The 56865-nt window shown below is 72.6% G+C and carries 52 protein-coding genes (2 of these 52 running past the window's edge); 24 read left to right on the top strand and 28 right to left on the bottom strand.

Translation table 11 applies throughout. The annotated features are described in order from the left end of the window. The 3 genes from AB0I89_RS01585 to AB0I89_RS01595 all read right to left on the bottom strand — a co-directional run. On the bottom strand, window positions 1-160 hold the start of the coding sequence (locus AB0I89_RS01585; protein ID WP_357118392.1) for a hemerythrin domain-containing protein. The gene continues 533 nt to the left of window position 1, outside the view; the window shows 160 of its 693 coding nt (coding positions 1-160); it begins with the start codon at window positions 158-160; its stop codon lies beyond the left edge, outside the window. 80 nt (window positions 161-240) lie between these two features. Continuing rightward, window positions 241-3510, bottom strand: a complete 3270-nt coding sequence (locus tag AB0I89_RS01590; RefSeq protein ID WP_357118395.1) for a BTAD domain-containing putative transcriptional regulator — start codon at window positions 3508-3510, stop codon at window positions 241-243. An 81-nt stretch (window positions 3511-3591) separates the two neighbouring features. Further along, complete coding sequence (locus tag AB0I89_RS01595; protein ID WP_357118398.1) at window positions 3592-5649, bottom strand: adenylate/guanylate cyclase domain-containing protein; 2058 nt, start codon at window positions 5647-5649, stop codon at window positions 3592-3594. A 193-nt stretch (window positions 5650-5842) separates the two neighbouring features. Here AB0I89_RS01595 and AB0I89_RS01600 point away from each other — a divergent pair, with 193 nt between their 5' ends. The 5 genes from AB0I89_RS01600 to AB0I89_RS01620 all read left to right on the top strand — a co-directional run bounded on the left by AB0I89_RS01600 (window position 5843) and on the right by AB0I89_RS01620 (window position 14286). Further along, complete coding sequence (locus AB0I89_RS01600; protein ID WP_357118401.1) at window positions 5843-8734, top strand: AAA family ATPase; 2892 nt, start codon at window positions 5843-5845, stop codon at window positions 8732-8734. Window positions 8735-8870: 136 nt separating this feature from the next. Next, on the top strand, window positions 8871-9641 hold the full coding sequence (locus AB0I89_RS01605; protein ID WP_355051163.1) for a DUF5995 family protein: 771 nt from the start codon (window positions 8871-8873) through the stop codon (window positions 9639-9641). Between the two features lie 374 nt (window positions 9642-10015). Next, entirely contained in the window at window positions 10016-10417 is a 402-nt protein-coding gene (locus AB0I89_RS01610) for a hypothetical protein (RefSeq protein WP_357118405.1), read from the top strand. Between the two features lie 87 nt (window positions 10418-10504). Further along, on the top strand, window positions 10505-12601 hold the full coding sequence (locus tag AB0I89_RS01615; protein WP_357118408.1) for an amino acid transporter: 2097 nt from the start codon (window positions 10505-10507) through the stop codon (window positions 12599-12601). A 170-nt stretch (window positions 12602-12771) separates the two neighbouring features. After that, window positions 12772-14286: a hypothetical protein gene (locus AB0I89_RS01620; protein WP_357118411.1), complete on the top strand. Its 1515-nt coding sequence runs from the start codon at window positions 12772-12774 to the stop codon at window positions 14284-14286. Window positions 14287-14369: 83 nt separating this feature from the next. On the opposite strand, the gene AB0I89_RS01625 is transcribed toward AB0I89_RS01620, so the two are convergent. After that, the gene (locus tag AB0I89_RS01625) at window positions 14370-15329 is read right to left on the bottom strand and encodes a TIGR03557 family F420-dependent LLM class oxidoreductase (protein ID WP_357118414.1); all 960 of its coding nucleotides are present in this window, start codon (window positions 15327-15329) and stop codon (window positions 14370-14372) included. 541 nt (window positions 15330-15870) lie between these two features. Here AB0I89_RS01625 and AB0I89_RS01630 point away from each other — a divergent pair. Continuing rightward, window positions 15871-16236 (top strand): hypothetical protein, encoded by a 366-nt coding sequence (locus AB0I89_RS01630; protein ID WP_357118417.1) that lies wholly within the window; start codon window positions 15871-15873, stop codon window positions 16234-16236. Window positions 16237-16364: 128 nt separating this feature from the next. Here AB0I89_RS01630 and AB0I89_RS01635 read toward each other — a convergent pair whose 3' ends face one another. The 13 genes from AB0I89_RS01635 to AB0I89_RS01695 all read right to left on the bottom strand — a co-directional run bounded on the left by AB0I89_RS01635 (window position 16365) and on the right by AB0I89_RS01695 (window position 31541). After that, window positions 16365-17183, bottom strand: coding sequence for a methyltransferase domain-containing protein (locus AB0I89_RS01635; RefSeq protein WP_357118420.1), 819 nt, complete (start codon window positions 17181-17183; stop codon window positions 16365-16367). Between the two features lie 64 nt (window positions 17184-17247). Next, complete coding sequence (locus tag AB0I89_RS01640; protein ID WP_357118423.1) at window positions 17248-18018, bottom strand: ABC transporter ATP-binding protein; 771 nt, start codon at window positions 18016-18018, stop codon at window positions 17248-17250. Continuing rightward, a complete protein-coding gene (locus AB0I89_RS01645; protein ID WP_357118426.1) occupies window positions 18018-18761 on the bottom strand; it encodes an ATP-binding cassette domain-containing protein in 744 nt (247 codons plus the stop codon). Before AB0I89_RS01645 ends, AB0I89_RS01640 begins: the two co-directional genes overlap by 1 nt. Beyond that, window positions 18758-19768: a branched-chain amino acid ABC transporter permease gene (locus AB0I89_RS01650; protein WP_357118429.1), complete on the bottom strand. Its 1011-nt coding sequence runs from the start codon at window positions 19766-19768 to the stop codon at window positions 18758-18760. The genes AB0I89_RS01645 and AB0I89_RS01650 overlap by 4 nt, the downstream gene beginning before the upstream one ends. Next, window positions 19765-20661, bottom strand: coding sequence for a branched-chain amino acid ABC transporter permease (locus AB0I89_RS01655; protein ID WP_357118432.1), 897 nt, complete (start codon window positions 20659-20661; stop codon window positions 19765-19767). Before AB0I89_RS01655 ends, AB0I89_RS01650 begins: the two co-directional genes overlap by 4 nt. Continuing rightward, window positions 20658-21851: an ABC transporter substrate-binding protein gene (locus AB0I89_RS01660; protein WP_357118435.1), complete on the bottom strand. Its 1194-nt coding sequence runs from the start codon at window positions 21849-21851 to the stop codon at window positions 20658-20660. The genes AB0I89_RS01655 and AB0I89_RS01660 overlap by 4 nt, the downstream gene beginning before the upstream one ends. Window positions 21852-21890: 39 nt before the next feature. Continuing rightward, window positions 21891-22295 carry a roadblock/LC7 domain-containing protein gene (locus AB0I89_RS01665; RefSeq protein WP_355051152.1) on the bottom strand — a complete coding sequence of 135 codons (405 nt, stop codon included), beginning with the start codon at window positions 22293-22295 and terminating at the stop codon, window positions 21891-21893. Between the two features lie 16 nt (window positions 22296-22311). Then, complete coding sequence (locus tag AB0I89_RS01670; RefSeq protein WP_357118440.1) at window positions 22312-24768, bottom strand: nitrate- and nitrite sensing domain-containing protein; 2457 nt, start codon at window positions 24766-24768, stop codon at window positions 22312-22314. A 179-nt stretch (window positions 24769-24947) separates the two neighbouring features. Continuing rightward, the gene (locus tag AB0I89_RS01675) at window positions 24948-25427 is read right to left on the bottom strand and encodes a helix-turn-helix transcriptional regulator (protein ID WP_357118443.1); all 480 of its coding nucleotides are present in this window, start codon (window positions 25425-25427) and stop codon (window positions 24948-24950) included. A 240-nt stretch (window positions 25428-25667) separates the two neighbouring features. Continuing rightward, window positions 25668-26960 (bottom strand): cytochrome P450, encoded by a 1293-nt coding sequence (locus AB0I89_RS01680; RefSeq protein ID WP_357118447.1) that lies wholly within the window; start codon window positions 26958-26960, stop codon window positions 25668-25670. Between the two features lie 338 nt (window positions 26961-27298). Further along, window positions 27299-30211: a glycosyl hydrolase gene (locus tag AB0I89_RS01685; RefSeq protein WP_357118450.1), complete on the bottom strand. Its 2913-nt coding sequence runs from the start codon at window positions 30209-30211 to the stop codon at window positions 27299-27301. A 172-nt stretch (window positions 30212-30383) separates the two neighbouring features. After that, window positions 30384-30758 carry a hypothetical protein gene (locus AB0I89_RS01690; protein WP_357118454.1) on the bottom strand — a complete coding sequence of 125 codons (375 nt, stop codon included), beginning with the start codon at window positions 30756-30758 and terminating at the stop codon, window positions 30384-30386. 63 nt (window positions 30759-30821) lie between these two features. Then, window positions 30822-31541, bottom strand: coding sequence for a DUF1223 domain-containing protein (locus AB0I89_RS01695; RefSeq protein WP_357118457.1), 720 nt, complete (start codon window positions 31539-31541; stop codon window positions 30822-30824). Window positions 31542-31777: 236 nt separating this feature from the next. On the opposite strand from AB0I89_RS01695, the gene AB0I89_RS01700 reads away from it, so the two are divergent. The 3 genes from AB0I89_RS01700 (at window position 31778) to AB0I89_RS01710 (ending at window position 33786) form a co-directional block, all read left to right on the top strand. Then, window positions 31778-32950: a beta-propeller fold lactonase family protein gene (locus tag AB0I89_RS01700; RefSeq protein WP_357118460.1), complete on the top strand. Its 1173-nt coding sequence runs from the start codon at window positions 31778-31780 to the stop codon at window positions 32948-32950. Window positions 32951-33130: 180 nt separating this feature from the next. Then, entirely contained in the window at window positions 33131-33400 is a 270-nt protein-coding gene (locus AB0I89_RS01705) for a GlsB/YeaQ/YmgE family stress response membrane protein (RefSeq protein ID WP_357118463.1), read from the top strand. Between the two features lie 95 nt (window positions 33401-33495). Further along, window positions 33496-33786 (top strand): GNAT family N-acetyltransferase, encoded by a 291-nt coding sequence (locus tag AB0I89_RS01710; protein ID WP_357118466.1) that lies wholly within the window; start codon window positions 33496-33498, stop codon window positions 33784-33786. Between the two features lie 8 nt (window positions 33787-33794). On the opposite strand, the gene AB0I89_RS01715 is transcribed toward AB0I89_RS01710, so the two are convergent. The 3 genes from AB0I89_RS01715 to AB0I89_RS01725 are packed head-to-tail and all read right to left on the bottom strand — an operon-like array spanning window position 33795 to window position 35045. Further along, a complete protein-coding gene (locus AB0I89_RS01715) occupies window positions 33795-34238 on the bottom strand; it encodes an SRPBCC domain-containing protein (protein WP_357118469.1) in 444 nt (147 codons plus the stop codon). 1 nt (window position 34239) lies between these two features. Then, the gene (locus AB0I89_RS01720; RefSeq protein WP_357118472.1) at window positions 34240-34590 is read right to left on the bottom strand and encodes a metalloregulator ArsR/SmtB family transcription factor; all 351 of its coding nucleotides are present in this window, start codon (window positions 34588-34590) and stop codon (window positions 34240-34242) included. After that, window positions 34587-35045: an SRPBCC domain-containing protein gene (locus AB0I89_RS01725; RefSeq protein WP_357118475.1), complete on the bottom strand. Its 459-nt coding sequence runs from the start codon at window positions 35043-35045 to the stop codon at window positions 34587-34589. Before AB0I89_RS01725 ends, AB0I89_RS01720 begins: the two co-directional genes overlap by 4 nt. Window positions 35046-35236: 191 nt before the next feature. Here AB0I89_RS01725 and AB0I89_RS01730 point away from each other — a divergent pair, with 191 nt between their 5' ends. Then, a complete protein-coding gene (locus AB0I89_RS01730; RefSeq protein ID WP_357118478.1) occupies window positions 35237-35953 on the top strand; it encodes an isocitrate lyase/phosphoenolpyruvate mutase family protein in 717 nt (238 codons plus the stop codon). A 118-nt stretch (window positions 35954-36071) separates the two neighbouring features. On the opposite strand, the gene AB0I89_RS01735 is transcribed toward AB0I89_RS01730, so the two are convergent. The 4 genes from AB0I89_RS01735 to AB0I89_RS01750 form a co-directional block, all read right to left on the bottom strand. Then, the gene (locus AB0I89_RS01735) at window positions 36072-36932 is read right to left on the bottom strand and encodes a class I SAM-dependent methyltransferase (RefSeq protein ID WP_357118481.1); all 861 of its coding nucleotides are present in this window, start codon (window positions 36930-36932) and stop codon (window positions 36072-36074) included. Between the two features lie 119 nt (window positions 36933-37051). Further along, window positions 37052-37786, bottom strand: coding sequence for a DUF1963 domain-containing protein (locus tag AB0I89_RS01740; protein ID WP_357118484.1), 735 nt, complete (start codon window positions 37784-37786; stop codon window positions 37052-37054). A gap of 84 nt (window positions 37787-37870) precedes the next feature. After that, complete coding sequence (locus AB0I89_RS01745) at window positions 37871-38800, bottom strand: 5'-3' exonuclease (RefSeq protein ID WP_357118488.1); 930 nt, start codon at window positions 38798-38800, stop codon at window positions 37871-37873. Window positions 38801-38859: 59 nt separating this feature from the next. Beyond that, window positions 38860-39075 carry a hypothetical protein gene (locus AB0I89_RS01750; protein ID WP_357118491.1) on the bottom strand — a complete coding sequence of 72 codons (216 nt, stop codon included), beginning with the start codon at window positions 39073-39075 and terminating at the stop codon, window positions 38860-38862. 121 nt (window positions 39076-39196) lie between these two features. On the opposite strand from AB0I89_RS01750, the gene AB0I89_RS01755 reads away from it, so the two are divergent. Beyond that, the gene (locus AB0I89_RS01755) at window positions 39197-40291 is read left to right on the top strand and encodes a DUF4037 domain-containing protein (RefSeq protein WP_357118494.1); all 1095 of its coding nucleotides are present in this window, start codon (window positions 39197-39199) and stop codon (window positions 40289-40291) included. Here AB0I89_RS01755 and AB0I89_RS01760 read toward each other — a convergent pair. Next, complete coding sequence (locus AB0I89_RS01760) at window positions 40275-41537, bottom strand: MFS transporter (protein WP_357119426.1); 1263 nt, start codon at window positions 41535-41537, stop codon at window positions 40275-40277. The two genes, AB0I89_RS01755 and AB0I89_RS01760, sit on opposite strands and share 17 nt — an antisense overlap. Before the next feature lie 98 nt (window positions 41538-41635). On the opposite strand from AB0I89_RS01760, the gene AB0I89_RS01765 reads away from it, so the two are divergent. Beyond that, window positions 41636-42523 carry a winged helix-turn-helix transcriptional regulator gene (locus tag AB0I89_RS01765; protein WP_357118497.1) on the top strand — a complete coding sequence of 296 codons (888 nt, stop codon included), beginning with the start codon at window positions 41636-41638 and terminating at the stop codon, window positions 42521-42523. Between the two features lie 39 nt (window positions 42524-42562). Here AB0I89_RS01765 and AB0I89_RS01770 read toward each other — a convergent pair whose 3' ends face one another. Continuing rightward, on the bottom strand, window positions 42563-43933 hold the full coding sequence (locus tag AB0I89_RS01770) for a glycosyl hydrolase family 18 protein (RefSeq protein WP_357118500.1): 1371 nt from the start codon (window positions 43931-43933) through the stop codon (window positions 42563-42565). Between the two features lie 203 nt (window positions 43934-44136). Here AB0I89_RS01770 and AB0I89_RS01775 point away from each other — a divergent pair, with 203 nt between their 5' ends. From AB0I89_RS01775 to AB0I89_RS01785, 3 genes are all read left to right on the top strand, one after another. Continuing rightward, window positions 44137-45246 carry a Xaa-Pro peptidase family protein gene (locus AB0I89_RS01775; protein WP_357118504.1) on the top strand — a complete coding sequence of 370 codons (1110 nt, stop codon included), beginning with the start codon at window positions 44137-44139 and terminating at the stop codon, window positions 45244-45246. Further along, a complete protein-coding gene (locus AB0I89_RS01780) occupies window positions 45243-46385 on the top strand; it encodes an acyl-CoA dehydrogenase family protein (RefSeq protein ID WP_357118507.1) in 1143 nt (380 codons plus the stop codon). The genes AB0I89_RS01775 and AB0I89_RS01780 overlap by 4 nt, the downstream gene beginning before the upstream one ends. Window positions 46386-46453: 68 nt before the next feature. Next, window positions 46454-46960: an Lrp/AsnC family transcriptional regulator gene (locus AB0I89_RS01785; RefSeq protein WP_355051132.1), complete on the top strand. Its 507-nt coding sequence runs from the start codon at window positions 46454-46456 to the stop codon at window positions 46958-46960. On the opposite strand, the gene AB0I89_RS01790 is transcribed toward AB0I89_RS01785, so the two are convergent. Then, the gene (locus AB0I89_RS01790) at window positions 46890-47501 is read right to left on the bottom strand and encodes a histidine phosphatase family protein (RefSeq protein WP_357118510.1); all 612 of its coding nucleotides are present in this window, start codon (window positions 47499-47501) and stop codon (window positions 46890-46892) included. The two genes, AB0I89_RS01785 and AB0I89_RS01790, sit on opposite strands and share 71 nt — an antisense overlap. A 156-nt stretch (window positions 47502-47657) precedes the next feature. Between AB0I89_RS01790 and AB0I89_RS01795 the strand changes: the two genes are divergently transcribed. The 3 genes from AB0I89_RS01795 to AB0I89_RS01805 all read left to right on the top strand — a co-directional run bounded on the left by AB0I89_RS01795 (window position 47658) and on the right by AB0I89_RS01805 (window position 49436). Then, the gene (locus tag AB0I89_RS01795) at window positions 47658-47852 is read left to right on the top strand and encodes a CsbD family protein (RefSeq protein ID WP_357118513.1); all 195 of its coding nucleotides are present in this window, start codon (window positions 47658-47660) and stop codon (window positions 47850-47852) included. Window positions 47853-47926: 74 nt separating this feature from the next. Continuing rightward, window positions 47927-48268 carry a YnfA family protein gene (locus AB0I89_RS01800; RefSeq protein ID WP_357118516.1) on the top strand — a complete coding sequence of 114 codons (342 nt, stop codon included), beginning with the start codon at window positions 47927-47929 and terminating at the stop codon, window positions 48266-48268. Between the two features lie 487 nt (window positions 48269-48755). Further along, entirely contained in the window at window positions 48756-49436 is a 681-nt protein-coding gene (locus tag AB0I89_RS01805; protein WP_357118519.1) for a polysaccharide deacetylase family protein, read from the top strand. A gap of 25 nt (window positions 49437-49461) precedes the next feature. On the opposite strand, the gene AB0I89_RS01810 is transcribed toward AB0I89_RS01805, so the two are convergent. After that, a complete protein-coding gene (locus AB0I89_RS01810) occupies window positions 49462-50853 on the bottom strand; it encodes a lysine 2,3-aminomutase (RefSeq protein WP_357118522.1) in 1392 nt (463 codons plus the stop codon). Window positions 50854-51006: 153 nt separating this feature from the next. Here AB0I89_RS01810 and AB0I89_RS01815 point away from each other — a divergent pair, with 153 nt between their 5' ends. The 6 genes in view from AB0I89_RS01815 to AB0I89_RS01840 are tightly spaced (at most 22 nt apart) and all read left to right on the top strand, a layout consistent with a single transcriptional unit that may run on beyond the window. Next, window positions 51007-52056 (top strand): zinc-binding alcohol dehydrogenase, encoded by a 1050-nt coding sequence (locus AB0I89_RS01815; protein WP_357119429.1) that lies wholly within the window; start codon window positions 51007-51009, stop codon window positions 52054-52056. 4 nt (window positions 52057-52060) lie between these two features. Next, entirely contained in the window at window positions 52061-53626 is a 1566-nt protein-coding gene (locus tag AB0I89_RS01820) for an amidohydrolase (RefSeq protein ID WP_357118525.1), read from the top strand. Window positions 53627-53648: 22 nt separating this feature from the next. After that, a complete protein-coding gene (locus tag AB0I89_RS01825; protein WP_357118528.1) occupies window positions 53649-55211 on the top strand; it encodes a lysine 5,6-aminomutase subunit alpha in 1563 nt (520 codons plus the stop codon). Beyond that, window positions 55204-55953, top strand: coding sequence for an OAM dimerization domain-containing protein (locus tag AB0I89_RS01830; protein WP_357118532.1), 750 nt, complete (start codon window positions 55204-55206; stop codon window positions 55951-55953). Before AB0I89_RS01825 ends, AB0I89_RS01830 begins: the two co-directional genes overlap by 8 nt. Next, on the top strand, window positions 55950-56345 hold the full coding sequence (locus tag AB0I89_RS01835; protein ID WP_357118535.1) for a hotdog domain-containing protein: 396 nt from the start codon (window positions 55950-55952) through the stop codon (window positions 56343-56345). The genes AB0I89_RS01830 and AB0I89_RS01835 overlap by 4 nt, the downstream gene beginning before the upstream one ends. Further along, window positions 56342-56865: the 5' end (the start) of a glutamate mutase L gene (locus AB0I89_RS01840; RefSeq protein ID WP_357118538.1), read on the top strand. It continues 808 nt past the right edge of the window; 524 of the gene's 1332 nt are visible here — the first part of the coding sequence; it begins with the start codon at window positions 56342-56344; its stop codon lies beyond the right edge, outside the window. Before AB0I89_RS01835 ends, AB0I89_RS01840 begins: the two co-directional genes overlap by 4 nt.

Below are 56865 nucleotides of genomic sequence, written 5' to 3' on the forward strand. Positions count from 1 at the left end.
GGAGCGCGGCGTGGGCGCCGACGACGTCCGCGCGCTTCGCGTCGCCGGGCCGTACGCCGCGGACGAGTTGTGGGAGCAGGCCGAGCTCGCGACGGAACATGATGTGCACCATGTACATGTCGCGGACGTCGGCCATCGCTTCCTGGTGGGTCTGGTTCACGGTTCCCTTTCCACGGACTCGGTGGGTCGAACACGACGATCATTCGCGCCGCCACTTGGAACCCACTTGGAAGGAGGGAGTCAGTCGGCCAGCGCCGCCGTCGCCTGGGCCAGCCAGTGCGGCGACTCCCACCGGCGCGCCAGCGCCGCCGCCAGCCGGAAGTGTTCCGCGGCCTCCTCGGTACGACCTGTCAGGCGGAACAGCTCCCCGAGCGTCAGCGCGACCGGTCGTACCACGGCCGCCGTGGTGGAGAGCCCGGCCAGTTGATCACGGAACGGGAGCAGCGCGTCGATCACCGGCTGCGCCAGGTCCCGCCGACCCAGGGCCACGATGACCATCGCCCGTACGCTCAGCAGGGACGACTGGAAGTAGTCGGGGCGGTAGGTGTGCCGGCCGATCGGCATGGCCCGTGCCTCGTCCACCCGGCCGCTCTCGATCAGCGCCAACGCCAGCAGGTCGTCCACGATCGGCCCCAACGACGGCCGCATCCTGCGGGTCGCCTCCACGTGCTCGCCGAAACGGCCCTGGCTCATCAGCAGGGTCGCCACGGCAAGGTAGTGGAAGGCCTCCGCGTGCAGCGATCCCTGCCGCCGCATCTGCTCGGCGACCTCGTCGTAGTGCTTCCGCGCGGTCACGAAGTCACCGGCGACGTGTGCGAGCACGGCCAGGGAACACAGGTGGAGAACCTGCGCCTCCTTGAGCTGGTACGTCTCGGCCAGCTGCCCCTGCCGCGTGACGCTGGCCCGGAGCTGCTCCGGGTCGTTGAGCGCGGCGGCGCAGTGACCGACCACCTGCTCGGCGACCCAGCGCCAGGTCACCAGGCCGTGCTCGTCGGCGAGGTCCCGCAGCTCCCGGGCCAGCTCCAGGCGCTGCGGGGCCTCCAACTCGTAGTTCAGGGTGCGGGCGCGGGCGGCCAGCGCGAGGGCGCGCAGCTCGGGGTCATCCAGCCGCCGGGAGACCGCCACGGCCTCCCTCCCGGCCGCCACGCCGCGTGGGTCCGCTTCCCCGTCCAGCTCGGTGGCGAGCGCGTCGAGCAGCCGGCACCGGGTGACCGGGTCCAAGTGGTCGGCGCGCAACAGCCGCGTGAGCAGCTCGACAGCGGTGGGGTCCACGGCGCCGTACTCGTGGCGCAGCCAGGGGCTCGGCACGGTCCACGCGGTGAAGGCCGCGATGAGCAGCTCGTCGCGGCCGGCCGCGATGGCGATGTCGACGGCCCGCGTCCGCGTCCGCTGGGCGGCGGCCACCGCGCCGGCCCGGGCCTGGGCGCGCAGCAGCCGGCCCAGCAGGTCGACCCGGAGCGCGTCCCGGTCCCCGGGCACCGACGCGGCCGCGTCGACGGCGTTTGCGAGCAGTTCGATGGCGGCGTCGTACGCGTACCGACGCTCGGCCAGCTCGGCGGCGCGGACGGCGTACTCGACGGCGAGGGGCGCGGTGTCGGTCGACGCGGCGCGCGAGTAGTGGTACGCCAGGGCCGGATAGTCGTCCGGGTCGAGTCGGCGGGTGACGGCGGCGATCCGGGCGTGCAGGCGGGTACGGCGTAGCTGCGGCAGGTCGCGGTAGATGGTGTCGCAGACCAGACCGTGGACGAAGCGGACCCGTCCCGGCGCCGGCTCGGTGAGCAGACCGGCGCTCAGTCCGGCTTCCAGCCCGCCCAGGACGGTGCCCTCGTCGGCGCCGGAGGCGTCGACGAGGGTCCGCACGTCCGCCTCCCGGCCCACGGTCGCGGTGAGGCGCAGCACCGACACCGCCGCCGACGGCAGGTGGGCGAGTCGTCGACGCAGCACGTCGCGGACGCCCTCGGGCACGTCGGAGGTGGCGACGAGGGTGCCCTCGGCGGCGAGCAACCGGGCCGACTCGCGGACGTAGAAGGGGTTGCCGCCGGTGCGTTCGGCCAGCGCGGCGACGGTGTCCGGATCGACGCTGGTCCGGGCCAGCGCGCCGAGCAGCCGTTCGACCTCGGGCGTCGTCAGACCGCCCAACGCGATCCGCTGCGGCGACCGGCGGGCCAGGACGGCCATGGTGTCGGCGAGCCGTTCGGCGTTGTCGGCGGGCCGTAACGCCGCGACGAACAGCACCGCGCCCGCCGTCGTCTCGGCCACGCTGGTCAACAACAGCAGCGTCTCGGCGTCCGCGGCGTGCAGGTCGTCGAGTACGACGGCGACCGGTCGGCCGGCGGCCGCGGCGTCCAACCAGGCGGCCACGGCGCGATGCAGCCGGAACCGGCCGGCGGTGACGTCCCCACCGACCTCCCCGTCGCCCTCGTCGAGCAGCGGTGCGAGCGCCGGGGCGAGAGCACCGGGCGGCGCCTGGAGCGCGAGGCGCCGTAGCGCCTCGACCCACGCCCAGGCCGGCGGGGCGCCCTCGGCCTCGGGGCAGCGACCGAGGGCGACCAGCCAGCCGGTGGCGTTCAGGTCCTCGACGAACCGGCTGAGCAGACGCGTCTTGCCGGCGCCCGCCTCCCCGCTGACCAGCGCGACACGCGGGCCACCTACCCGCGCCTCGGCGGCTGCCTGTCCGAGGGCCGCCAACTCGGCCTCCCGGCCGACGAACGTCTCCTCCGGCCGCTCGGCCCCGGCGGCCGTCGTCGCGGCGGCCGGCGGGAGCAGGTCCAGACGTTGGCCCAGGATCGCGGCCTCGACCTCGACCAGCGCCGGGCCGGGGTCCAGGCCGAGCTGGTCCACCAGGGTCGCCCTGGCCCGCCGCAGCGCGGCGAGCGCGTCGCCCTGCCGGCCGGTACGCCACAACGCCAGGGCCAGCAGCCGCCACGCCTCCTCCCGCAGTGGCGCCTGGCGGGTCAGCAGCTCCGCCTCCGGCACCGCCTCGGCGGGGTCGCCGCCGCGCATGGTCACGTCGACCAGCAGCTCCCGGGCGACCAGTCGCAGCTCCTCCAGGCGCAGCACCTCCGGCTGCGCCCACGGCTCACCGACGAATTCGGCGTACGCCGGGCCGCGCCACAGGTCGAGTCCGGCGCGGAGCAGCTGACGGGCCCGCTCCGGGTCGGTCGAGCTGACCGCGCGAGCCTCGGCCAGCAGCGACTCGAATCGGCTGGCGTCGACGGCGTCGGCCGGCACCCGCAGGGCGTACCCGGGTGGCACGGTGACCAGGACCCGCGCCGGCGCCCGGCGCTCGCGGGTCGGCTCGACCACGCGGCGCAGGTGCGAGACGTACGCCTGCAGCGAGACGATCGCCCGTGGTGGGGCGTCCCCCCGCCACAGCAACTCGATCATCCGGCCGACGGAGACGACCTCGCCGCGGGCCGCCAGCAGCAGCGCGAGCACGGCGCGTTGACGGGGGCCGCCGAGGTCGGTCGGTCCGCCGGTGTCGACCTCGACCTCGAGCGGTCCGAGCACCCGTAGCAGCATGACTGGGCCAATCCTAGTCAACGGCGTCGGGCGATCCGCCCGTGCACGGTCACGCCCGGGTCGCCGCGGTCAGGCCGCGGCGGCCAGGTCGCCCGGCGCAGGCGTCACCGGTAATCGGAATCCGGTCCGGGCGCGGCCGGGGCGAAGCGCCGTCCGGGCGCGGCCGAGCGTCGGGGCGCTCGTTCCCACCGGCGCAACGTCGTCCCCGGTGACCGCGCGTAGTCGGCGGCGGACCGGCGCACGGTCGTCCGGCCGCGTCGGCGCGGCGGGCGTGGGGGCCTCCGGGGCGGTGGGAAGCGGTCGGAGAATCGGCGCGCGGTCGGGCGTCGGTCCCGCCGCGTTGGCTGCGCGCCGCTGCTGACCGGTGGGCGGCAGCGCCGCGAGGCCGCCGACGGTGTCGGATGCCGGATTCTCGGCGGCCCGCCGGGTGAGCACGGCGCGCAGGGCGTGGGGAAGACGCTCGGCGGCGACCTGACGCAACGCCGGCGCGACGAACGCGTACCCGCGGACGCGGTCGTCGCGCAGCAGTCCGGCGGAGACGAGGGCGCGCAGCAGGGGAGCGGACCTCCCCGGCCGCCACCCCAGCGCCTGGTCGACGGCCGGGCCGGAGAGCAGGCCCGTGAGGGTGCCGGCGGCCATCAGCACCGCCCGGCCCTCACCGCCGAGCCGGTCCAGCTCGGCGCCGGTGCTGCGACGTACCGGTTCGGGCAGCGTCGTCGGGTCCGCTCCCGCCGCGATCGAGGTGACGTATGCGACGGCGTGCCCGGGCCGGCCGCCGACCAGCGGCAGCAGCCGGTCGGCCAGGGCCACCGGCTGCCCGGCGCGGGTCAGCAGGTGCCGCAGGAGGCGGCCGGACTGGACGGCGGCCAACGGTCGGATCGGCACCCGCCGGGCGGGACCCGGCCGGGTGTCGGCCCACTGCGGCTGGTGCACGGTGAGCACGGCCAGCGGAACGCCCCGCACCGTGGCCGCGGTGAACAGGTCGTGCAGGAAGCGACTCACGGCCGGCGCGGCGCGGTCCACATCGTCCACGGCCACGACCAGCGGCCGATGGGCGGCCAGCCGCAGGAGGGCGTCGCGGCAGATCGCCGCGGCGGCGAGCGCCTCGACCGAGGCGTCCGGGGTGGTCAGCAGCCGGTGCAGCGCCGGCACCGCCGCCGCGACGCGGTCGGGCGGGTACAGCGGCGTCAGGGCGTCGGTCAGGCGTTCGCGGACCGCCGCCGGGCCGTCGCCGGGGCGGGTGCCGGCCAGGACGCGGACCAGCTCGGCGACCGGCGCGAGCACCTGATCGGGGTACGGCGGGCAGCCCACCACGCACCAGCGCACCGGCAGCCCGTCCACCGTGTGCAGCGTCCGGCTCAGCTCGTGCAGCAACCGGCTACGGCCGCTGCCGCTCGGGCCGACGAGGGAGATCCAGCGCGGTTCGCGTGTCCGCAGGGCCTCGCTCACCTGCTCGCCGATGCCGGCCAGTTCGCGGCGACGCCCGATGAGCGGGCCGTCGTGCCGGTCGGCGCCGGGACGGGCGGGACCGCTGGCGTGCCACACGGGCATCGGCGCCAACCGGCCGGCCACCGGCATCGGCGCGAGTTGACGCTGGGCGATGAGGCCGGCGGTGGCCCGCGCGGTGACCGCGCACAACGCGACACCGCCGGGTGCCGCGTACCCCTGTAGGCGGGCCGCGGTGGTGATCACCGCGCCGCTGGCCACGCCGTGACCACCGCTGACCGCGTCGCCCAGGTCGACCACCACCTCGCCGGTGGCGATCCCGACGCGCACCCGCAGGGTGATCTCGCCGAGGATGGGACGGCGGTCCAGCGCGGCCTGGATCTCCAGCCCGGCCCGCACCGCCCGGTACGCGTCGAAGCCGTCGGAGTGCCGTGCCCCGAACAGCGCCATCACCGCGTCGCCGACGTACTTCTCCACCACGCCCTGCCAGCGGCGCAGCACCCCGGCGACCCGTTCGAAGTAGGCCCGTTGCAGGGCGCGGACGTCCTCGGGGTCGAGCTGGTCGACGAGCGCGGTGGAGCCGACGATGTCGACGAAGAGGACGCTGACCGTCCGGCGTTCCTCGGGCACCGGCCAGTGTGGGCGGTCGGTCCGCTGTGTGTCGGCGACGATGGTGATCATGGGTGGCGCACCCGACCTTCCCGGGTGATGGGCTGACGACCCTCGGAGATTGGCATCCCTGGGCCGACAGGGGATCGGCAGAACGACGTATGTCGGCCGCCCGCAACCTTTAGTCGCAATGTCGACGCGAGGAGTACCACAAGCGGCAGATGGCCGTAGAACGGTCGGGGGGCCTGTGATTAGGCTGCGTGCCATGGCCAGCGATGTGGACACCGCACCGCTCGTGGGCCGGGCCGAGCTGGTACAGACGGTTCGGTCGGCGCTTCTCGGTGACGTGGCACAGGGACAGACGGCCGCCGTCTTCCTTACCGGCGAGAGCGGTGTGGGCAAGACCCGGATCCTCGGCGAGGTCGGCGTCCGACTGCGTGCGGCGGGCGCGTTGGTGTTGACCGGCAGTTGCCTGGACATCGGCGACGCCTCCCCACTGCACCCGTTGCTCCAGGCGCTGCGGCGTTTCGACGCCGACCTGACCGCCGCGCAGGCGCGCACCTCCTCGGCCGTACGTGGGCTGTTGCAGGTGTTCGCCGACGAGACCGGCGGCCCGGACGGCGCGGGCACCCTGTTGGAACGCGTCTCCCGGGGTCTGCACCTGATCGCCGAGGGACGACCGCTGGTGCTGATCCTCGACGACCTGCAGTGGGTCGACCGCAGCACCCGGCAGCTCCTGCTGTACCTGTTGGCGGGTCTGGGCGACCTGCAACTCTCGGTGCTGGCGGCGGTACGCGCCGAATCGTTGCAGGGCGCGCATCCGCTGCGCCGCGTGCTGACCGAGCTGCGCCGGCTACGGACGGTACGGGTGCTCGACCTGTCTCCGCTGGACCGCGCCGACACCGAACAGCTCGCCGCCGCGGTGGTGGGCCGGCCGCTTGCCGTCGAGGCGGCCGAGCAGGTCTGGCAGCGCAGCGGCGGCAACCCGTTCGTCATCGAGGAGCTGGCCCGCGACCTGCGGGACGGGCGGGACGGGCTGTCCGAGACGCTGCGCGAGATCTTCCTCGACCGGGTCGACGCGTTGCCGCAGCACGCGCACGCCGTGGTGCATGCCGTGGCGGCCGGCGTCGAGCCCGTGCAGCACTGGTTGTTGGCCGAGGTGCTGCACCTGCCCGACGGCGAGTTGATCGAGGCCGCGCGGGCCGCGGTCGCGCACCGGTTGCTGGTCAGCGCCGACGACGGCTACCGGCTGCGGCACCGACTCGTCGCCGAGGTGCTGGCGCACGAGCTGCTGCCCGCCGAACGCTCCGGGCTGCACCGCCGCTACGCCGAGGCGCTCACCGCGGCTCCGGGCGAGCTGCGGCAGGCCCGGTTGGCGCATCACTGGCGGCTGGCCGGCGAGCCGGCCCGGGCGTTGCCGGCCGCGGTGGGCGCCGCGCAGGAGGCCGAGCGGCTGCACGGTTACGCCGAGGCGCACCGCCACTGGACGGTCGCGTTGCAGTTGGCCGGCGACTCCGGCTCGCCAGAGGTGGACCGGGTCGAGCTGCTCGGTAACGCGGCCGAGGCGGCCCACCACTGCGGTGAGCACGCCCGCGCCTTGGCGTTGCTGGAGGAGCTGGTCGCGGTACGGGGTGGCGCGCCGAGCTGCGCGCTGCACATCCGCCGGGCGCGATACCTCGCCGCCGCGGGCCGCTCCGCCCTCGCCGAGAAGGAGTACGAGCGGGCCCTCGACGCGTCGGACTGCTCGCCACGGGAACGGGCGACCGCCGCCGCGCGGCTCGCCGAACTGCTGCTGCACCTGGGCCGGTACGCCGACGCGGGCCGGCGCGCGCGGGAGGCGCTGGCGTTGGCCGCCGAGGTGGAGGGGTCCACCACCGAGGTGGTGCTCGCCAGCTCGGCGCTCGGCTTCAGCGACGCGTACCTGGAGGACCCGGAGGCCGGGCTGGCCGTCGTGCGTCAGGCCCTGGAGACCGCCGAGCGCTCCGGCCAGCCGGAGGACGTGGCCTGCGCGTACCTGCACCTGGCGGAGCTGTTGACCGGGCCGCTGAACATCCTCGAAGAGGGTGTCGTGGTGGCCCGCCGGGGCGCCGAGCGGGTGGCCGAGCTGGGCCTCGGGCGTACCTATGAGACCCGCCTGTTGGCCATCGCCACCAACGGGCTGTTCCGGGTGGGGCAGTGGGCCGAGGCGGAGAAGGTGGTGGCCGCCGCGCTGCGGCACCGACCGTCCGGGGCGGACGCCGTCGAGCTGCTGCTGGCCCGGTGCCGGCTGTCGGTGGGCTACGGCGACATCGCGGCCGCCGACCGGGACCTCGACGCGGTGGCGACGGTGCTGGCCGGGGGCGGCGCCCGACACGTCATCCCGCTGCTCACGCTGCGCGCCGGGCTGTCGATGTGGGAGGGCCGGCACGATGTGGCTCGCCAGGCGGTGCAGCGCGGCCTCACCGAGAGTCGCTCGGACGACGTGACGATCCTGTCCGCGCTGGTCTGGCACGGGTTGCGCGCCGAGGCGGAGGCGCACGCCAGCCGTACCGTCGACGTGGACCCGACGGCGGTACGCCGGCTGCGGGACGTGGCCGAGCGGGTGGCGCGCAAGAGCGCCGCCGCGGCCCGACCGGTGCGGTCGGTGGTGGACGGCTTCCTGGCGCTGTGCGCCGCCGAGGTGAGCCGCCTCGACGGCAGCGACCCGGAGCTGTGGGCCACCTCGGTCGCCGAGTGGGACCGGCGTAACCACCCCTACCCGGCGGCGTACTCGCGGCTGCGCCAGGCTGAGGCCCTGTTGGCCCGACGGAGCCGCGTGGCCACCGCGGGCAAGTTGCTCCGGGAGGCGTACGGGGTGGCCCAGGCGTTGGGCGCCGTGCCACTGACCTCGGAGATCCGGGAGCTGGCCGGGCGGGCCCGGGTGTCCCTTCAGGAGCGGGACAGCGCCGACGGCGCCGGCTCGGTCGAGCCGGCCGACGACGAGTTGGCGACTCTCACCGCGCGGGAGCGGGAGGTTCTCGCGCTCGTCGCCGAGGGGTTGACCAACCGGGAGATCGGGCAGCGGCTGTTCATCAGCGAGCGGACCATCGGCGTGCACGTGTCGCATATCTTCGACAAACTGCAGGTCCGCACCCGCGTGCAGGCCAGCGCGATCCACCTGCGTAGCGCGCGCGGTTGACCAACCCACTACGTATCCCCGGCGCGCGTGTGCGCCGGGGATACGTCGTTCTACTGATCCCGGCGGCGGTTGCCGGCTGAGAGGCTGTGCCCCGTCGACGGCGTCGCGTAGGCGCAACGACCATCATGGAGGAGAGATGACCGAACCGGTCTGGGGGCCCGTGCACCGGGACATCGTCGACCTGCTCGCCGATCACCCGGCGGACGTGCCGGCGGTGGTCGACCATCTCACGAAGCTCCAGGACCTGCTGGTGCGGTTGCCTCCGTTGGAGGCGAGCTGCCCGCTCGCCGACTTCAACAGGTTGTACCTGACGATCACCAGCAGTGTGCTGGACGGCCTGTACGACGACCGTTTCGTCGACCCGGTCTTCCTCTCCCGCCTGGACGTCGAGTTCGCGGCCCGCTACTTCGACGCTCTGCGGCTCTGGACCGACTCCAGCCCGGGCACGCCGAAGGCGTGGTCGTGTCTGTTCTCGCGGATGCGGGGGCCTGACGCCCGCCCGTTGCCGTCGGCGGCGGCCGGTGTGAACGCGCACATCAACTTCGACCTGCCGTTCGCGTTGGTGACGACGTTCGACCACCTCGAGTCGGAGCCGGTCGACGGCACCGACCAGCACCACGACTACCTCGAGATCAACAACATCTTCGCCGACAAGATCCCCGGTCTGCGCCGGGGCTACCTGGAGCGGTGGCAGCTGCTCATTGACATGCTCAACGGCGACATCGACGACTGGTACCAGGGGGAACTGGTCGAGTACACCCGCGATGTCGCGTGGCGCAACGCGCAGAAGATCTGGCGGTGCCGGCACGATCCGGACGCCCGAGAGTGCGAGCGTCTGCGGCTGGACGACAACGCCGCTGCGCTTGGACGGTTGCTGCTCTCGCCCCTCGGGGCGTTCCTGCAGTAGCCGGGACGGGGGGTCCCCGCGCTCCGCCCGTGGGGGCGGCGGAGCGCGGGGGCGCAACCACCCGCCCGCTCCACCTACCCGCGCGGTCCGCCGGCACCCGTCGGCGGCGACCGGGTAGTCGGCCGGTCGGCCCGGGGGGTGTCGACCGTCTGCCGTCGTCGGCCGGCCCGGGGGGTGCCGGCCGGCGACGGGGGAGCGGCGGGTGCGGGGCGGGTGCGGCGAATCCGGGGGTGTCGACCGATGAGTTCCGGGTACGCCCGCGCCATGACCGTCCTGGACCGGCGTCGTCCCGCTGCCCGACCTCGTCCCGCGCGGCCCGGTCCGCTGCGTCCGGGCGGCCCGGTCTCGCGGCCGGCTGCCCGGCCGGGTGCCCGATGACCGACGTGCCGACCCGGCTTCCGTTCCGCTTCGACGCGGCGTTCCGTCCGGCACTGGCGCTGGTGGGGGTCCGCCCGGCGACGGCCTGGGTCGCCGTCGACGACCGGGACCTGGAGATCCGGTACGGGCCGTGGCGGCTGCGGACCGGCCGGGACAACGTGCTCGGCGCCGAGGTCGGCGGGCCGTACCGGTGGTGGCGGGTGATCGGCCCGCGCCTGTCGCTGGCCGACGGCGGCGTGAGTTTCGGCAGCAGCGCGCGGGCAGGGGTCTGCGTGCGCTTCGGCGTACCGGTGCCGGCCCTGTCGCCCGCGGGCTGGCCCCGGCACCCGGCGGCCACGGTCACCGTCGCCGACCCGGCTGCCCTGGCTCGGCTGCTCGGCGGACCGGACCTGCCCTGAGCAGCCCACCTACCTGTCCCGTTCGGCCGCTCGGGCCGTGGGCTGGCACCTACGGTCGGATCAGGACCTGCGAGGGTGGGACGGGCGATGGCTGACGAGCACCGGGCGAGACCGCGACGCTGGGGCGGACGACGCCACACGCCGACCGGGCCGGACCCGGCCCTGCGCGCGGCCCGCGACCCGGCCCGGCCGCACCCGGGCGGTCGGCCGGGTGTCGTGGTGCCGGAGCGGGTGGACAGCCCGGCCCGCTCGACGACGCCGGCCAGCCCGCTGCGGCGGTGGCTCTTCGAGCACCAGGTGCAGCCGCCGGGCCCGGAGACGAGCGAGGGGCAGAACCGCCGGCACGCCTGGTGGCAGGTGATGTGCCTGACCGGCGTGGACTACTTCTCCACCCTGTCGTACCTGCCGGGCATCGCGGCGGTGGCCGCTGGCGCGCTGTCTCCGCTGGCGACCCTGCTGATCGTCGCGCTGACCCTGTTCGGCATGTTGCCCATGTACCGGCGGGTCGCCCAGGAGAGTCCGCACGGGCAGGGTTCGGTGGCGATGCTGGAGCGGCTGCTGCCGTTCTGGCGGGGCAAGATCTTCGTGCTCGTGTTGCTCGGGTTCGTGGCCACCTCGTGGATCATCACGATCACCCTGTCCTCGGCCGACGCCACCGTGCACCTGCTGGAGAACCCGTTCCTGCCGGACGCCCTGCACGGCCCGGCGGTGCCGGTGCTGCTCACCGTGGCGCTGCTGCTCGTCCTCGGCGGGGTGTTCCTGCTCGGCTTCCGTGAGGCGGTGGTGGTCGCCATCCCGTTGGTGGCCGTGTTCCTCGTGCTCAACGCGGTGATCGTGGTGGTCGCGGTGGCCCGGATCGCCGGCGATCCCACCATCGTGTCGAACTGGACGGCGGCGCTGACGGCGAGCGGCGGCGGACCCGGCGACGTGCTGCTCACCGCCGTGTTGGCCTTTCCGCTGCTGGTGCTGGGCCTGTCCGGCTTCGAGACCGGAGTCAGCATGATGCCCCTGGTGGCGGCCGACGGACCGGACCGGCAGGCCCGGCTCGCCGCCCGGATCCGGAACACCCGGCGGTTGCTCACCACCGCCGCGCTGATCATGTCGGTGTACCTCATCTCGACGACGTTCGTGACCACCGCGCTCGTCCCGGCCGCCGAGTTCCGGCCGGGTGGGGCGGCGAACGGACGGGCGCTGGCGTATCTGGCGCACACGTACCTCGGTGAGGGGTTCGGCACCGTCTACGACCTGAGCAGCGTGCTCATCCTCTGGTTCGCGGGCGCGTCGGCGATGGCCGGGCTGATCAACATCGTGCCCCGCTACCTGCCCTCGTACGGCATGGCCCCGGAGTGGGCTCGTGCCGTACGTCCGGTGGTGATCGTCTACACCGTCGTCAGCGTCGCCATCACGGTCGCCTTCCGCGCCGACGTCAACGCCCAGGCCGGCGCGTACGCCACCGGCATCCTGGCGATGATGGTGTCCGGCGCGGTGGCGGTGGCCATCTCCGCGGTCCGGAGCCGTCAGCGCGGCGGCGCCATCGGCTTCACCGTGCTGACGCTGGTGCTGCTGTACGCGTTGGTGGAGAACGTCATCGAGAAGCCGGACGGGATCACCATCTCGGCGCTGTTCATCCTCGGCATCATCGCGGTGTCCCTGGTCTCCCGGGTCACCCGGACCACCGAGCTGCGCGCCGAACGGATCGAGTTCGACGAGGCGGCCCGACGGTTCGTCACCGAGTCGCTCGCCCACGACGGTCAGTTGCACCTGATCGCGAACAAGCGCCAGGGCGGGTCCCTGAAGGAGTACACCCTCAAGGAGCGGGCGCAGCGCGGCATGAACCCGGTGCCCGGCGCGTCCGACGTGCTGTTCCTGGAGATCGACGTGGTGGACCCGTCGGGATTCAGCCAGGTGCTGCGGGTGCACGGGGTGGAGGTGGGCGGCTTCCGGGTGCTGCGGGCCAGCAGCGCGGCCGCGCCGAACGCGATCGCCGCGATCCTGCTGGCGCTGCGCGACGCGACCGGGGTACGCCCCCACGCGCACTTCGAGTGGTCCGAGGGCAGCCCGATCGCGCACCTGCTGCGGTACCTGATCCTCGGCCGAGGGGACACCCCGCCGGTGGTGCGGGAGATCATCCGCCGTACCGAGCCGGACCCGCTGCGCCGCCCCGGCATCCACGTCGGCGGCTGAGGACACGCGCCGTCTGGTACCGAAAAAGATGAATGGCAGCACTATTCACGTTCACACCTCACTGTCCGGATTGCGGTCATATCGTGACCTCTGGTGGTCGGCGGCACGTCCGGCCCCCCGCGCCCGAATGGGACGCGGTCACGGCACGTACGCAGGAAGGCAGGAACCGGATGTCCACGTACCGACCAGGAGATCGCCCAGCTCGACCTCGACGGCGGTCCCGATGGTTCTTAGCCGGCGGGCTCCTGGCGGGGAGCCTGGTGGTGGGCGCGGCCGGGGTGGCCGGCGTCGCCGCCGCCGCCGACCGTGACCTCTCCCTCGGCGTCCTGGGCCGGTTGACCGCCGCCGACCGCGACGACGACCGACGCTCCGGCGACGGGTCCACCCCCGAGCGCGGCGGGGACGACGCCGAGCGGGCCCGGCCGCAGACGCCGGGTACCGGCAAGCATGGCGTGGTCGAGGTGCCCTGCGACGCGGCGAAGCTGGTGGCCGCGTTGGTGGCGGCCAACGCGGAGGGCGGCGCCGAGCTGCGGCTCGCGCCCCGGTGCCGGTACACGCTGACCGAGGCGTTCCACGAGACCGACCAGTACGACGGCGGCATCCGCGACGCCCGGGAGCAGGCCGACGCGGCGGAGACCCCCGGGGACGCCGACGCCCCGCCGCACAACCCGGCCGACGACACGGCCGGCCTGCCGGTGATCTACCAGCCCATCACCATCGACGGCGCCGGCGCGACGATCGCGCGCGACGCCCAGGCCGAGGCGTTCCGGTTCTTCACCGTCCGCGACGGCGGCGAGCTGACCCTGCGCGACGTCGAGCTGCACAACGGCCGCTCGGCCATCGAGGGCGGAAGCGTGCACGTCGTGCACGGCGCGACGGCCGTGGTGGAACGGGTCACCGTCACCCAGAGCACGTCGCTCTCGCCCGAGGGCGGCGGCGGTGGGATCTTCAACGACGGCAACATGGTGGTCACCGACTCCACCTTCATCGGCAACAGCGCCTCCGGCGCCGCGGGCAAGGGCGGGGGCCTGCTCAACGGCGGCGTGTTGACGCTCAAGCGCTCGGAGTTCCACCACAACAGCGCCAACGGCTACGGCGGCGGGCTCGGCAACTACCGGGGCGCGGCCGACGTGGAGAGCACCAGCTTCGCGCAGAACAGCGCCGGGCAGGGCGGCGGCCTGGCCAGCTTCTCGGCCCGGACGAAGGTGTACGACACCGAGTTGCTGAACAACACCGCACAGGTCGGCGGCGGCGCCGCCAACTCCGACGCGGTGCTGGTGATGCGCAAGATGACCATCCGCGGCAACACCTCCACCGTCAACGGCGGCGGCATCTCGACCGTCAAGGGGCTGCTGCCCCTCGACGACAGCGTGGTGGCCGGCAACACCACGCACGGCATCGGGGCCGGCATCTACACCGAGAAGTCCAACCTGCTCGTGCGCGGCAGCGACGTGACCGGCAACGAGGCGGTCGGCGCGACGTCCAGGGGTGGCGGCATCTACGCCACCGCGGGCGCGGTGGCGCTCTACACGAGCAAGGTCACCCACAACGCGGCCACGGTGAAGCCGGGCGGCATCTTCGCCGAGCACGCCCAGGTCAAGATCGACGACGAGAGCGTGGTCGTCGAGAACGAGCCGACCAACTGCGAGGGCAGCGCCGTACCGATCGCGCACTGCTTCCGCTGACTTCGACCCGTCCTTGATCCTGAGCGCAGACGCCCGCCCGGACAGCCGTCCGGGCGGGCGTGCTCGTGCTCGTGCACGGCCGGTCAGCTCGGCGCGCGCAGCCGCCCGGACAGGTCGGTGGCGAAGAAGTCGAGGAAGCCGTCGGGGTCCGGACCGGCGTTCTGCAGCACGATGTGGTCGAATCCGGCGTCGACGTACGACCGGACCTTCGCCACGTGCGCCTCGGGGTCGGGGCCGACGGCGAACAGCGCCCGGACGTGCTTCTCCTCGACGTGCGCGCTCGCCGCGTCGAAGTTCACCGGGTTCGGCAGCTCGCTCATCACCTTCCAGCCGGTGACCATCCACCGGCTGGTCTGCAACACCGCCCGCACTGCCTGCTGCTCGTCGGTGGCCCAGGCCAGCGGCGCCTCGGCGTAGCGGGGGCCCGATCCGCCGGCGCGCCGGTAGTGCTCGACGACCGAGGCGTCCGGATCGGTGGCGAACAGTCCGTCGCCCAGTTCGGCGGCGAGCCGGGCCGACGCCTCCCCGCTGGCCGCGACGGCGATCACGGGCGGGGTGTCCGGCAGGTCGAAGACCCGGGCGTCCTCCAGGCGCAGGTGCCGCCCCTCGTACGACCGGTAGCCGCCCTGCCAGAGCAGTCGGATGATCTCCAGCGCCTCGCGCAGCCGTTCGTGCCGTCCCCGTACGCTGGGGAAGCCCTGCCCCACCACGTGCTCGTTGAGCCGCTCACCGGCCCCGACGCCGAGGGTGAACCGTCCGTCGGAGATCAGCCCCATGGTGGCTGCCGCCTGCGCGATGATCGCCGGGTGGTAGCGCACCGTCGGGCAGGTCACGCCGGTGGCGAGGCGCAGCGTGGTGGTGCGCGCCGCGATCGCGCCCAGCACGCTCCACGTGAAGGACGAGTGGCCCTGCGCCTCCAACCAGGGGTGGTAGTGGTCGCTCATCTCGACGAAGTCGAAACCGGCCTGCTCGGCCCGGACGGCCTGCCGGATGATCTCCTGCGGCCCGAAACCCTCCGAGGCCAGCTTGTAGCCGATCTGCATTGGCGCGCCCCCGCTCCGTCCCGGCCCTGACGGCAGTCGGTTCCCGACCGCAAGACCGACAAACCAGCGCCATGGGCCCGCCCGTCGTTTTCACACACCGGAAACATTCCAGGCAGTTGATCTAGGCCCGTCACCTGGGTCGGGTCCGCAGGCTGAGGGTTTTCCGGGCAGCCACTTCAGCTGTCTTCCGGGCTCCCGGCTCGTGGGAGGCGGTCGGTGCCGACGGTGGGTGCTCGTCGTTCTCGGCGGTGATGCGGGCCTCGTGGGGTTGGGGGCCCTACCTGGACGCCGGGGTCGTACATCGACTCTCGGGCTTCCCGCTGCGGCGGGGTGGATCTTTTGCCGGTGCCGGATCCGCCCCGGTGCCCAAGTCGGTGAGTGGGTGGAAGGTCAAGATCGGTCACGTCTTTGTTGCCGGCCGGGGTCATATGATGAATTTTTGCCCATCTGTAGATCTGCATACATCGATGTAACCCGATCGCTGACTGTTAGTAGCCTGCTGCGGACCGTCCGGTCGAATGTCTCGAGGGGAGAACCAGGCGTGCAGAAGAAGAAGTTGTTCATCAGCAGCGCAGCGGCACTATCGGTCAGCGGTCTTCTGCTGATCGTTCCTCTGAGCGGGGCGAACGCGGCTGACACCAGTCCCGCCGCGAGCAAGAAGCCGTCCGGGATGACCGCACTGTCGCAAACGACAGGGACTCCCGTAACAGTGGTGGCGGGCGCGAACAATATCTCCTTCGCCACCTGCCCCGCTGGCACGATCGTCACCGGAGGAGGCGGACAGACATCCGCGTTCGACATCTTCCTCACTGACTCGTTCGCGTCGGGCAACGGCTGGGCGGTACGAGGCTCCAACCGGGGAACCACGGCTCAAACCCTTACGGCCGTCGTCACCTGTCTCGGGTAGACCAGTTCGCAGACGGGCCCGTTACCCCCGGTGTCGGGGGTAACGGGCCCGCGGTCGTCCCGGGCGTTGACAAAGCCCTCCATGGGACGTCGACGGCCGAGCAGGGAGGGGTAGTGTCCTAGGACGGTTTAGGGGGTGTGGGAGATGGCACCGAGGCGGCCTCTGGTGGAGACGAAGTGGTAACTCATGACGGCGAACGCCGGGTCGCGGACCAGTCGACGGAAGGCGGTGAGCTGCTGCGGTGACAGGCCGGCCGCCAGCAGGTCCGGCTCCAACTGGCGGGAGTTCGTCTCGTAGAGCGACGTGCCGGTCGACCCGCCGGCCCAGCTCTGCGAGTGGGTGACGGTGTCGACGTCGGCGAGGCCGGCGAGGGTCATCTCGGTGTGCACGTCCTGCGCCCACCCCAGGTCGGCGCCGTGGTCCTGGAGCACCCCCATCATGGTGTCCATCACCTGCGCGAACAGCTTCGCCGCGTCGTCGCTCGGCGCGGTCAGCACCCGTACCGGCGTGGTGCAGTCGAACTCCTCGACGACCAGCCAGCCGCCGGGGGCCAGCGCTCCGGCGAGGGTACGCAGGACCCGCCGGCGCTCGGGTAGGTGCAGCAGCACCAGCCGGGCGTGGATCAGGTCGAACGCGTCCCCGGGCGGGGGATCGGCGCGCACGTCGTGCTGGCGTACGCGCAGGTTGCCGTCGGCCACGAGGTGCGTGGGGTCGATGTCGGTGGCGAGCACGCTGCCGTCCCCGCCGACCGCGCGGGCGATCCGCCGGGCCATCGAGCCGCCCCCGGCACCGACCTCCCAGCAGGTCGACCCGAGGCGCAGGACCGGACGGGCCAGGCGGCGCATCGTGATCGGGTCCAGGAAGGACTCCAGCGCCCGCATCTGCGGTACCGCGTCCGGTGCGCCGTTGTCGAAGGTGTACGTCCCGTCGCTGGTCGGGGTCGCCATACGTCGTCCGCCTCTCCGAGTGGGTGACTGCGGGGTGTCGGCCCCGCACGCGAGGGCCGGCTGACTACGGGGTGTCGGCCCAGAGCCGTGGGCTCGCTCCGGTGCCCGGCGGTGTGCGGGTGGCGGTGATGCCGACCATCGCCTCCAGGCGGCCCGGGTCGCTGCGCGCCTCGGTGGTCGGCCGGTCATAGATCACCCGGCCGTACTCCAGCACCGCCACCCGGTCGGCGACCTCGATCGCGTGGCGGAGCTGCTGCTCGACGAGCAGCACCGTCAACCCGTTCGCGGCGAGGTGACCGACGAGGTCGCGGACCCGCGCGGCCAGGTCGGGCGCGAGCCCCTCACAGGGTTCGTCGAGCAGCAGCACCCGCGGCTGGCCGAGCAGCGCGCGGGCGATGGCCAGCATCTGCTGCTCGCCGCCGGAGAGTTCGCAGCCACGGTGTCGCAGCCGTACCGCCAGGCGCGGCAGCAGCTCGAGGATCCGGGCCACCGTCCAGCCCTCGCCGCCGGGTGTCGCGGCCCGCCACGGCGCGGCCGCCAGGACGAGGTGCTCGGCGACCGTCAACCGGGAGAAGACCCGCCGGCCCTGCGGTACGAGGCCGACGCCGGACTGGGCGACCCGGTGGGGTTGCCGTCCGGCCACGTGGACGCCGCCGATCTCGACGCGCCCGCTGGAGGCGCGCACCAGCCCGGCGATGGTGTGCACGAGGGTGCTCTTGCCGGCGCCGTTGCGACCCACCACGGCCTGGATGGTCCCCGCCGCCACCCGCAGGTCGACGTCGTGCAGCACGGTCCCCCCGGCGTAGCCGGCGCAGAGCCGCTCCACGTACAGCATCAGGACACCCCGTCGGCGTAGGCCCGCCGCACCAGCGGCGAGGTACGGATCTCGTCCGGTGTGCCGGCGGCCACCGTCCGGCCGTCGCGCAGCACGGTGACGGTGTCGCAGAGGGCGTACACCAGGTCCAGGTGGTGTTCGACCAGCAGCACGGCGACCTGCCGGGGCAGCGCCGCCAGCAGTTCGGCGAGCCGGCCGACCTCGCTGGCGGACAGTCCGGCCGCCGGTTCGTCGAGCAGCAGCAGGCGGGGACGGCCGGCGAGGGCCATCGCGATCTCCACCTGTCGGCGTTGCCCGTGTGCGAGCTGACCGGCGGGTACCGTCGCGAGGTCGGACAGGTCGAGCTGATCGAGCAGCGCGGTGGCGCGCCGTCGGGCGGCGTCCCGGGTTCCACCGGGCCACCAGCGGTGTGGTCGGACCGTCCGGGGCAGCGCGGCGACCTCGATGTTCTCGCTGACGGTGAGGGTCGCGAAGACGGCGGGCCGCTGGTGTGTCCGGTCGATGCCGCGGCGGGCCCGTGCCGCCGGCCCCAGCCGGCTGACGTCGCTCCCGGCGAAACGCACCGTGCCGTGCTGCGGGCGGGTCGTCGCGCCGAGCACGTTGAGCAGGGTCGTCTTGCCGGCCCCGTTGGGCCCGATCAGGGCGTGGCGCTGGCCGTCGTGCACGCACAGGTCGACGTCGGTGAGCGCGGCGAGCGAGCCGTACCGCACGGTGACCTTCTCGGCGCTGAGCAGGCAGGTCATACCCGTAGCTCCGGTGTGCGGGCGGCTGCCGCGGCCGGGCGGTCCAGCGTGGGGACGGGTTGCCGCGACCGAGGGCGGCGGACCCGGGTGACGCCGGTGGGCAGCAGGTAGACCGTCGCCACGAACAGCGCGCCCAGCACCAGCGGCGCGTGGCCGGGCAGGACCCCGAACAACCAGTCGCGTACGGCGATGACGAGAACCGCGCCCACCAGCGCGCCGCCGACCGACGCGGTGCCGCCGATGACGACGCCGAGCAGCAGCAGCGCCGAGGTGTCGAAGCCGAAGTCGGCGGGGGAGATGTACTGCTGGGCGACGACGAGCAGCGAGCCGGCCGCGCCGGCGATCGCCCCGGCGGCGACGTGCGCGCCGGACAGGTACAGCGGCACCCGGTGCCCGCTGGCGCGCAGCCGCGCCTCGTCGTCGCGGGCGGCCCGCAGCAGCAGTCCGCCGCGGGTGCGCACCAGCAGCAGGACCACGCCGACAAGCGTCGCCACGACGATGAGGGTGTAGACGTACCGGGCCCGGTCGGAGGCCAGCACCGGCAGTCCCCACAGCGGACGGACCGGGGTGATTCCGGCCAGGCCGTCCGTGCCGCCGGTCACCGACCGCCAGCGTCCGAGGACGGTCACGACGAGCTCGCCGATCGCCAGGGTGATCATCAGGACGATGACGCCCCGGGCCGGCACGACCAGCGGCAGCGTCACCGCGGCGAGCGTCGCCCCGGCCAGCGCCGCCACGGCGACCTGCACCACGCCGACGTCCGAGACCTGGCTGCCGAGCACCGCGCTGGCGTACGCGCCGGCGGCAAAGGGCGCCGTCTGACCCAGGGTGGGCAGGCCCGCGACACCGGTGAGCAGCGCGACGCTCACCCCGACCAGACCCAGCGCGAGGGTCCGGGCGAGGATCGCCGCGGTGTAGTCGTCGACCACCCACGGGGCCACGACCAGGCCGGCGACGACGAGCACCGCGATGGTGGCGCGTACCCGGCGGAGCACTCCGTCCCTCACGTCGTCGCCCACCGCAGGGCCAGACCGCGCGCCCGGACGGCGAGCACGGCGGCCATGGCGGCGAACAGCAGGAACGGCGCGGCGGACGGCAGCAGCGCCACGCCCAGCGTCTGGATCTCGCCGACGGCGAGGGCCGCGAGCAGGGTGCCCACCATGGACCCGAGCCCACCGAGGACGACGACGACCAGCGACAGCAGCAGCACCGTGTCGGCGGTGTCCGCGCCGGGGCCGATGATGGGCGCGCCGAGGACCCCGGCCGCGCCGGCCAGCGCGCCACCGGCGGCGAGCACGCCGACGCGGATCCGTGTCGGGCTCACGCCCAGGCAGGCGACCATCTCCGGGTCGTCCACGGCCGCGCGGACCAGCATCCCGGCGCGGGTCCGCCGCACGATCAGGTAGAGACCGGCGGCGAGCGCCGCCGCCACGACGATGAAGACCAGCCGGTACGCGGCGTAGCGGTGCCCGGCGACCGCCACCGACCCGTCGAGGGCGGCCGGGACCCGTACCTGCGGGTCGTCGGGGCCGAAACCGGCGACGAGGAGGCTGCCGCCGGCCAGCGCCACCCCGAAGGTCAGCAGCGCCTGGGTGAGGTGGTTGCCGGTGGCGACCGGCGTGAGCAGCCCGGCGAGCACCACGCCGGCCGCGGCGGCGGCCAGCACACCGACGCCGAGAGCCAGCGCGAGGCTCGCCCAGCCGCCGTCGAGCACCGCCGCGGCGGTGTAGCCGCCGATCGCGTAGAGCATGCCGTGTGCCAGGTTGAGGATGTTGGCGACGCCGAAGCAGAAGACCAGGCCCGCCGCGGCGACGAACACGAGCAGCCCGTAGGCGACACCGTCCAGCGCCGGGATGAGGTACGGGTCGATCCGGTTCGTGCCGGCCGCCACGGTGTTCACCGGCCGACGGTCGCGAGGTCGCCCACGACGGTGTTGGACAGCGCCCGTCCGTCCTGGCGGACCTGACGCAGGTACCACTTCTGCACCGGCGAGTGGGTGACCGAGGAGAACTGCCACGCGCCGCGCGGGCTGGCGATCTGCCCGAGCTTGCCGATCTCCGCGTTGATCGCCTCCGGTGTCGGGTCGCTGCCGGCGGCCCCGATGGCACGGTCGAGCACCGCCGCCGCGTCGTACGACGCCAGGGCGTACGTCGTCGGCGACCCGTCGTGCTTGGCCTTCCACGCCGCGACAAAGTTGCGGTTCTCGGCGTTGTCGAGGTCGGGGGAGTAGTTGAGCACGGAGTAGATGTCCCGGGCCGCCTCGCCCTGGGCGTTGAGCACGCCGCCCTCGGTCAGGAATCCGGCCGCGTACAGCGGGATGTCCTTGATCTCGGACTGGGCGTACTGCTTGACGAAGTCGACGGCGGCGCTGCCGGCGTAGAAGGTGTAGACGGCCTGCGCGCCGGAGGCCTTGATCCGGGCGAAGTACGGCGTGAAGTTGGTGGTGGCCGGGAACGGCGTGAAGGTGGTCTTGCCGTCGGGGTTGGCGAGCGTCCCGCCGGCCTTGGCGAACGCCTCGGTGAAGCCCCGCAGCTCGTCCCAGCCGCCCTGGTAGTCGGGGCCGATGGCGTACACCGAGCCCTTGACGTCGTCCTTGACGTGCTGGGCGATCGCGGCGCCCGGCTCGTCGGAGAGGTACGAGGTGTGCCACACCCGGGAGACGTCCTTGATCTCCGGTCGGCCGTTGGAGCCGACGAGCGGCACCTTGGTCTCTTGTAGCAGCGGGTAGACGCCGGCGACCGAGCCGCCGCCGACGATGCCGGTGAGCGCGGCGACGCGGTCCTGCTTGAGGAGCTTGGTCGCCGCCGGCACGGCGGTCGCGGCGCCGTTGCCCTCGTCGGCGACGACGAGGTCGACCTGCCGGCCGCCGAGCTTGCCGTCGTGGGTGTCCAGGTACAGCTCGAAGCCGTCGCGGATCTCCTTGCCGACGGACTGGTACGTCCCGGACAGCGACGCGAGGAGTCCGATCTTGATGGACCCGCCGCCGCTCGTGGCCGGTTCGTTGGCTGCGCAGGCCGTGCTCACGGCGAGCACGAGCGTGAGCAGCGTGGCGCCGACGGCACGGCTGCGCGCAGGGGTGGTGAGGGACATGTCGTCTCCAGGGGAAGAGGGAGGGGGTCGGTCGGTGGGTCAGCGGCTGCGGGCGAGCGCCGCTCGGGCCGCGGGGGTCAGCGCGTCGCCGATCCGGTTCGCCAGCTCCGTCATCTCGTAGGACACCTTGCCCACGTCGCAGTCGGGCGCGGCGAGCACGAGCAGCGACGCGCCGTCGTTGAAGGCCATCGAGAACATGAAGCCGCCCTCGAGCTGCGTGACGTTGGAGATCACCGCCCCGGCGTCGAAGAAGGCCGCCGCGCCCCGTAGGAGGCTGACCAGGCCACTGCCGGTCGCGGCGAGCTGGTCCGCCCGGTCCGGCGGCAGGTCGCGGGTGGCGGCCACCATCAGGCCGTCACTGGAGATGGCGATCGCATGGCTGACCTCGGTCGCGCGCTCGGCGAAGCTGTCCAGCAGCCAGCCGAGGTCCTGGTGGTCGGTCACGTGCTCTCCTGTCCCGTCACTTGTTGCTCAGGTTGATCGGGGTACGCCGGCGGGCCGCCACTCCGCGCGCGTACGCGGCCATCGCGGTGGCGACCTGGGCCGGGTCGCGGTACTCGGAGCGTTGCTGCGGGGCGGGCGGGGTGACGCCGCCCGGCACCAGATGCCGCTGCGGTTGTCGTTTGGGCAGCCCGGCCGTGGTGGTGGTGGCCACCTCGGGCGTCTGGGCCTGGGCGGCGGTCTGCCACGCGTCGTCGGCGGGGCTGGACCACTGGCGGCCGTTCGGGGCGTCCACGACGTCGGCGTGGAACCAGTGGTTGACCTGTTCGAAGATGAGCAGCTCCTCGGTCGGCGCGTCGGCGGGGTCCAGGCGGGGCGTCGGGCGGAACACGGGCGCCGCCGGCAGCGTCCGCGTGGCGGGGGCGCGCCCGGCGGTGGGTTCCGGGCCGGGCCGGTACGGGGGCGGGGCGGCGGACGTGCGGGCGGCCCGCCGGGACAGTCGGCCGGGCGCGAGCAGGTACTCCTCCGGCGGCAGTGACCGGATCATGGCAGCGGGTAGCGTCGCCTCGGCGAGGGTGCCGCGTCGGGGGCCACGGCGTAGTTGGACGCTCGCGCCGAGGCGGGCGGCGAGCTGACCCACGACGACCAGGCCCATGGCCCGGACGGCGGCGACGTCGATGGCGGGTGGCCGGGCCAGCAGCTCGTTGAGTTGCTGCAATCGTTGCGGGGGCAGGCCCACGCCCTCGTCGCTGATCTGGACGATGACCCGGTCGCCGAGGCTGCGGCCGCTCACCCAGGTCTCGCTGCCCGGCGGTGAGTAGGCCGTCGCGTTGTCCATGAGTTCGGCGAGCAGGTGCACGACCTCGTCGACGGACTTGGCGGCCACCGCGACGTCGCCGTCGACCATGCCGAGCCGGATCCGCGGGTAGTGCTCGATCTGGGACTGGGCGGCCTGGAGCACCTGTTGCAGGGGGACGTCGTGTTGGCGTACCCGGCCGACGCCGACGCCGCCCAGCACGAGGAGGCTGGCGTTGATCCGGCCCATCCGGGTGGCCAGGTTGTCCAGGGCGTAGAGCTGGTGCAGGCGGTCGGGGTCGGTCTCGTCCCGTTCGACCCGGTCGACCTGCGCGAGCACGGCGTCGACGAGCCGCTGTTCGCGTCGACTGAGGTGGATGAAGATGTCGGCGGTGTTGGCGCGCATCACGGCCTGCTCGGCGGCGGTCCGCACGGCGGCCTGGTGCACGGCGCTGAACGCCTGACCGAGTTCGCCGATCTCGTCGTCGCTGGATGCCTCCAGGGCCGCCGTGGACTGTTGGCGGGCCAGCTCGTCGGGGTCGACGCTGGAGCTGTCGGGGCGTTGCAGCCGGGCCACCACGGCGGGGAGCTGTTCGAACGCGACGGCGTTGGCCGCGTCGCGCAGTCGTCGCAGCCGGCGGGTGATCTGCCGGGCGACGGCCCAGGTCACCAGGGCGGTCAGCACCAGCGCCAGGAGTACGCCGACGGCCTCGGCCACGGCCCGGCGGCGCTGGTCGGCGTACGCGGCGCGCACGTCGTCGAGCACCGCCACGTCGACGCGGCCCCGCAGGTCGGCCAGGCGGGCGGCGCGCTGTTGCGTCGTGGTGACCCAGTCGGCGGTCGCCAGGCGCAGCGACGATCCCGGTTGGGCGCGGTTCACCTCGTCCTGCATCCGTTGCAGGGCGAGCGCCTCCGTGCCGGTGCCGGCCTGCTCCCACCAGAGGCCCCACTCGGCCGGGGCGAGGGCCAGGAACGACAGGCTGGACTCGGTGTAGCTGGTGCGGGCGGCGGTGATGTCCTGCTGGGTGGCGGGGGTCAGCTCGCCGGCCGCCACGGCCCGCAGGACGGCGACCTGCTGCTGGCCGATCGCCTCGGCGGTCTTCGACAGCGCGGCCGAGGCGCGGATGCCGTCGGCGAGCCGCGCGTTGACGACGCCGTGCGAGACGTTGTCCCGGAAGGTGATGAGGTCGGCGATCGCGATGCGGTAGCTGAACGTCATCGCGGACACCGAGGCGTGTTCGGCCGTCCGGACCTGGGTGCGCAGCGGTGCCAGGCCGTCGAGCGCGGCGTCTACGCGGCGCAGGAGCGGGGCGTTGGCGTCGGTGGGCACCCGGTCGCGCTGGCGGCGGTAGCGCGCGACGGAGGCGTCGGTGGCGGCCATCTCCGTGCCGAACGCGTCCTGCTGTTCGGCGGCGGCGTTGGTGAGCAGGTCGGCGGCCGCGACCCGTTCGCGTTGCAGCCGGTACGCCAGGTCACCGGCCTCCGCGCCGAGGCGGGCCAGCACCTCCAGGTCGCTGGCCCGGCTCGTCTGGCGGGCGCTCTCGGTCAGCGCGAGGCCGGCGAACCCGATGACGGCGACCAGTGGCGCCGCCACGATGAGGCGCATCCGGCCGGCGATCTTCCAGCCGCGCTGGCGGGTCGGGTAGGGTCGGGCCGCGTGGGACCTCGTGCTCGACGCCAAGATTGACTCCCGCGACTCGTCGATGACGGTCTATACGCACCTTGCCGAATGCAAGTCCCATTCCGCCGGAACCCGCGTTCGGAGGCCAGACCTCGCGGTGGTACAAACTGGCCGTACCAGCATCTGTACCCAGAGTCAGCGGCCGGTGGCGTGCCGCCTCCGGCCGGTGTGGGACGCGCTCAGGGCTGATCGTCGAAGCGCTCCGGCCCGCGCCGTGGTGCGGCGTCGTCCGCCTCGGGTTGGCTGCTGAGCACCTGACCGATCAACTCGCGCAGCTCGTCGATGGCGTCCACCACGGCGCCCGGGTCGCGCGCGTCGCGACGACCGCGCTGGCGCGGCACGGGTGGGTCGAGGCGAGCGCGGTCCGAGGATCGCGGACCCCGTCGACCGTCCGCCGCCAACTGTTCGGCCGCGACCTGCGGCCACAGTGTGGCCAGCCGACCGCCGGTGTCGAGCACGTCGTCGCAGCGGACCGCGAACTCCTGGCTGCCGAAGCGGCGGCCCGACTCCACCGCCGCGACCGTCTCCCGGCTGAACCGCACCAGGTCCGCCAGGGCCCGCTGGGTCAGGCCCCGCCGTACCCGGCAGGCGCGCAGCTCCCACCGGAACTGTTGGCTGGCCGCGGAGTACGCGGCGCTCGGCGGGGGCGTGTGCTCCATGCGCTCACCTTCGTGGCGTCCGCGAATCAGCGACGGGCGTCAGATCGAGATTGACCGACGGGCCGGACATTCATAGGGGGCAATTCTTAACCCATGACACGATGGGTGTGAAGACGTGCGCGATGAATTGTCGCGCAATGCGCGACAGATCCACGCGCCCGACTCGTCCGCAGGTGTCGGCAGCGTCCTGCCGATAGGACCCGGGCCGCCGCACCGGTCGACACCGCCGTGGCCTGCCCGTCAGGCGGCCTGTGCCGTGGCCGGAGCGGTCGGGGTTGCCTCCGGGACGTCGGCGGGCGCGTGGATGTCGATTGTCGCGAGCAGGGCGTCGTGCGCCCGGAACGACACATTGGGTGTGAACGAACGGCGATGGTCGGGGGAGAGGCGCAGGCCGGGAATGGTCGCGGCGAGGTGGGTCAGCGCGACGTCGGCCTCCAATCGCGCCAATGCCGCGCCGATGCAGAAATGTGGTCCGTGGCCGAATGACAGGTGATCGGCGGCGTCCGTACGGTATGGATCGAACCGGTCCGGTCGGGCGAACACCAACGGGTCCCGGTTGGCCGCCCCGATCATCAGCAGGCAGCGTGCGCCCGCCGGAATGGTGACCTCGCCCAGGGTGACGTCCCGACGGGTCACCCGCAGCCAGCCGTCGATGGCGGGCGCGAACCGGAGGGTCTCGGCCACGAAGGCGGGCACGGAACGCGGGTCGCCGACGAGTGCGCGCCACCGGTGCGGGCTGGACAGGGTCGCGTCGAGCGCGTGGGCGAGCAGCCCGGCGGTCGTCTCGTGTCCGGCCACCAGGAGGTTGAAGGCGAGGCTCGCCACCTCCGGCACGGTCAGCACGTCGTCGTCATCGTCGCGGTAGGCCAGGGCGCGGCTGATGAAATCGCCGCCCTCGGCGCCGCTGTCGAGTCGCTGCCGCACCAGGTCCTGGCAGTAGCGCCAGAAGTCCAGCAGGCCCCGGGCCAGGCGTACCTGCTCGTCCTCGTCCGGTTGCCCCCAGATGAGGGCCACCTGGCCGTCCGCCCACCGCCGGATCCGGTCGACGTCGGCGTCGGGAACCCCGAGGATGTCCAGGATGACCAGCAGCGGAAGCTCGGTGGTGAACTCCCGGACGAGGTCCACCCGCCGGCCCTGCTGAGCGACGAGCCGGGACACCAGGTCCTCGACGCGGCGGCGGACGATCCGGCCGTACTCCGCCTCGGCCCGCTCGGCGGTGTTGGCGAAGGTCGCCCGTAGGGCGCGGCGGGTGCGGGGATGCACCGGTGGGTCGGCGGCGACCGTGGTCGGCGGCGCGTCGAGCTGCGTGACGAGGCTCATCGCCGCCGGGCAGACCTCGTACACCGGGGCCAGGGTGAGGGCGTTGCCGAACGTCGTGGCGTCGGCGAGGGCCCGCCGGACGTCCGCGTGCCGACTGATCAACCACAGGCCCAGATCCTCGGCGTACAACGCCCGAGCGGGATCGTCGAGAATGCGTCGCCAGGTGGCGGCGGGATCGCTGAGATAGGCTCCTGAGTACGGATTCAACTGCATCGAATGCCTCCTGACACGCCGCGCGAATTCAGCGGCGCTCGCATTCCGTCCGTCGCGCGAGGCGGGCCGACAATGGTGGGCATCCGCCGCCTGCTCCTCACGGTGCGCTGCCCCGATGCGTACGTCAAGATTGGTGTCTATCTATTTAGCGGTGCCGTGATTTGTGAAATGCAGGACCATCTCGGCCCTCGCCCGCTGCACGTTGCAGGCCGGTGCTTGCCCCGATCCGTCGTACCCGCGCTTCCCCATTTCCGGGCAACGATCGCCCGGGCCCCGGGTGACGGCACCGCGCCCACCGTCGGCCGGGGCACGGCCGACGGCGGGCGCGGAGGGACCGGTCAGGAGTACGGAAGGCGCAGCACCGACTGGTTGCCGATGCCCAGGGTGGTGGGGTTGTTGCCGATGGCCGACCAGACCTCCACCCGGACCGTGCCGTTGCTCAACGTGCCCAACGTCCCGGTCGCCGAGGCCAGGCCGGCGCTCTGGGTGTAGTGCTCGTAGCCGGTGACCGGGTCGGTGGCGAAGTAGCGCCACGTCTCCGTCCGGTCCCAACTGCCGTTGCCGGTCAGGTCGTAGGAGACCCGTACCTGCGTGCCGTTGCCGACGGCGGTTCCCGCGTCCACGAACAGGTCGAACGCGGTCTGCGCACCGGAGTAGGTGAGGTTCAGGCCGGTCGCGGTGAAGACCTGGGCGTTCGTCGGCGTACCGTCGTGGTTTCCGTTGGCGGCCGCGACCGTGGTCGTGGCCGTGCTGCCCGCGTTGCCCAACCCGCCACCGGCGAGCAGGTACCGCGTCGGCGAGCCCGAGCTGGGCGGCGGCGTGGTCGGCGGGGCGGTGGTCGGTGGCGCCGTCGTGGGCGGTGCCGTCGTGGGCGGTGCGGTGGTCGGCGTGCTCGTCGGCGGTACGCCGCCGGAGGCGTTGCCGCCGCTCCAGGTGTACGCCCCGGTGGTGGCCGTCCGTCCGGCCCCTACCGTGAGCCGCGTGCCGTTGGAGAACGTGACGGTGATCGGGTTCGCGGTCGGGTTCGACGCCACGTAGGTGCGCGCGCCGTTACGGGAGAAGACCGCGCTGAGCGGGTGGTTGGCGCTGACCGTCGTGTCGACGGCGCCCAGCGCGGCGAGGTTGCGGATCCAGTGGAAGGTGTGCGCCCGACTCTCGCCTTCCTCCGGGGTGTAGCCCGGGTTGGCGCGCAGGTTGGCCAGGGCCGCGTCGGGGTCGCCGAGGGCCTGGAACTGCCACAGGATGTCCTGCCACACCGTCGGCGGCCCGCCGTTGTTGCGGACCAGTTCGGCGTAGTTGGTGCGCACGTACGCCGGGTTGGCGCCCAGGTAGAGGTGCCCACCGGTGACCGGCAGCAGGTTGATGCCCTGGATCATCTCCGGCTCGCCGCTGAACCAGGTGGCGTACGCCCCGCCGTCGCCCCAGACCATGCCGACGGTGGAGTGCCCGAAGGCGGCCGGGAAGTTCTGGTCGCTGACGTCGAACCAGTACTCCTGGATCGCGGCGGCCTGTGTCGTGTAGAGGAAGATTCCGGCGTCCCGGACGGCGGTGTCGCCGGTGACCTGCCCCCACTGGATGAGGGCGTTGGCGAAGTTCATCCCCTCGGAGGACGACTCCTGGTTGTTGCCGGAGCCGAACGAGCCGTGCCCGGACGCCCAGTCGTGCCCGGCGTAGATGTCGAAGTCCCGCAGGTACGGGAAGCGGGTGTCGTCGCGACGGTAGTTGTTGGCGTCGCGGATCAGCAGGTCCACCATGCCGCCGTAGCGGCTGCTCGCGGCCCACGACGGGTCGAACTTGGCCAGCGTCGCGGCGGCGGCGACGAAGTAGCCGTAGTGGAAGTGGTGGTCGTTGAGCTCCTGGTCGGAGCCGTACGACGCCGGGTAGCCGATCAGGGTGCCCCAGTTCGCGTCGTAGTAGAAGAGCTTGCTGGTCTTGCCCGTGGAGGCGGTGAACCAGTCGGTGAGCGTGGAGCGGATCGCGTTCAGCGCGCTGTCGCGGGTGGTGGTGTCGTTGACCAGGTCGGCGATCTCGGCGATCCGGGCGGCCCGGCCGAGCCCCTTGCCGGTCCAGTACGTGTCGTTGCCGCGCTGGTCCATCGGGTTGCTCCGGGCCGCGGCCAGGTGACCGGTCAACGTGGACAGATCCGATCCACTCCCGTCGCCGACGGCCGGCAGCTCCGGCAGCACGCCCTGGAACGTCATGGCGGTACGGAACTGGCTGATCCCGGTGAGGACCTTCATCCGGCCCCGCGCCGACGGGTAGGTCGGCGTGATCGGGGTCGAGCCCGACAGGGACTTCCACTGGTGCGGGTAGAGGCTCACCACGGTCTGCGTGGCGCTGCCCTCGCGGGCGGTGGTGGTGAAGGCGTACGTCGTGCTCAGGCCGTTGGTCGACGGGTCGTAGGAGTAGGAGACCCGGGTGCCGGTGACGTGGGCGTGCGCGTACCGGCCGTAGCTGGTGGCCAGGTCGGCCCGCTCGCTGGCGCTGCCCGTCGGGGGCAGCAGGGCCACCGAGAAGTAGCCGCGACCGGCCAGGGTGGACGAGATGCGGCTACCGCTGACGGCCCAGCTCGCGCCGCTCGGGGCGTACGCCACGTAGTCGTGGCCGTTGACCCGGAAGCCGATGGTGGTCCCGCTGTTGGACCACACGTCGGGGGTGCCGGACGTGCCGATCACCGCGTCCCCGCCGGTGGCCTGGAAGTAGGCGAACGGCAGGCCGTGGCCGATGGTGGCGCGCAGGGTGCGGGCCCCGTCGCTCCAGTACGGGCTGACCGTCCAGTCGGTCCAGCCGTCCACCTTGACCTGGGGCGCGGCGAGCCCGGCCACGCCGACGCGGATGTCCTGCACGTACGGGTAGTGGTACTCGCCGACGCCGGTGGCGGTGCCGCTGATGGCGGGGGTGGAGTTGGCCGAGAAGCCGAGCCCGTCGGTGAACGTGTCGTACGAGGTGGGGTGGGCGTGCAGGGGCTCGCTGAAGGCGCAGTCGGTGCGCTTCCACAGCAGCGAGGACCACCAGTCGTTGGTGGGCACCGCTCCGGCGGGGGCGTTGGCGGTGGCGAACTGCCGGGGGTTGCTGGACATCTGCCCGCAGCCGGTGGGGAGAGCGCCGACCGGGGTGGTGGTGTAGCTGCCGGCGCCGACGGGCGCGGCCTCGGCGGCACGGGTGACGGGGATCGTGAGGCCACCGACGACCAGGGCCAGGGCGGTGGCGGCTGCCAGCGCCCATCGGCGGTGGGGGACGGGAGGTTTCATGGTGCCTCCATCGCGCGTCCGGGCGCGGATCGTGCCGCCCCGGCGCCTTGCGTCTGAATTGTGGAAAACGTCGATCGAGAGAGCGCTCTCTCAGACGGCACGGTAATCGACCGTCGAGATTCCCGTCAATGTGTCCGTTCGGTTGCGTGCGGATGTCGCGAACTGACCGGGGTTACCGGCCGACCCCGTCCAGCTCGGCGTGCAGCGCCTCCGGCGCGCGCATCCGCCAGGCGTCGGTCACCAGCTCGCTGAGCCGGTCGACGTCGACGGCCGCCAGGCGCAGCAGCACCAGCGGCAGGCCGTCGTACCCGGGCGTGGTGAAGAAGACGTCGGGCTCACCGAGCAGCAGCGCCTGCTTCTCGGCCTCGTCCCCGACGAACAGCACCGCGATGTCGAGGCGGATCACCCGTGGCCGGCCGGGCGTGCGCTCCGGATAGGACCAGACGAAACCCTTGTCGGCCACCCGGAAGTCGAAGCCCTCGCTGTCGATCTCGACGGTCTGGGGCAGGGCCAGGGCCAGGCGGCGGACGTCGTCGGCGTCAGCCACCGGGACCCCGCACGTCACGCGCCATTCGCATGAGCCGAGAGTACGCACCGGGACCGACAGGACTCAGCCGGACAGGTCGACCGCCGCGGCGCCCACGACCACCCGGTCGGCCTCGCGCTGGACGTAACCGATCACCGTGGCCTGGCCCGGGTCGAGGTCCGGCGGCACGGCCAGCTCCACCTGCCCCCGCTCGCCGTGCAGGGGTGTCGACGCAAAGGCGCGTACGACGTTGTCCTGCCGCAGCGTCCGGCCGGCGTTCTCGCCCCGGGCGATCGCGCTGTCCAGGCCGCGCTGCACGATCGCCACGTTCACCACCGCGCGCTGCGGCGGCCGCTCGACCCGGTAGTCCAGGACCAACGGCGTGCCGCCTCCGCCGACCTGCGGCACTGACACCGTCAGGGGCGCGGCGGCGGCCGACGTCAGGGCGGACGCGATGGCGCTCGCCGCCCGGCCCCGGTCGGAGCCGACGAACTCCACGCTGCCGTTGACGATCATCTGCGGGGTGTAGAGACGTCCGGAGCCGAAGGCGCGGGCGTACGCCTCCTGCCGTGCGGTGTGTGCCGCGTCCGCGAACTGGTCGGGCCAGCCCAGATCGTCCCAGTAGTCCACGTGGAAGCCGAGGGCGAACACCGGCTCCCCACGCGTGCGGGCGTCGCGCTCGATCTCGGTGAGCAGCTCCTCGGCGGGCGGGCAGCTGTTGCAGCCCTGGGAGGTGAACAACTCCACGACGGCGACACCACCACCGTTCATCGACGAGCGTGGACCCGGTGCGGGGTTCGTCATGGTGTGTCTCCTCCGGTGCGACCGCTGACCGCTCTGCGATTCCCCTTACCGCGCCGACGACGCCTGGGCAGCGAGGTGGTTCCGGCTCCTGGAACGCCTCTTGTAGCACAAATCCGCCGTTACGCGCGGCGATGCCACTTACGGGTAACCAACCGCGAAGGGGGATCTTCCTCCGATAGCTTGCGAAGGAGAGAAAAACTCTCATTCTTCGTGAGTTGCGGCTAAGGAGATCAGTGATGAAGCGCAGCGTAGCGCTAGCGGCGGCCCTCCTGGTGGGTCTGACCAGCGCCGGAACCCTCCCCGGGGCCGCCTTCGCGGACGGCGGTCCCGCAGGTGGCCATGATGACGGCGGGGGACGCGGCCACCACCGGGGCAGCGAGGGCGCGGTCTTCGTCCAGACCAACAAGGCCGAGGGCAACACCATCAAGGTGTACGAGCGCGACGACGACGGCCAGCTCAGCAAGGCGGGGGAGTACGAGACCGGCGGACTCGGCGGCTTCACCATCGGCGCGCCGGTCGACGCGCTGGCGTCGCAGGGGTCGTTGATCTACCACCGCGGGCTGCTGTTCGCCGTTAACGCCGGCAGCAACACCGTGACCGTCTTCGACGTCGACGGCACCCGGCTGCACAAGCGGCAGGTGATCTGGTCCGGGGGTCTGCTCCCGGTCAGCGTCACGGTCCGCGACCACCTCGTCTACGTGCTCAACGCCGGTGGCGAGGGGTCGGTGCAAGGCTTCGAGCTGGACAAGGGACGCCTGTCGCCGATCCACGGCGCCAACCGCTCGCTCGGCCTGCACAACGGCAACCCGCCGGCGTTCATGACCGCTCCCGCCCAGGTCAAGATCGACCCGGAAGGCGAGTTCGTCCTGGTGTCGACGAAGGCGGCCAACGTCATGTTCAGCTACGAGATCGGTCGCCACGGCGAACTGTCCCGCCAGCCGGTCATCAGTGACGCCGGGTCCACGCCGTTCGGCTTCACCTTCGACAGCGAGGACTCGGTGCTGGTCACCGAGTCCGGCAGCAACGAGGTCAGCCGCTTCGAGATCGACGACGACGGCGCCCTCGACCAGTTCGGGCCGTCGGTGCCGAACGGCCAGCAGGCGCCCTGCTGGATCCAGCGGGTCGGCGACTACTTCTACGTCGCGAACGCCGGCAGCTCCACGATCAGCGCCTACAAGGTCGACGACGACGGCAAGCTCCAGCTCGTGCACGGCGTCGCCGCCGACACCGGCGGCGGGTCGATCGACATGACCACCAGCGACGGCTTCCTGTACGTCCAGAACGCCGCCGCCGGCAACGTGCAGGGCTACGAGGTGAACGACGACGGCTCGCTGCGCCTCGTCACCACCGTCGAGGGCCTGCCGAAGTTCACCGACGGCATCGGCATGGAGGGCATCGCCGCCTCCTGACCGTCCACACCCCGCTGGTCCCGGTCGATTTCGGCCGGGACCAGCGCGCGTTCCCGTCCCGGCCGGGACATGACAACTGTGTGACAAATCAGCCCGCGGGCCGATCGCCGGTTTCGGCGGGGCCGGGCGTGGGGCAACCAGACGTCGCTGACGACAACGCATTCGGAAGGGACGGCCCCCGTGGAAATCCAGGGCTTCTTCACCGCCATCATCATCGGCCTGGTCATCGGCGCCCTCGGTCGCCTCGTGGTTCCCGGCAAGCAGAACATCTCGATCGTGCTCACCCTGGCGATCGGCGTGCTCGCCGCGATCCTCGGCACGCTCGTCGCCGGTGCTCTCGGCGTCGACGACACCGCCGGCATCGACTGGATCGAGCTGCTCCTGCAGGTCGTGTTCGCCGCGATCGGTGTGGCCGGCACCGCCGCCGTCCTGGGCCGGCGGCGCTCCTGACGCCCCGCTCCCTCGGGGGCCCGCGTCCCCCACGCGCCCGTGGCGACGACTGGTCGCCACGGGCGCTGTGCTTGGATGATCCGGTGCAGTTCACCGTGACAGACGTGCCCGCGCGGGAGCGGTTTGAGGCGCGCGACGAGACGGACGCGGTCGCCGGCATCGTCACCTACCAGCTGACCGGCGCCATCATCGCCTACACCCACACCGAGGTCGATCCGGCGTACGAGGGTCGGGGCGTCGGCTCGACCCTGGCGCGCGCCGTCATGGACGACGCGCGCGCCAAGGGCCGCAGCGTGGTGCCGATCTGTCCGTTCCTCGCCGAGTGGCTGGTGAAGCACCCCGAGTACGAGGACATCGTCGTACGGTCCACCCGCAAGGTGAAGTAGCCCCGCGCTCAGTGCCAGTCGCTGATCGCGACGTCGTCCGGGGCGGGCCTGCCCCGCCCGGTCTCCACCAGCTCCTTCAGGCTCATCAGGAACGTCGCCCACTTGGTGCTGCAGTGGTGCATGAACTCGCCCGGCGCACGCCAGCCCTCGTGGGCGAACAGGACGATCGTGTGGTCGCCCCGCTGGTCAAGGTGCCAGTCGATCTCGGTGCCGACCCATTCCTCGGGACCCCCGGTGACCCGCCAGCGGACGTGGCCGCCGGGGTCCAGGTCGAGGACCTGCATGTCGAAGCCACCGACGTCGCCGAACCGGAAGGCCAGCTGCCCGCCGACCTCGCTCGTGCCGACCGTGTCGGTCGTCCACCAACCGGCGAGTCCCTCCGGGGTGGCCACCGCGCGGTAGACGTCGTCGAGCGGGGCGACCACGCCGACCCGGTGCAAAATGTCGACCATCTCATTCTCCGTGGTTGTCGGTGCGGTGACGTTCGATCGTCTCGGCGATCCGCTTGATCCGGCGCAGGCGGGCGTCCCAGGTCGCCCCGACGGCGGTCAGTTGGGCGACCGCGCGGGCCAGTTGCGCCTCGTCGACCTGGTAGTGACGCTCCCGACCGGCGGGAGTCGAGTGGATCAGGCCCACCCGGTCCAGGACGGTCAGGTGCTTCGAGACGGCCTGGCGGGTGACGGGGAGTCGCTCGCTCAGTGACGTGGCCGTGCCGGGCCCGCCGGTGAGCAGCAGGTCGATCATGCTGCGCCGGATGGGATCGCCGATCGCCGACCACAGGGCATCGTCGACTGCCGTGGTCATGACGTGGCGACCAGCCGGGTGACGTACGCGCCGAGGTTCGGGACGTAGTGGTTCCACCCGCTGACGTGGTCCTGGTACTGCTTCTCCAGCAGGGCGACCTCCCAGCCCATCTCGCGGAACCCGGTCTCCGTCATCCGGACGCGGGTCCCCGTGGCGGTCGGAACGAGGTCGAAGGTGACCAGCAACGACTGGCCGCCGCGGTCCGGCTCGGTGAAGCACCACCGGAAGGAGAACCGCTTCGGCGGGTCCACGTCGACGACGGCCAGGTCGACGGTCGTCGTCGCGCCGGTCTGCGCGTCGCGCCACACCAGCTCGCCGGGCGCGCCCGCGACCGGTTCGAACCGGGCGTCGTCCGGCCACCACTCCCGCACGTGCTCGGGCTGGCTGATCACCTCGAAGACCACCTCGGGTGAGGCGTCGACGTCGATGTCGCGTTCGATCACTCCGTACTCCATGCGTACCACCCTCCCGCAACCTTTGGTTGCGTCACGGTACAACGGCCCGGCGGCGACGTGCAACCTTTCGTTGCGCGTCGGCGCGGCGGGTCTCCCGGCGGCATGGCGCGTGCGACGGCGGTACGGTGCAGGTCGGGTGGCCTGTCCGGCCCGCACCGTCGTCCCTTCACGACCCCCGGGAGACCTGAACGATGACTGCCTCCGTGCTCCGTGCCCTGCACCACGACCGCCCGGCCGGCGACCCGCTCGTCCTGCCGAACGCCTGGGACGCGGGCAGCGCCCGGGTCTTCGCCGACGCCGGATTCGACGCGCTCGCCACGCCCAGCGCCGGAGTCGCGGCCTCCCTCGGCTACGAGGACGGCGCGACCCCGGCCGCCGAGATGTTCGCCGCGGTGGCGCGGATCGTCCGGGCCGTGTCCGTACCGGTCTCCGCCGACGTCGAGGACGGGTATGGGCTGACGCCCGCCGAACTGGTCGAGCGGCTGCTGGAGGCCGGTGCCGTCGGCTGCAACCTGGAGGACTCCGAGGGGCACGCCACGCTCAAGGAACCGCAGCGGCACGCGGACTGGCTGGCCGAGGTGCGGGCGGTGGCCGGCGACGCGCTCGTCATCAACGCGCGCGTCGACACCTTCCTGTTCGGCACCGGCGATCCGGCCGACGCGATCGCCCGCGCGAAGCTCTACGTGGCGGCGGGGGTCGACTGCGTCTACCCGCTGCGCGCGCCCATCGACGTCCTTCCGGCGCTGCGCAAGGGCATCGCCGGCCCGATCAACATGGCCGCCGCCCCGAGCCGGGAGTCGGTGGCCGCGCTGGCCCGCAACGGCGCCACCCGCATCACCTTCGGCCCGGGCCTGCAGCGGTACGCGATGGGCGCGATCGGCGACCTGGCGGCGAACCTGCGCGTCTAGTGCCGTGACCACGAACGTTCACGTTGGCCGACAGGCCGTCGGGCCTGTTGGTCGGACGGCGTCGTGGCGGTCAGGCTGTGTCGGTGACAGATCTCGTACGGATGCGGCGGCGCAGTGATCAGGGCGCGGCGCGAACCGCCGAGACGAGCCCGCCCGCGCCCTCGTCCTGCTGCGGCGGGGTGAGCGCAGGACGTCCGTAGGCCTCGGCGCGCTCACGCAGGGTGAAGGCCTCCGCCTCCCAGCCGAGGCCGTCCAGCCAGCCGACCGGGTCCTCCGGCATCTCCCAGACCCACATCGACGCTGCCGATCCCGAAACGGCATCCCCCCGGAAGCGTTCGACCACACCGCGCGAGCCCAGTGTGAGGCCCATCCTGCTGCCTGCGGCGGACAGCGCGCCGACCCGTTCGAGCAGCGACTCCACTGCGTCCCCGGGTAGATAGATCAGCAGCCCCTCGGCGATCCACACCGTCGGCTGCGCCGGATCATGCCCGGCCGCGGCCAGGGCGGCGGACCAATCCTCGCGGAGGTCGACCGGGACGGTGATCCGCTCGCAGCGCGGAACGGCACGCTCCTGACGCAGCACCGCGGCCTTGAAGCCCAGCGGTTCGGCCGTGTCGACCTCGAACAACCGCGTACCCGCGGGCCAGTCCATCCGGAAGGCCCTGCTGTCCATCCCGGCCCCGAGCAGCACGACCTGCCGGACGCCGGACGCGACCGCCCGATCCAGCAGGTCGTCCAGAAACTTCGTCCGGATGACGATCGAGAAGGCCACACCGAGCCAGCGGCGCCGCGCCGCCTCGTCCGTGCGCGGGGGCGGCGGCGTCCCGGGGCCTCTCCCGCCGGCCGTGGCGAATGCCAGCGCCAGCGGGTCGCGGAACAGCGGCTGCTCGCGTGCCGTCTCCATTGCCCGCACCCGGGCCACGCCCACGGCTGTGGCCCACACCCCGGACGGTTCGATCGGTTCCGCCGCATGAGTCATGCGTTCAGCCTAGCTAGGCGGCGCGTCACCCAACACCGTGAACGTTCGTGGTCACAGCACTAGGGCGGTGCCCCGACACCGTCGCGCCGCCACACACGCCGTCGGCGCCCCTGACCGGGTCAGCCGTTGAAGTCCGTCATCAGCCAGATCCGGTCGAAGGCGCGCTCGGCCAGGTCCGTATGCCTGATCATGAAGTTGACGACGATCAACGTCTCGCCGAACGCGTCACCCACCTGCCCCTCGTCCAGCCAGACGGTGGCCAGCACGGTGTGCTCGGCGCCGTCGAGGATGGGATTGTCCGCGCCGCCGGTGCTGGCGGCGCCGTAGCCGCCGAGGGAGAACTCGTGGTCGTTGCCGTCGAGGTACCACATCACCTCGCCGATCGCCTCCTCGACCTCGTCGTCCAGACGAAGGTCGAACGGCGCTTCGCGCTCGTTCTCCGGAAGGCTCCAGCCGGCACGAGCGTGCAGCGGAACCGGATCGAAGACCGGCACTCCGGGGCTGGGGCGCTCGGTCAGCGCAGTGTCGGCCGGCACATGCACGACCCGGCACCGGGTGGGCGTGAAGCGCGGCTCGACGAAGAACAGCAGCGACCCGTCGGCCGGCAGGTCGAGGTCGTGCCCGTGCGAGGGGATCGCGGCGAGGTCGAGCGTCAACACGAGACACTGCCCGGGCGGCCACTCCTGGCCCTGCGGCAACGCTGCGAGACCGCCGAACCGACCGACCACCGGCAGGCCGTCGCCCTTCGGAACCAGCTCCGTCTGTGGTCGGGCCAGCCGCACCCAGCGCTCGATCTCGGCCAGCGGCACGCCCTTTTCCCGGGCCGCGCCCCGGAACTCCTGTCGTACGTCCATGGCCGGGCATTGTGCCGGAAAGGTCCGACAGACATCGGGGCGCGACCGCCACGCGGGTTCGACGCCGCGCCGGGCCGGGTCTCCTCAGCCGGCGTCGACGCGGGCGGCCAGGGCGTCCACGAGTCGGCGGGCGGAGCCGGCCAGGTTCCACCGGCCGGCCAGGTCGAGCAGCCGCTCCGGGTCGGCGGGGGCCGTCGGCAGCGCGGTGGGCAGCTCCGGCAGGGCCACGTCCAGGGCCACCCGGACCACCGTCGGCGCGACGGCCAGGTAGTCGCGGGCGCCCGCCAGCTTGGTACGCAGACCCGGCGCGAACGACGAGTCGGAGTCGTCCAGCGCGGCCAGGACGCCGTCGATGCTGCCGTACCGCTCGATCAGCCGTGCGGCGGTCTTCTCGCCGACGCCCGGCACCCCGGGCAGCCCGTCGCTGGGGTCGCCGCGCAGGGCGGCGAAGTCGGCGTACCGATCGGCCGGCACGCCGTAGCGGGCGCGTACCGCCGCGTCGTCGCAGTCGTCGAGCTTGGCCACGCCGCGCCCGACGTAGAGCAGGCGCACGTCCCGGGAGTCGTCGACGAGCTGGAACAGGTCCCGGTCGCCGGAGACCACCTCGACCGGGCCCGGCTGGGTCACCGACAGCGTGCCGAGCACGTCGTCGGCCTCGTAGCCCTTCGCGCCGACGGCGGTGATGCCGACCGCGTCGAGGACCTCGAGGATCATCGGCACCTGGGGGGAGAGCGTGTCGGGGACGACCTCGCCGCCCTGCGGGGCCACCCGGTGCGCCTTGTACGACGGCAGCAGCTCGACCCGCCACGCCGGTCGCCAGTCGTAGTCGAGGGCGCACACCATCCGGTCCGCGCGGCGACCACGGATGAGCGTGGCAAGCATGTCGAGGAAGCCACGTACCGCGTTGACGGGCGTGCCGTCCTCGGTGCGCGCGGCGGACTCCGGAATGCCGAAGTAGGCCCGGAAGTAGAGGCTGGCTGCGTCGATCAGCAGGATCGGGGGTCGGTGTGCCACGCCCGACAGCCTGGCACAGCCCTCCGACGATCAGCGGTACGCCCGGCCGCCCAGCGGCGTCAGCGCCGATAGACGGTGTCGCGGCGGGCGAGGTGCTGCACCACGTAGCTGGTCACCAGCAACAGGATCGCGACCACCACCTCGACCCAGGCGGCGACGCCGTCGGCCACCGTCAGGCCGATCACGAGCAGGACCAGGCAGACGAGCGCGAGGACTCCGGCCCACAGTTGCCGACGACGGCGGGTCGCCGCCCGGTTCGCGTCGTTCGATGTCACGTCGGCCCTCCCGGTCGGGGCCACCCATGTCGGCCTCCCGATCCCAGGCTATGGCCCCCGCCCCGGTCCCACCCGGGAAACCAGCGTGCGGGCCGGGCCGCCGACGGCGCAGACTGCCGGTGTGGCGTTCCTTCCCGGCCTGGTGCTGGCCCGGCGGTACCACGACGAGGTGGTCGCGCCGATCCTGCGCGGTCGCCTCCCTGGCCTGCGGTACGCGGCGGGATTGCTCGACGGTGGCTCGGAGGTGCTCGGCCTGGACACGGCCCGGTCCACCGACCACGACTGGGGTCCTCGGGTGCAGGTGTTCGTCGGGCCGGCGGACGTCGCCGCGATCCCGCGACTGCGCGCCGTGCTGGACGCTGAGCTGCCCGCGGCCTTCCTGGGCTGGCACACTCGTTTCGCCGGTGACGACGGTCGACTGGGCGTCGCCGACGCGGCCGGGACGCGGCACGGGGTCACGATCGACGACGTGGCAGTGTGGTGGCGCCAGCGGCTCGGGTTCGACCCGATGGCCGGGGTCGGCACGGCGGACTGGCTGGCGTGCCCGACCCAGCGGCTCGCCGAGGTGACCGGCGGCGCGGTCTTCCACGACGGGTTCGACGGGGCGCTGACGGCCCGGCGGGACGCGGTGCGGTGGTATCCGCCGGACGTGTGGCGGTACGTCCTGGCCGCGGTGTGGACCCGGGTCGCGCAGGCTGAGCACCTGCCCGGCCGGTGCGCCGAGGTCGGCGACGAGTTGGGCAGCCGGATCGTCACCGGGGGCCTCGCCAGAGACCTGCTCCGGCTCGGTCTGCTGCTGCGTCGGCGCTGGCCGCCGTACGACAAGTGGCTCGGCACGGTCTTCGCCGGACTGCCCGGCGCGGCCCCGGTGGTCGCGGCGCTGGCCGAGGCGGTGGGCCCGGGCGACTGGACCCGACGCCAGGCTGGTCTGGTCGAGGCGCTGGAGACCATGGCCCGGTGGACCGACGAAACGTCTCTGGCAGCGCCGGTACGCGCCCGGGCCGTCCCGTTCCACCGCCGGCCGTTCCTGGTGCTGCGTGCCGAGCGTGTCGCCGTCGCGCTACGCGCCGCAATGACCGATCCGACCATGCGCGACCGACCGCTGTGGGGTGCGGTCGACCAGTACGTGCACAGCGTCGACGTGCTCGGCGACGCGGCCAGGGCTCGCCGGGTGGCCGGCGGTCTGTGGTCGGATGCGCTCACCGACCAGCGGTGACGGCCGGACGCCGGCTCTCGTCGCGGTCATGGTCGGTGAGGTCGTGCAGGTGCCGGACCGGTGAGAGCAGCAGCACCAGGGGCGCACCGATGAGGGTAGCCGCGACGACGAGCAGGGTGGCGCGCGTGCCGAGCGGGCCGGCCAGCGCGCCGGCGACGAGCCCACCGACCGGGATCGCGCCCCAGGAGACGAACCGTACGGTCGCCATCACCCGCGAGAGCAGCTCGGGCGGGCTGGCGATCTGCCGGTACGTGCGGGTGGTCACGCTGAGCACGACCGTGCCGAGGGAGAAGACGATGCTGCCGGCGGCGAAGGCCACGTACGCGGGCCAACCGGTGCCTCCGGGAATCAGGACCGCGCCGACGACCGTCGTGAGTCCGGCGGCGACCAGCGCGCGGGCGCTGCCGAGCCACCTGGTGATCCGGGTGGTGAGGGCGGCGCCGACCAGCGCGCCGACACCCTCGACGGCGAGCAGGACGCCGACCAGGCCGGGTGGCGCGTGCAGGTCGCGGACCAGGTAGAGCGGGTGCAGCGCGAACTGCGCGCCGCAGACGAAGTTCATGGCCGTCGCGGCCCACATGCACGGACCGATGACGGGGTGGTACGCGGCGTAGCGCCAGCCCTCGCGGATCAGCGCGCCGACCGGCGGCCAGTGCTCGGGCGCGTCGACCCGGCGCGCGGGCAGCGTACGCAGGAGAGCCGCGGAGACGAGGTAGCTGGCCGAGTCGACGAGCAGGGTGGGCACCGCGCCGAGCGCCTGCACGGCGAGTCCGCCGAGCGAGGGGCCGCTGAGCAGGGTCGCGGCGTGGGTGGCCGAGGTGAGGCTGTTGCGCGACTGCAACTGCTCGCGCTCGACGATGCTGGGCAGGAAGGTCGAGTTGGCCACGTCGAACAGCACGTTGGCGAAGCTGACGACCAGCGCGGTGATCACCAGGTGGGTCACCGTGAGCTGCCCCCACCACCAGGCCAGTGGGATCGACGCGACGGCGAGCGCTCGGGCCACGTCCGCACCGACCTGGGCGCCGCGCAGCGGCAGGCGTTGCACGATGACACCGGCCGGCAGGCCGATCACGATCCAGGCGACGTAGCTGGCCGCGGCGATCAGACCCATCTGCCAGGCGGAGGCGTTCAGGACGACCAGCGCGGTCAGCGGCAGGGCCACCGCGCCGACCGCCGACCCGACCATGCTGGTCGTGCCGGCGGTCCACCAGCGCCAGAACACCCCGGCCCGTGCGTCGACGTGCATGTCGTCGGCCCCCGTTCGTCGCGCCGCGGCATTCCTGGTGTCAGTGCGTTCCATTCTGGAACGGACTATAGTCGGGTCGGGACAGAGGGAGGAAGCGGGTGCGACGGGAGGATCTCGCCGACGCGGACTGCGGCATCGCGCAGGCGCTCGGTGTGCTGGGGGACTGGTGGACGTTCCTTATCGTGCGCGACGTCGCCGGCGGCACGACCCGCTTCGACGCGCTCCAGCGCGAGCTGGGCGTCAGCCGGCGGGCGTTGACCGAACGCCTGGCCGCGCTGGTGGAGCACGGCGTGCTGGAACGTCGCCCGTACTCCGCGCACCCGCCCCGGCACGACTACCTGCTCACCGCGCGGGGCGAGGGCCTGCTACCGGTGCTGATCGCCCTACAGGACTGGGGAACGAGGCACCTGATGGGTGACGGGGAACTGACCGCGACCGCCGACGACGCCTCCGCCGAGGCCCGACGGGTGCACCATCTCGTCGGGCGGCGACTGCCCGAGGTCGTCCTGCCTGGGCCGGACGGACGGCCGGTCCCGGTCGCGACGCCGGACGCCTGGAGCGTCCTCTACCTCTTCCCGGGCGCGTACGCGCCGGGCGTGAACGCCTATCCGCCCGGGTGGGCCGACATCCCGGGCGCGCGGGGCTGCACCCTGGAATCGACCACCTACGCCGACCGGTATCCGCGGTTCCGGGACCTGGGGGTGCGGGTGTACGGCATCAGCACCCAACGACCGGACCAGCTCGCCGACTTCACCGCCCACGCCGGGTTGCCCTTTCCGCTGCTGTCCGACGAGGACGGCCGACTCGCCGCGGGCCTGCTGCTGCCCACCTTCCGGGCCGGCGGGGTGACCCGGTTCAAGCGACTGACCATGCTGGTCGACCCGGCGTCGGTGGTGCGGGCGGTGCAGTTCCCGGTCACCGATCCGGCCGGGTCGGTCGACGAGATGCTGGCGCTGGCCCGCGACCACGCGACGATCCCCGGCTGACGCGAGGCGTCGACCGGGGATCGAGGCGTACGGGTCGGGTCAGGCCGGGAGCGTCCAGCGCTGGTTGGCGCCGGCGAAGCACTCCCAGATCTGCAGGCGGGCGCCGTCGGCCGAGGTGTTGTCGGTGACGTCCAGGCACTTGTTGGACTGCGGGTTGCGCAGCGTGCCGTTGGACTGCGCCTGCCACACCTGCGCGCCGCTGCCGTTGCAGTCGTACAGCTGCACCTTCGCGCCGTTGGCGGTGGAGCCGCTGGTGATGTCGGCGCACTTGCCGAGGGCGCGCAGCGTGCCGTCGGTGGCGACGGTCCAGGTCTGCGCGGCGGTGCCGTTGCAGGTGTAGATCTGGACGGCGGCGCCGTTGGCGGTGCTCGCGGCCGCCACGTCGACGCACTTGCCGCCGATCCCGGTGATCCGGCCGGTACGACCCGACGGCGGCGGGGTGGTGCCGCCCATGATGGTGTCGTACATGGCGCTCACCAGCGAGGTGGAGCCGGTGGTGTCCTGCGACAGCTCCCAGTTCATCACGCCGCCGGCGTTGGCGAGGGCCCACTGCGTCTTGCGCTTGACGGTCGGGATGCCGTTGTAGCACTGCTGCGCGCCGCCGGCCGTGGTGCAGTCCCGGTTGGCGTTGGCCGGGTCCAGGGCGACGAGCGCCGAGTACGTGTAGTAGCCGGGGCGGCTGTAGAAGGGGATGCCGAGGACGGCCTTACTGGCCGGCAGGCCACGGGACTTCCACAGGTTGATGCTGTTGATCGACCAGTCGTAGTTGGAGTGCGGGCTGCCGCCGTCGTACGCCATGATGTTGAGCCAGTCGACCTGGCTGAACACGGCGGTCGGCACGCCGTCGAGGTAGTAGCCCTCGGAGACGACGGCCGCGGTGAGCAGCTTGCCGCGGCTGTGCAGGGCGCTGCCGAGCTGGGTCATGAGCTGGGTGTAGTTGTTGGCCGAGGCGCCCGGGTCGGGGTACTCCCAGTCCATGTCGACGCCGTCGAGGTTGTACTGGTTGACGAAGTTGACCAGGTTGTTGACGAACGCCGACCGGCTGCCGGAGTTGGCCGCGAGGGCTTCGAAGGCCGAGTCGTTGCCGTCGTTCCAGCCGCCGACGGCGATGGAGACCTTGACGTTGTTGGCGTGCGCCTGGGAGACGAGCGAGGAGAGTTTGCTCGGGTTCTCCACGGCGCGCAGGCTGCCGTCGTTGTTGGGCAGCACGAAGGCGTAGTTGATGTGGGTGAGCTTGTTGTACTGGATCGTGTTGACGTTGCCGGCCCACGAGGGCATGTAGCCGACGCTCTTGAAACCGTTCGGCAGCACCACGGCCTGCGCGGCGGTGGGGACGAGGGCGACGGTGGTGGCGGCGGTGGCCAGGGCGAGCAGGCCGGCGCTGAGGACGCGGCGCAGTGGTGAGGACATGGGGGCCTTCCCGTGGGCGGGGGACGACACCCGCCCGCGCAGGGTTGTCGCGGGCGGGACGTGGGGGATGCAGGAACGGGTGGGCCTCGAGGTGGCCAAATCTTAAAGAGTGTTAACTGTCCGAGTCAATCAACACCGATGAATTTCCGGCGCGGAGCCCACGCGGCTTCTGACGATGCCCAAACGACCGTTAAGCTGACCGGGTGGGAACCGACGAGCTGTACCCGCCGGACCGGCTGGTCGCCGCGCAGCGCGCCACCGCCGCTGCCGGCCTGGACGCGCTGCTGCTCACGCCCGGCTCCGACCTGCGCTACCTGACCGGCTACGACGCCCACGCGGGGGAGCGGCTGACCTGCCTGGTGCTGCCCGCCGAGGGTGAGCCCACGCTCGTGGTGCCCCGGCTGGAACGTCCCGCCGCCGAGGCTTCGACCACCACCGGTCTGCGCATCGTCGACCACGCCGACGGCGCGGATCCGTACCCCCTGGTCGTGGCCGCCCTCGACGGCCCGGCGGCGGCGGTCGGGCTCGCCGACCGGATGTGGGCCGAGCAGGTCCTCGCCCTGCGCGCGGCGCTGCCCGGCGCCGCGCAGCGGCTCGCCGGCGACGTGCTGCGCGAGCTGCGGATCCGCAAGTCCCCGGCGGAGATCGCGGCCCTCGCCGAGGCCGGCGCGGCGATCGACGAGGTGCACCTGCGCATGGGCGAGTGGCTGCGACCCGGGCGCACCGAGGTCGAGGTGGCCGCCGACATCGCCGCCGCGATCCGTGCCGCCGGGCACGTCAGCGTCGACTTCGTCATCGTGGCCGCCGGCCCCAACTCCGCGAGCCCGCACCACGGCACCTCGGACCGGCCGATCGGCGTCGGCGAGCCGGTGGTGGTCGACATCGGCGGCACCATGCCGTCGGGCTACCGCTCGGACTGCACCCGCACCTACCTGGCGGGCGGGACCGCGCCGGCCGAGTTCGTGGCGTACTACGCGGTGCTGCACGCGGCCCAGCGCGCGGCGGTGGCGGCGGTCCGGCCCGGCCGCACCGCGGCGGCGGCCGACGCGGCGGCCCGGACGCCCATCACGGCCGCCGGATACGGCGACGCGTTCCTGCACCGCACCGGGCACGGCATCGGCCTGGACGGTCACGAGGATCCCTACCTGGTGGCCGGGAACGACCGGCCCCTGGAGGCCGGTATGGCGTTCTCCATCGAACCCGGCATCTACCTGGCGGGCCGGCACGGCGCCCGCATCGAGGACATCGTCGTCTGCACGACGGACGGCGTGCAACGGCTCAACACCACCCCCACGGAGCTCATCGCGCTATGACTGTCGACCGGATCCTCCCCACCGACGAGGCCCACGACCTGCTGGACCTCGCTACCGAGCTGGCCGACCGTGAGCTGGCGCCCAAGGCCGCCGGCTTCGAGGAACGCGCCGAGTTTCCCCGCGAGGTGCTGCGCACGATCGGCCGCGCCGGCCTGCTCGGTCTGCCGTACGCCGAGGAGCACGGCGGCGCGGCGCAGCCGTACGAGGTGTACCTGCAGGTGCTGGAGATCCTGGCCAGCCGCTGGCTCGCGGTCGCCGAGGCGGTCAGCGTGCACACCCTGAGCTGCTACCCGGTGGCCGCGTTCGGCACCGACGAGCAGCGCAAGCTGCTGCCGGACATGCTCGGCGGCGAGCTGCTCGGCGCGTACTGCCTCTCCGAGCCGCAGGGTGGCTCGGACGCGGCGGCACTGAGCACCCGGGGGGTCCGCGACGGCGACGCGTACGTCGTCTCCGGCACCAAGGCGTGGATCACGCACGCCCACAGCGCCGACTTCTACAACGTGTTCTGCCGCACCGGCGGTCCCGGCCCGAAGGGCATCTCCTGCCTGGTGGCCGACGCGGGCACCGCCGGCATCGCGCCGCAGACCGCGGAGCGGACCATGGGGCTGCGCTCCTCGCCGGTGGCGCAGATCGTCTTCGACGGGGCACGGGTGCCGGCCGACCGGCTGGTCGGTGGTGAGGGGGCCGGGTTCACCATCGCGATGTCCGCGCTGGACTCCGGCCGGCTCGGCATCGCGGCCTGCGCGGTGGGGCTCGCTCAGGGGGCGCTGGACTACGCCGTCGGCTACGCCCGGGAGCGGCAGCAGTTCGGCCGGTCCATCATCGACTTCCAGGGTCTGGGTTTCCTGCTCGCCGACGCGGCCACCCAGATCTCCGCCGCCCGCGCGTTGACCCTGGCGGCGGCCCGGCTGCGCGACGCCGGGCGGCCGTACTCGATCGAGGCGGCGAAGGCGAAGCTGTTCGCCACCGACATGGCCATGCGGGTGACCACCGACGCCGTGCAGGTGCTCGGCGGGGCCGGCTACGTGGCCGATCACCCGGTGGAGCGGTACCTGCGCGAGGCGAAGGTGTTGCAGATCGTGGAGGGCACCAACCAGATCCAGCGGTTGGTGATCTCGCGGGCGCTCGCGAAGAGCTGACCAGGCGCGGGGCGGCGCGGCGGGGTTCCTCGTCGCCGTCGCGCCGATTTCCCGGTAGGTTGCTCGCCGTGGAGGAGATCGACCGCGCCATCGTCGCCGCCCTGACCGCTGACGGCCGCCTGTCGTACACCGACCTGGCCGAGCGGGTGGGACTGTCGGTGTCCGCCGTGCACCAGCGGGTACGGCGGCTGGAGCAACGCGGCGTCGTCAAGGGGTACGCGGCCCGGGTCTCCTTCGAGGCGCTGGACCTGCCGTTGACCGCGTTCGTGGCGATCCGGCCGTTCGATCCGTCGCAGCCGGACGACGCGCCGGAGCGGCTCGCCCACCTACCCGAGATCGACTCGTGCTACTCGGTGGCGGGGGAGGACTTCTACCTGCTGTTGGTGCGGGTGGCCAGCCCGACGGATCTGGAGCGGGTGTTGCAGGAGATCCGCACCTCGGCGAACGTGACGACCCGGACGACGGTGGTGCTGTCCACGCCGTACGAGAACCGTCCGCCGAAGATCAGTGCCGGGGCGCCTGGTCGGTCGCGGTCCCGGGCGCCGGAGGAGCCGGCTGGTTCCACCGCAGGATGACCTGCCGGCCGTGCTCGTGACCGAGCGCGCTCACCGTCGCGGTGTCCAGCCGCAGTCGTCCGCCGGCGGACGGCGGTAGCCCGATCCAGCGGGCGCCGAGCACCCGCAGGCTGTGCGCGTGGCCGACCAGGGCCACGGTGCCGCGGTCGAGCAACGGGGTGACGCGGGTCAGCACGCGGTCGAGACGCTCGCCCACCTGGGCGGGTGACTCGCCGCCGGGGCAGCCGTCGGTCCAGATGTTCCAGTGCGGGTCGTCGTCGTGGATGTCGACGGTGGTGCGGCCCTCGTACTCGCCGTAGTTCCACTCGCTGAGGTCCTCGTCGACGGCGTCGACGGTGAGCCCGGCGAGCTGCGCGGTGCGCAGCGCCCGGGAGCGGGGACTGGACAGGACGGTGGCGAAGCGCCGGCCGGCGAGGAACGCCGCGAGGGTGCGGGCCTGTCGCTCGCCGTCGGGGGTCAGCTCCAGGTCGGTGTACGAGGTGTGCCGGAGGCTGGCGCTCCAGGTGGTCTCGCCGTGCCGGATCAGCAGGAGCTCTCCCATGCGGCCAGTTAACCACCGTGGCGGCGTGGTCCGGGCCGCCCTCCCTCAACCTATCTTCCTAGGACGCCCTAGCGGGTGTGCCGACCGGCACCACCGGTTTCAGCACCGAAAGACCGGGCAAGCGAGCGGCGACAACCGCCAGACCGAGGAGGCGCGATGAGCTTCACCGAGAAGGCAAAGAACAAGGTCGAGCAGATGGCCGGGGCCGCGAAGGAGCGGGTCGGCGACATGACCAACAACGAGCGGATGCGTGGCGAGGGCGCCAGTGAGCAGAGTGACGCGCGCGCCAAGCAGGCCGGTCAGAACGTGAAGGACGCGGGTCGCAACGTGAAGGACGCCTTCAACAAGTGACCTGAGCGGTCGTGGGGTCCCCGAGCAGATGCCGCTCCGGGACCCCACGCGTGCGAGCCGTTAGGGTCGGCGGCGTGACCGTGCTTCGTTCGCTGGTGTTGTTCGCGTTGGCCGCCCTGGCTGAGATCGGCGGCGCCTGGCTGGTCTGGCAGGGTTGGCGTGAGCAGCGCGGTCTGTGGTGGATCGCCGCCGGTGTGGTCGCCCTCGGCTGCTACGGCTTCGTGGCCACGTTCCAGCCGGATCCGAACTTCGGCCGCATCCTGGCCGCGTACGGCGGCGTGTTCGTGGCCGGCTCGCTGGGCTGGGCGATGGTGGTCGACGGATTCCGCCCGGACCGCTGGGACCTGCTGGGCGCGGCGCTCTGCCTGCTAGGCGTAGCCATCATCATGTACACCCCCCGCACCACAACCCCATAACCCCTCGCCACCCACCCCCTCCACGCCGCCACCCCGCCACCCCCTCCACGCCGTCGATCATGGACTTGTGGTGCCTGATTCATGGTCTCGCGAGTGTTTCGTCCCCACCACAAGTCCATGATCGACGGCCCGCTAGGAGGCCCGGGGCTCCCGCGTGCGGCGATCTTGCACTTTCTGTGGTGTCGTAAGGGGTCATATCGCTTATTCCGGCGACCGAAAGCGCAAGATCGGCGTGAGGTGGGCGGGGCGGTGAGACGTACCCGCTTCTGCGATGATGCGGCGCGTGATGGGACCACGGCTCCGCTCGTTCTGGTGTGGGGTGCTGGTTGTGGTGGGTTCGCTTGGCGTGGGCGGGTGCGCGGCTTCTCGGGTGCCGCCGCCGGAGCGGCCGACGTTCGTCGGATCCTCCGCCGCGCCCTCGGCCAGCAGCGCCGCATCGACAGCTACTCCGACGCCGGGGGTTGCGAGCGTCCCCGGGGCGTCGAGGGTGGGGACCAGGGCGCCGGTGGTCGACCACGGGCCACGGGCCGGCACCCGGGTCGCGCTGACGTTCGACGCGGACATGACCGACGGGATGCTGGCCAATCTGCGCAGCGGCAAGGTGCGGTCGTACGCGAACCTGCGGATCCTCGACCTGCTGGAGCGCGAGCAGGTGCCGGCGACGTTCTTCCTGACCGGCAAGTGGGTGCGGCGGTACCCGGAGGTGACCCGGCGGATCGCCGGCAATCCGCGCTTCGAGTTGGCGAACCACACCTACGGGCACGCGGCGTTCACGGCGGACTGTTACGACCTGCCCCGGCTGCCGGTCGACGAGCTGGCCGCCGACGTGGCGAAGACGTTCGAGGTGCTCGCGCCGTACGGGGGGCGGCAGACCCGGTACTTCCGCTTTCCGGGGTTGTGCCACGACGCGGCGGCGTTGGACGCCCTCGCGCCGTTGGGTGTGACGGTGGTGGACGGGGACGTGATCAGCGGTGATCCGTTCGCGAAGGCGTGGAAGCCGCTGGTGCGGGCCGTGCTGGACCACGTCCGTCCCGGCTCGGTGGTGATCATGCATGTGACCGAGGCGAACGCGACGATGACCGATGAGGCGTTGCCGCACATCCTGGCCGGGTTACGCGAGCGTGGGTTGACGCCGGCGCCGTTGTCCGAGGTGCTGGCCGCCGGTTGAGTGGGCGGCCAGCACCTCGGGTACGTCAGTCGTCGCGGTGGTCGCTCCACCACTGCTGGCCGTCGGCGGGCAGGGTGTCGATCGGGTCGTAGTAGGCGTAGCGCTTGTTGAGCGCCTCCAGGTCGGCGGACTCGATGGAGGTGCGGTAGTTCTTGGTCCAGTAGGAGATGCCGCGCTCACGGTCGTAGTCGGTGAGCATGTGGACCCAGCGCTTGCCGACGAAGGGGACGTCGCAGACGATCCGCGGGGTGGCGTAGCCGGGCAGGTAGCCCATGATGTCGTGCTGGAGTTGCTGGGCGTGCCAGACCGGGACCCGCCAGTGCTCGGCGTTGGGGATCATGTCGCACATGTAGAAGTAGTACGGCAGGATGCCCGCTTCGCCCTGCAGGGCGAAGCAGAGGTCGAGCAGGTCGGCGTTCGTGGCGTTGACGCCGCGCATGAGGACGCCCTGGTTGCGGACGTCGCGTACGCCGACGTCGAGCGCGGTCTGGGCGGCCTTGGCGACCAGTGGGGTCAGCGACTGGGCGTGGTTGACGTGGGTGTGGATGGCGAGGTTGACGCCGCGTCGGGCGGCGGTGCGGGCGACGCGTTCGAGGCCTTCGACGACGTCGGGCTGGAGCCAGTGTTGGGGGAGGCCCATGAGGGCCTTGGTGGCGAGCCGGATGTCGCGGACGGTTTCGATGTCGAGCAGCCGCATGAGGTACGACTCGAGGTTGCGCCAGGGGACGTTGGCGACGTCGCCGCCGGAGACGACGACGTCGCGTACGCCGGGGTGGTTCTTGAGGTAGGTGATGTGGGCGTCGTAGCGGTCGACGGGCTTGAGGGTGAGCTTGAGTTTGTCGACGGTGGGGGTGGAGTTGCCGACGAGGTCCATGCGGGTGCAGTGCCCGCAGTACTGCGGGCAGGTGGAGAGCAGTTCGGCGAGGACCTTGGTGGGGTAGCGGTGGGTGAGGCCTTCGGCGACCCACATGTCGTGCTCGTGGAGGCTGTCACGGCTGGCGTAGGGGTGTGAGGGCCAGTCGGTGCGTCGGTCGGAGGCGACCGGGATCATGTAGCGGCGGATCGGGTCGGCGAGCAGCGCTTCGGTGCTCATCGTCTCGAACGGCACCATCGTGTTGATCATCTGCGGGGGCACCAGCATGGACATGGTGGCCAGTGCCTTCTGGTCTGCCTCGAGGTCGGCGTAGAAGGTCTCGTCGATGGTGTCGCCGAGGACGGCGCGCAGCTGCTTGATGTTCTTGACGCAGTTGACCCGCTGCCACTGGGCGCTTTCCCACTGGTCGCGGGTGACGTGTCGCCAGCCGGGGAAGCGGGTCCAGTCGGGTTCGACCAGGGGGCGGCGGTGGTATTCGTACGGCTGCCCGGCGGTCGGTGTGGCGACCGGGGCGTGACGGGGTTGGGGGATGGTCTGGGTCACGGCCCCTCCTCGGTGGTGCGGTGGATCATTGAAGCTCGAAGGCTACTGGAAAATATTCGGCAAAGAAATTAGTCTGCCGTAAGTTTTCCCGTTACGCGAGCCCTGGCCGGGGCTTCGAGCGGCTGCGCAGGGGAGGTTGGCGTGACGTCACCGGTGGGACTGCACCGCGTCGTGCAACCGGCGGGGGTGCTGCCGCAGGCGGCGTGGCGCCTGGACGCGTCGAGGGAGATCGCGCCGAACGAGGTGCGGATCCGGGTGCAGCGTCTGAACCTGGACGCGGCGAGCTTCCGCCAGTTGTCGGAGAAGCACGGCGGGAACGGTGACGCGGTACGCGCCGAGGTGCTGGAGATCATCTCCACGCGGGGCAAGATGCAGAACCCGGTGACCGGCTCGGGTGGGATGTTGATCGGCGTCGTCGAGGAGGCCGGTCGGCGTTCCCCGCTGGGACTCAAGGCCGGCGAGCGGGTCGCCTCGCTGGTGTCGTTGACGCTGACGCCGCTGGTGATCACCGACGGGTTGGCCCGCTGGGACGGTCGCAGCGAGCAGGTGCCGTGTGACGGGTGGGCGATCCTGTTCGCCCGGTCGATCGCGGCGGTGCTGCCCGAGGACGAGGATCCGCAGTTGTCCCTCGCCGTGCTGGACGTGTGCGGGGCGCCGGCGCTGACGGCGCGGGTGGTGTCGCGTCAGGTCGAGGACCGGCGGCGTGCGGGTGATCCGACGCCGGTGAGCGTGGCCGTGATCGGTGGGGCGGGCAAGAGCGGGTCGCTGTCCCTGGCCGCGGCGCGGCGCGCGGGCGCCGCCCGTACCGTCGGGGTGGTTCCGGTGGCGGCGGAGCGCGACGCGCTGACGGCGGCGGGTCTGGCGTCGGTGGTGGCGGTGGCCGACGCGCGGGATCCGGTGGGCCTGTCCACGGCGGTGACCACGGCGTTGGGTACGCCGGCTGACGTGACGGTGGTCTGCGTGGACGTGCCGGGTTGTGAGCACGGGGCGGTCCTGGCGACCGCGGACGGCGGCACGGTGATCTTCTTCTCGATGGCGACGAGCTTCTCGGCGGCGGCGTTGGGCGCGGAGGGGCTGGCGGCGGACGTGACGATGCTGGTGGGCAACGGGTACGTGCCGGGGCACGCGGAGTTGGCGCTGGGGTTGCTGCGTGCCGAGCCGGGGGTGCGCCAGCTTTTCGCGGCGCGGATCGCGGCAGACTGAGGTCATGACGAACCCCTCGACGTTGTACCGCGGCGGCGTGTTGCACTGTCCGGCGGATCCGAGCGCGACCGCGCTGCTGGTGTCCGGTGGGCGGATCACCTGGTTGGGCACGGACGGTGACGCGCCGCCGGCCGAGAAGGTGGTGGACCTGGGTGGGGCGCTGGTGACGCCGGCGTTCGTGGACGCGCACGTGCACGCCACGGACACCGGGTTGGCGTTGTCGGGGCTGGAGTTGTCCGGGGTGCGCTCGGCGGGGCAGTTGCTGGACGCGGTGGCGGGTTTCGCGGCGGGTCTGCCGGCGGACGCGGTGGTGCTGGGGCACGGTTGGGACGAGTCGGGTTGGTCGGACGCGACGCTGCCGGACGCGGCGGCGTTGGACCGGGCCGCCGGTGGCCGGCGGGTGTACCTGTCGCAGGCGTCGATCCATTCGGCGTTGGTGTCGTCGGCGTTGCTGGCGGCGTGCCCGCAGGTGGTGGACGCGGCCGGCTACGACCCGTCGGGTTGGCTGCGTCGCGACGCGCACCACGTGGTGCGGGCGGCGGCGCAGGGTTCGGTGACGCGGGCGCAGCGGGTGGCGGCGCAGCGGGTGGCGCTCGCGCACGCGGCGTCGCTGGGGATCGCCGCGGTGCACGAGTGTGGCGGTCCGGAGATCTCCGACGAGGAGGACTTCACGGGCCTGCTGGGCATCTCCGGCGCGGGGGTGCCGGAGGTGTACGGGTACTGGGGTGAGTTGGGTGGCGCGGCGCGGGCCCGGGAGTTGGGCGCGGTGGGCGCTGGCGGGGACCTGTTCGCCGACGGGGCGTTGGGGTCGCGTACGGCGCACGTGTCGCAGCCGTACGGCGACGGTGACGGCTGCGGGCACGGCTACCTGACGGTCGGGCAGGTGCGTGATCACCTGGTGGACTGCGCGGCGCACGGTCTGCAGGGCGGGTTCCACGCGATTGGTGACGCGGCGATCGGCACGGTGCTGGACGGGTTCGCGGCGGCGGCGGCGACGCTGGGTGTGGAGCGGCTGCGGGCGGCCCGGCACCGCGTGGAGCACGCCGAGATCATGAGCCGGCGGATGATCGCGCGGTTCGTGGAGTACGGGATCGTGGCGAGCGTGCAGCCGGCGTTCGACCGGCTGTGGGGTGGTGCGGGCCGGATGTACGAGGCGCGCCTGGGCCTTGCGCGGTCGTTGGAGTCGAACCCGATGGGTGCCATGCACTCGGTGGGTGTGGCGTTGGCGTTCGGGTCGGATTCGCCGGTGACGCCGTTGGACCCGTGGGGGTCGGTGCGGGCGGCGGCGGCGCATCACAACCCGGCGCAGCGGATGAGTGTGCGGGCGGCGTTCGCGGCGCACACGCGCGGCGGGTGGCGGGCGGTGCACCTGGACGCCGAGGGTGTGCTGGCGCTGGGCGCCCCGGCGACGTTCGCGGTGTGGTCGACGCCGGCCGGCGTCGAGCGGGGCCTGCCGGTGCTGCTGGCCGAGGATCCGGACCTGCGCGGCCCGGACGATCCGACGCCGCTGCCGGTGTGCCGGCGGCTGGTGCTGCGCGGCGAGGTCATCTATGAGGAAGGGTCGTCGTGAGCGAGCAGATGAGCGGTGTGGCGTGACCGGGAAGCTTGATCTTGATCCGGTGTTGGTGGCGCGGGCGCGGGAGTTGGCGCGGCGGGCCGGTCAGCCGGTGGTCGACCTGGCGCGCAGCCACACGACGGTGTCGGTGGAGCGGGCGGTGTTGCGCCTGGCCGGGGTGACGGGCGCCGACCCGGACGGCATTCCGTGGGTGAACCGGCTGGTCGACGCGGTCGTCGCGGACGTCGGCCTGGGGCACGGGGTGGCGGCGCCGGTGTTCGACGCGCTGGTGCGCGAGGGCAGCACCGACGTGACGTTGCTGGCGCAGAAGGCCGCCGCCGGGTCGGTGCGGTTCGGCGTGCCGTCGGGTCGGGCGGCCACGGCGGCCCGGTCGGCGGCCCGCAGGGCCGTGGGCGCGGGGATTCGGCGTATCGACCGGCGGCGGGTCGAGCGGGACCGGCTCGTCAAGCGGCACGGTGACCCGAAGCAGCGGCCGTGGATCTATCTGATCGTGGCGACCGGGGACATCTACGAGGACATCCCGCAGGCGCAGGCGGCGGCGCGGGCGGGCGCGGACGTGATCGCGGTGATCCGCTCGACGGGGCAGTCGTTGCTGGACTATGTGCCCGAGGGCGCCACCCGGGAGGGGTTCGCCGGCACGTACGCGACGCAGGAGAACTTCCGGCTGATGCGGGCGGCCCTGGACGAGTCGTCGAAGGAGTTGGGCCGCTACGTGCGGCTGACGAACTACGCGTCGGGGCTGTGCATGCCGGAGATGGCGACCCTGGCCGGCCTGGAACGCCTGGACATGATGCTCAACGACTCGATGTACGGGATCCTGTTCCGCGACATCAACCCGGTGCGCACGTTCGTCGACCAGCGGTTCTCCCGGCAGGTCCACGCCCGCGCGGGGATCATCATCAACACCGGTGAGGACAACTACCTGACCACCGCCGATGCGGTCGACGAGGCGCACACGGTGACGGTGTCGCAGTTGCTCAACGAGTTCTTCGCGCACGAGGCGGGCCTGGCGGACTGGCAGTTGGGCCTGGGGCACGCCTTCGAGATCAACCCGGAGGTGCCGGAGTCGTTCCGCCTGGAGTTGGCGCACGCCCTGCTGGCGCGGGAGTTGTTCCCGGACGCGCCGCTGAAGTGGATGCCGCCGACGAAGCACATGACCGGTGATGTGTTCCGGGGCAACCTGCTCGACGGGTTCTTCAACCTGGCGGGGACGCTGACCGGTCAGGGCATCCTGTTGGTGGGGATGATGACCGAGGCGGTGGTGACGCCGTGGTTGTCGGACCGGGACATCGCCCTGCAGAACGTGCGGTACGTCCTCGGCGCGGCCGGCGGGCTGCACGAGGACTTCGTGCCGGCGGCGGGCGGGTTCATCCGTCGCCGCGCCAACCAGGTGCTCGGTGAGGCTCTGGACCTGCTGGAGCGCATCGGGGAGCAGACGCTGCTCACCGCGATCGCCGAGGGCACCTTCGGGATCATGAAGCGGCCCGCGGACCGGGGCAAGGGCCTCGACGGGGTCGCCGCGCACGAGGGCGACTACTACAACCCGGCCACGGAGATCCTGGAGGCGGGTCGTGAGTAAGGGGATCGTTCGGCCCTACGGGGACACCACCGGCGACGGGATGGTGCAGGTGTCGTTCACCCTGCCCGTGCCGCACGACAAGCGGGCCGAGGGCGCGGCGGTGCAGTTGGCCAACAAGATGGGCATCGATCCGGCGATGGTGGTGCACGCCAAACCGATGGGGGACGGGTTCACGTTCTTCGTCGTGTACGGGCGGGTGAACCACCTCGTCGACCTGAACGCGGTGCAGGTGGTGGAGCGGGACTTCGCGCTGCTGTCGGCCAAGGACGTCAACACGGTGGTCAAGCAGCGGCTGCGGCGCAAGCTGTCCGTGGTCGGCGCGTGCATCGGCACCGACGCCCACACGGTGGGCATCGACGCGATCCTCAACGTCAAGGGCATCGCGGGGGAGAAGGGCCTGGAGTACTACCGGGAGTTGAAGGTCACCAACCTGGGCGCGCAGGTCAGTGTCCCGGAGCTGGTGGAGGCCGCAAGGGCGGAGAAGGCCGACGCGGTGCTCGTGTCGCAGGTCGTCACGCAACGCGACGCGCACCTGCACAACACGCGGGAGATGTCGGCGGCGTTCCGGGAGGCCATGCCGGCGGGCAAGCGGCCGCTGCTGATCGTCGGCGGTCCCCGCTTCGACGAGACGATGACCGACGAGTTGGGCGTCGACCGGATCTTCGGTCGGGGCACCACGCCGGGCGAGGTGGCCAGCTATTTGGTGCACGCCCTGATCACGCAACGGAAGGCGAACGCATGACCGACGACGCGCGGCTCGGGTTGACGGTGACGCACCGGCGGTATGTGCCGTACGCGCACGCCCACTACGCCGGCAACCTCGTCGACGGGGCGTACGCCCTGGGGCTGTTCGGTGACGTCGCCACCGAGGTGTGCATCCGCACGGACGGCGACGAGGGCCTGTTCGCCGGGTACTCCGACGTGCGGTTCACCGCGCCGATCCGGGCCGGTGACGTGGTCGAGGTGACGGCGCAGGTGTCGCGGGTGGGCTCCCGCAGCCGCACCCTGGAGTTGAGCTGCGTGGTGGTGTGCCGGGGCCGCCCGGACCGCTCCGAGTCCGCCGCCGAGGTCCTCGACCCGCCGATCGTGGCGGTGACCGCGACCGGCACCGTGGTCGTACCCGCTTCCTCATGACCCTCGCGGTCTGCGCGGACGTCGGCTCCACGTACACCAAGGCGGCCGTGGTGGACCTGGCGGCCGGTGTCCTGGTCGGCGCGGCGGCCGCGCCGACGACGGTGGGCAGTGACGTGCTGCGCGGCCTGGACGCCGCGGTCACGGCGGCCACCGCCGGGCTCGGGCTGCGCGACGTGCCGTGGTACGTCTGCTCGTCGGCCGGCGGTGGGCTGCGGCTGGCCGTTATCGGCTACGAGGCCCTCGTCACCGCGCAGGCGGGCCGGCGGGTCGGGTTGTCCGCGGGCGCGCACGTGGTGCACACCGGCGCCGGGCGGCTCGACGCGGCGGCCCTGGCCGCGTTGCGGGCGGCCCGGCCGGACGTGGTGCTGCTGGTGGGTGGCACCGACGGCGGCGACGCCGACACGATCCGCCACAACGCGACCCGGCTGGGCCGCGCCCGCTGGCGCACGCCCGTCGTCCTGGCCGGCAACGCTGATGTCCGCGCCGAGCTGACCGCGCTGCTGCGGGACGCCGGGGTGCC

The organism is Micromonospora sp. NPDC049801 (genome assembly GCF_040656575.1).
Lineage (GTDB): Bacteria > Actinomycetota > Actinomycetes > Mycobacteriales > Micromonosporaceae > Micromonospora.

What these genes read in the sequence shown, in the direction of transcription:
- AB0I89_RS01595 (WP_357118398.1), bottom strand. Translation starts at nt 5,649, where the DNA reads ATGATCACCATCGTCGCCGACACACAGCGGACCGACCGCCCACACTGG.
- AB0I89_RS01600 (WP_357118401.1), top strand. Translation starts at nt 5,843, where the DNA reads ATGGCCAGCGATGTGGACACCGCACCGCTCGTGGGCCGGGCCGAGCTG.
- AB0I89_RS01605 (WP_355051163.1), top strand. Translation starts at nt 8,871, where the DNA reads ATGACCGAACCGGTCTGGGGGCCCGTGCACCGGGACATCGTCGACCTG.
- AB0I89_RS01610 (WP_357118405.1), top strand. Translation starts at nt 10,016, where the DNA reads ATGACCGACGTGCCGACCCGGCTTCCGTTCCGCTTCGACGCGGCGTTC.
- AB0I89_RS01615 (WP_357118408.1), top strand. Translation starts at nt 10,505, where the DNA reads ATGGCTGACGAGCACCGGGCGAGACCGCGACGCTGGGGCGGACGACGC.
- AB0I89_RS01620 (WP_357118411.1), top strand. Translation starts at nt 12,772, where the DNA reads ATGTCCACGTACCGACCAGGAGATCGCCCAGCTCGACCTCGACGGCGG.
- AB0I89_RS01625 (WP_357118414.1), bottom strand. Translation starts at nt 15,329, where the DNA reads ATGCAGATCGGCTACAAGCTGGCCTCGGAGGGTTTCGGGCCGCAGGAG.
- AB0I89_RS01635 (WP_357118420.1), bottom strand. Translation starts at nt 17,183, where the DNA reads ATGGCGACCCCGACCAGCGACGGGACGTACACCTTCGACAACGGCGCA.
- AB0I89_RS01640 (WP_357118423.1), bottom strand. Translation starts at nt 18,018, where the DNA reads ATGCTGTACGTGGAGCGGCTCTGCGCCGGCTACGCCGGGGGGACCGTG.
- AB0I89_RS01645 (WP_357118426.1), bottom strand. Translation starts at nt 18,761, where the DNA reads ATGACCTGCCTGCTCAGCGCCGAGAAGGTCACCGTGCGGTACGGCTCG.
- AB0I89_RS01660 (WP_357118435.1), bottom strand. Translation starts at nt 21,851, where the DNA reads ATGTCCCTCACCACCCCTGCGCGCAGCCGTGCCGTCGGCGCCACGCTG.
- AB0I89_RS01675 (WP_357118443.1), bottom strand. Translation starts at nt 25,427, where the DNA reads ATGGAGCACACGCCCCCGCCGAGCGCCGCGTACTCCGCGGCCAGCCAA.
- AB0I89_RS01680 (WP_357118447.1), bottom strand. Translation starts at nt 26,960, where the DNA reads ATGCAGTTGAATCCGTACTCAGGAGCCTATCTCAGCGATCCCGCCGCC.
- AB0I89_RS01685 (WP_357118450.1), bottom strand. Translation starts at nt 30,211, where the DNA reads ATGAAACCTCCCGTCCCCCACCGCCGATGGGCGCTGGCAGCCGCCACC.
- AB0I89_RS01695 (WP_357118457.1), bottom strand. Translation starts at nt 31,541, where the DNA reads ATGACGAACCCCGCACCGGGTCCACGCTCGTCGATGAACGGTGGTGGT.
- AB0I89_RS01700 (WP_357118460.1), top strand. Translation starts at nt 31,778, where the DNA reads ATGAAGCGCAGCGTAGCGCTAGCGGCGGCCCTCCTGGTGGGTCTGACC.
- AB0I89_RS01715 (WP_357118469.1), bottom strand. Translation starts at nt 34,238, where the DNA reads ATGGTCGACATTTTGCACCGGGTCGGCGTGGTCGCCCCGCTCGACGAC.
- AB0I89_RS01720 (WP_357118472.1), bottom strand. Translation starts at nt 34,590, where the DNA reads ATGACCACGGCAGTCGACGATGCCCTGTGGTCGGCGATCGGCGATCCC.
- AB0I89_RS01725 (WP_357118475.1), bottom strand. Translation starts at nt 35,045, where the DNA reads ATGGAGTACGGAGTGATCGAACGCGACATCGACGTCGACGCCTCACCC.
- AB0I89_RS01730 (WP_357118478.1), top strand. Translation starts at nt 35,237, where the DNA reads ATGACTGCCTCCGTGCTCCGTGCCCTGCACCACGACCGCCCGGCCGGC.
- AB0I89_RS01735 (WP_357118481.1), bottom strand. Translation starts at nt 36,932, where the DNA reads ATGACTCATGCGGCGGAACCGATCGAACCGTCCGGGGTGTGGGCCACA.
- AB0I89_RS01740 (WP_357118484.1), bottom strand. Translation starts at nt 37,786, where the DNA reads ATGGACGTACGACAGGAGTTCCGGGGCGCGGCCCGGGAAAAGGGCGTG.
- AB0I89_RS01760 (WP_357119426.1), bottom strand. Translation starts at nt 41,537, where the DNA reads ATGCACGTCGACGCACGGGCCGGGGTGTTCTGGCGCTGGTGGACCGCC.
- AB0I89_RS01770 (WP_357118500.1), bottom strand. Translation starts at nt 43,933, where the DNA reads ATGTCCTCACCACTGCGCCGCGTCCTCAGCGCCGGCCTGCTCGCCCTG.
- AB0I89_RS01780 (WP_357118507.1), top strand. Translation starts at nt 45,243, where the DNA reads ATGACTGTCGACCGGATCCTCCCCACCGACGAGGCCCACGACCTGCTG.
- AB0I89_RS01790 (WP_357118510.1), bottom strand. Translation starts at nt 47,501, where the DNA reads ATGGGAGAGCTCCTGCTGATCCGGCACGGCGAGACCACCTGGAGCGCC.
- AB0I89_RS01795 (WP_357118513.1), top strand. Translation starts at nt 47,658, where the DNA reads ATGAGCTTCACCGAGAAGGCAAAGAACAAGGTCGAGCAGATGGCCGGG.
- AB0I89_RS01820 (WP_357118525.1), top strand. Translation starts at nt 52,061, where the DNA reads ATGACGAACCCCTCGACGTTGTACCGCGGCGGCGTGTTGCACTGTCCG.
- AB0I89_RS01835 (WP_357118535.1), top strand. Translation starts at nt 55,950, where the DNA reads ATGACCGACGACGCGCGGCTCGGGTTGACGGTGACGCACCGGCGGTAT.